The sequence below is a fragment of the Variovorax sp. 38R genome (assembly GCF_014843395.1).
GTDB lineage: Bacteria > Pseudomonadota > Gammaproteobacteria > Burkholderiales > Burkholderiaceae_C > Variovorax > Variovorax paradoxus_H.
Genome location: NZ_CP062121.1, coordinates 3511117 through 3566752, shown reverse-complemented (window position 1 = coordinate 3566752; position 55636 = coordinate 3511117). Strand labels below are relative to the sequence as shown.

Genomic DNA, 55636 nt, shown 5'->3' with positions numbered 1-55636 from the left:
CATCAGCGCGTCGAAGCCCTGGATCACGGTCTTGCCCTGGTCGGACGCCACCGGAAAGCGGCTCTGGCACGACTTGACCGAAAACTTGGAGAGCGTGTCGATGTCGTCGGCCGAGACGCCGATCACCGTGGCCCCGAGCGCCGTGAACTTGTCGATGGCTTCGGCGAAGGCGTGGGCCTCGATGGAGCAGTCGTTCGAGTCGGCCGCCGGGAAAAAGTAGAGCACGACCGGCCCCTTGGCCAGCGCCTCGGCCAGCGAGTAGCGGAAGGTCTTGCCGCCGAGCGCGGCCGTGGCCGTGAACTTGGGCGCGGGGTCGCCGATGTCGAGTGCGGCGTGGGCACTGGGTACCCCGGCGGCGAGGGCTGCGGCCCACAAAGCGGTGCGCAAAAGGAGCGATCGGGCCATGATGTAACTCCGAAGCGAAGTGAACCGAATTCTAGGACGGCGCCTTGCGAAATGGGCCCTCGCTGAAACCGCAACCGGCGCGGCGGCGTACATCAGGGCAATGGCAACCACAACGACAAGAGGAATCCGATCATGAATGCCTGGGCCCGGTCTTTCTTGCGCACGGCGCTGGCCGGCGTGCTGCTGGCATTGCTTGCGGCTTGCGGCTCCTTGCCGCCGGCGCGCGAACGCCCGGCCGAGCACGCGGCCACGGCCGACCCGGGCACCGCGCTCGCGAAGATCGTCGCGGCCTCCACGCCGCCCGGCGAGCATTCGGGCTTCCGGCTGATGCCGCTGGGCGTGTACTCGCTCGACGCGCGCCTTCAGCTGGCGCAGCGGGCCGAGCACTCGCTGGTGGTGCAGTACTACCAGCTCGAGAACGACGCCACCGGCCGGCTGCTGCTGCGCACGCTGCGCGAGGCGGCGGCGCGCGGCGTGAAGGTGCGGGTGCTGGTGGACGACCTGTACACCGTGAAGAGCCAGCAGCTCTTGCTGGCGCTGTCCGAAACGCCCAACGTGTCGGTGCGCCTGTTCAATCCGTTCTGCTGCGCGCGCAACGGATTTCTCTCGCGCTTCGTGGTGTCGATCTTCGACATCCACCGGCTCAACCACCGCATGCACAACAAGCTCTTCATTGCCGACGGCGCGATGGCGGTGGTGGGCGGGCGCAACATCGCCGACGAGTATTTCGTGCTGAGCGAGGCGCAGAACTTCATCGACATGGATGCGCTGGTGGTCGGCAAAGTCGTGCCGCAGCTCGAGAGCATCTTCGACGCCTACTGGAACAGCGACCAGATCTGGCCCATTGCCGAAATCGTGCGGAAGGAGGCCGGCGCCGCCACCTTCGACGACGAGGTCGGCATGGCCGGGCCGCCGCCGAAGGTCGTGCTGCCGCCTTCGGACATCCTCGGCTACGGCCCGATCGCCGAAGAGCTCGACGGCGGCCGCATGGGCCTCTTGTGGGGCGAGGCGCGCGCCATTGCCGACCCGCCGTCCAAGCCGACGACGCTGACGGCCGAAGACGCGATTGCCACCAGCGTGACCATGAAGGTCTGGGCGCTGCTGCTCGACGCCAAGACCGAGGTCGACCTGACCTCGCCCTACCTCGTGCCCGGCGAGCGCGGCATGGCCGCCTTCGAGGACCTGGCCCGGCGCAAGGTCAAGCTCACGCTGCTGACCAATTCGCTCGCCGCCAACGACGAGCCGCTGGTGCACACCGGCTACGCGCGCTACCGCGAGCGCCTGCTGAAAGGCGGCGCCGACCTGTACGAGCTGAGCCCGCAGCGCACCACCGCGAGCATGCGTTTCGGCAGCTTCGGCACGTCGCTGGGGCGGCTGCATGCGAAGACCGCGGCCATCGACAAGACGCGCATCTTCATCGGCTCGATGAACCTCGACCCGCGCTCGGCCAGCCAGAACACCGAGATGGGCGTGGTGGTCGACAGCCCGCAGCTGGCGCGCGAGATGCTGCGCATCATCCATGTGAGCAAGCTGCAGAACTCGTACCGGCTGCGGCTGTCAAAGGACGGCGGCACGCTCGAATGGCTCACGAACGACGGCGAGAAAGAGGTGATCCTCACCTCGGAACCCGAGTCGGGTTTCTTCCAGCGCCTGTACAACACCCTGATCTCCCCGCTGGTGCCCGAGATGCTGTTGTAGCCTCGGGGGATGGCGCAGACCTTCACTTCTCTTTCGGCCCCGCAGGTCATGCTGTGGGGCCTGCTGTTCTTCGGCGGCATCTACCTGGGTTTCGGCGCGCTCACCTGGCTGCTCACGAAGCGCGTGCTGCCGGCGCTGGGCGTCGGGCGCGCGCTCGATCCGCGGCCGCTGCAGCCCGGCCAACTGCGGCGCGAACTCACGCAGTCGGGCATCTCGGTGCTGATCTTCGGACTGGGCATGGTGTTTCCGTGGGGGCTGCTGCAGCTGGGTTGGGCGCGGCTCGAGCCCGACGCGGGCTGGCGCCGCATCGGCATCGAGATCCTCGTGCTCGCGGTGTGGAACGACGTGCATTTCTGGCTCAACCACCGGTTGCTGCATACGCGCTGGCTGCGCCGTTTTCATGGCCCGCATCACCGTTCGTTCGTGACCACGCCGTGGGCCACCTACAGCTTTCACCCGATCGAAGCGCTGATGCTCGGCAACGTGATCCTGCTGCCGATGGTGCTGCACGACTTCAGCTTTTGGTCGCTGGCGTCGGTGCCGGTCTTCAGCCTGTTCTTCAACTGCGTCGGGCATTCGAACTACGACTTCGTGCCCGGCGTGTCGTACAGCCACTGGTTCGCCGCGAGCCGCCGCCACCACCTGCACCATGCCGTGCACAACGGTAACTACGGCTTCCAGTTCACCTTCATGGACCGGCTGTTCCGCACGCGCATCGCGGCCGACGCGGCCGAGCCGCTGTTCCAGGCTTTTCGAAAGAAGCATGGCGCCACCACTGCCTGACGCGCGCCATCGGCTGCCGACGCTGCGGCACTGGCGCGACTGGCAAAGCCTCGCGTACCTCGTCGCCTTGCCTGCGCTGGCGGCGTGGCAATGGGTGCACGGCTTCCAGGTGGTGCTGTATGCGCTGATGCTGTTCCTCACGCTCGGCATTGGCGTGATCCATCACAACCATGTGCACCTGCGCATGTGGCGCAGTCGTCGCATGAACCGGCTGACCGACTTCTGGATCACGCTGCTGCAGGGCCACCCGACCTTCGTCTTCTGGCCCGCGCACGTGGCCAACCACCACCGCCATCGCCATGGGCCGAAGGACGTGGCGCGCACCTACCGCTTCGGCGGCGACACCAACCACCTGTGGGGCTACCTGCTGCATCCGTTCCAGGCCGTGTGGGTGTTGGTGCCTGTGTTCGTCGGCTGGCTCGCGCGGCTGCACCAGCACCACCGCGGCGCGTGGCGCTACTGCATGGCGCAGTACGCGCTGTGGCTGGTCAGCTGGACCGTGCTGCTGGCGATCGACTGGCGCAAGGCATTGCTGTTCGTGATCGTGCCGCAGCTGCACGGCCTGCACTGGCTGCTGGCGACCAACTACCTGCAGCACGCGCACGCCGACGGCCGCAAGACGCCGCGCAAGGAGGCTCCCAGCGATACCCGCGGTAGCCAGCTGAACTACGCCCGCAATTTCGAGGGGCTGGTGAACCCCTTGCTGTTCAACATCGGCCTGCACACCGCACACCACGAGAACCCGCATGCCCATTGGTCCGAGCTCACGCACCTGCATCACACGCGCTACCGCGCGCAGGTGGCGCCCGCGCTCAACGAGGGCGGGCTGGTGCCGTACATGGTGCGCGTCTTTGTGCTGGGGACCGTGTGGCCGCGTTTTCGCAGCCGCTCGCTGATGCCTCCCGATTCACCTATTGCCTGAACCCATGCCCGTTTCATTCCAACGCGTGTACCTCGAAAGCGCCGGCTACTTCATGCCCGGCGAGCCTGTTCCCAACGACCGCATGGACGCGTACATCGCGCCGCTCAACCGCATGTCGGAGCGCATCAAGCGCCGCATCCTGGCCGAGAACGGCATCCTCACGCGGCACTACGCGATCGACGAGGAGGGCGTGACGCGGCACACCAACGCGCAGCTCGCGGCCGGCGCGATCCGCGACTGCCTGCAGCGCGGCGGCGCCGAGCTGTCGCGTGTGTCGCTGCTGGCCAGCGGTTCGTCGGGCGGCGACACGCTGATGCCTGGTTTCGCCAACATGATCCAGGGCGAGCTGGCAGCACAGCCGATGGAAACGCATTCGGTGCACGGCATCTGCGCGGCCGGCGTGTCGGCGATCCAGACGGCCGCGCAAGGCATCGAGCTGGGCGCGCACCGCTCGGCACTGGCGGTGGCGAGCGAAATGCCGTCGCGCCTGTTCAAGCGTTCGCGCTTCGCCGCGCGTGGCTACGAGACCGATTTCGACTCGCACTTCCTGCGCTGGATGCTGTCCGATGGCGCGGGCGCGCTGCTGCTGTCCGACGGCACGCCCGCGCTGGCCGGCAAGCCGGGGCTGCGCCTCAGGCTGAAGTGGGTGCACCAGCGCGCCTTTTCGGGCGACTACCCGGTGTGCATGCAGCTCGGCCTGACCGAAGACCGCGCGCGCGGCCACCTCGATTTCGGCTCGTGGGCCGAGGCCGAGGCGGCCGGTGCGTTGTCGCTGCGCCAGGACATCCGCCTGCTGCCGCACCTGTTCGACATCGGCATCCACGAGTACGCGGGGCTGGTGCGCGACGGTTGGGTCGATCCGAAACGGGTCGACCATTTCCTGTGCCACTACTCGTCGGAAAAATTCATCCCGGTGGTGGAAGACCTGATGGCCAAGGCCGACCTGGCGATTCCGCGCGAGCGCTGGTGGAGCAATTTGGCCTGGCGCGGCAACACCGGCGCGGCATCGATCCTCGTGATGCTGGCGGAGTTCCTGCACACCAAGGCGCTGAAGCCGGGCGAGCAGATCTTCTGCTACGTGCCGGAGTCGGGGCGCTTCATGGCGGCGTACATGCTGCTCGAGGTCGAGGCCGTCGATGCGGCGCCTGTCGTGATCGCGCCCCGCGCGGCGGCGGTCGTGCCCGACGACGACCTCGTCATCGCGCCGCCGCACGACCCGGCCGCCGCGCCCGAAGGCCTCGGAGCCTTGCTGACCGAGCTGGCCGCCATCTGGCACGACTACCGCTCGCGCGTGTGGCGCACGCCGCTGATCCGCCAGATTCGCGAGCGCCGTTTTGCCGTGCCCGACTACCTGAACTGGATGGAGCAGTGGGTGCCGCAGGTGCGCGAAGGCAGCCTGTGGATGCGCGAAGGCGCCGCCTCGCTGAGCGCGCCGTACCGCATGCTGTCGTCGCTGATCGACGTGCACGCGGGCGAGGAGCAGAACGACTTCAACATCCTCTTCAGCGACTACCGCAAGGCCGGCGGCACGGTCGAGTCGATCGACGACTTGCACCGCAACCCCGGCGGCGAAGCGCTCAACGCCTACCTGCACGGGTTGGCCGCCACGCGCGACCCGATCGGATTGCTGGGCGCGATCTACATCATCGAAGGCACGGGCCAGCGCATCGTGCCGGCGCTGCTGCCGCTGCTCAAGGCCAGCCTGAAACTGCCGCCCGACGCCTTCCGTTTTCTCGAGTACCACGGCCACAACGACGAACACCACCTGAACCGCTGGCTCGCCGCGGTCGAGATGGTGATGGCCGTGGAAGGGCAAGCCCGCGCCGCCCGACAGATTGCCGACACTGCGCGCCACACGGCGGCGCTGTACCTGATGCAGTTCCAGCACATCACCGAACGAATGCCTCATGAGCCGAACGCCTGACTTCTTGACCCAGGGCCACGACGAGCGCGACCCCAGCCCGTGGCTGGCGCTGTACCTCGACCAGAGCACGCCGCTGCCCGACGACGTCAAGTCCGCGTGGCTGGCCGATTCGAGTTCGGCCTCGCGCCAGTACCTGCTGCCGTTCCTGCGGCCGATCGCACGGCTGACGATCATCCTGATCCAGATCGTGAAGGTGTTCGTGCCGCGCAACTGGTCGCACTCGATGCTGCTGCACCGCTTTCTGGCGTGGGGGCTCAAGCGCTTCGTGTCGCCCGAGGCCAACTGGCTGATCCTGCGGCACTTTCACCTCGGCTCGCAGGTGCTGGCCTTCATCGGGCGCAACTCGCCCGCGCCCGTGGGCACGTCGCCGCTGGAGCCGGCCGACATCGACGCGCTGAAGGACGAGATGTTCCTGAAGCACGACCTGAATTTGTTCAACTTCGTGATCCGGCTGAACACGGCGTTGCGCGACAAGGGATTGGCGCTGTGCAAGGCCGAGCAGGTCGATTTCTCGATGATCCAGTCGCCGGCGCTGCGGCTGGAAGACATGCCGCAGGGCAAGCTCAACTTTCTCGACCTGCAAAGCGCCATCGAGCTGTTCACGCCGCTGTACCAGCTGATGCTGACCGACAACGATTTCTGGCGCGCGGCCAACTCCTTGCAACTGGACGAAACCATCGGCATCTACGCGGCGACGATCCTGAACGCGCCGGAGCACCTGATCCTGGTCAACAACAAGCATCCGCTGGTGCCGCTATCGACCTTGCGGGCCGGGCACCGGCTGGTGATCCACGGCTTGTCGACCGAAATGCTTCACAGCCTGCTCCAGCGCATGCGCGCGGCGCAGGAGGGCGGGGCGCCAGAACCACTTCGGCGCGACCCGCCCCTTGCATAGGGGTATGCTGTCCCCACATGCAAACCATGAACACGACCCGAAATCCGTCTCTCAAGACCGATCTGGCAGTGACCCACGTGCTGGCTCAACTGCTGGAGAGGCTTGAGCACAGCGCCGTGCCGGTTGGCGCCGAGCAGTACCGCTCGGTGGTCGAGCACTTGGTGCATGAATTCGAAGACGTCGAAGCCGGTGCCGAACTGGGCCAACTGCTCGATGCCTATCCGGCCGCCTCCGAGGTCTACGAAAATATGAATTACCAGCACGCGGGCCTTTGCCGCTCGGCGCTGGACGTTTCCCTGGCCGCCGAAGGCGCAGCCAAGGAAGCCATTGCCCGCGCCATGCGCGGTGACGAATCGAACAAGGACAAGATGCATGGCCAAGGGTGAAGTGAAAACGGCAGTGGTGGCGGACGGGCTGCGCTACAAATCGAAGGCGCCGGGCTCTCCGTTCCGCGCCTCGGCGTCGTTCAGCGGGGCCACGATGTCCTGCTTCATGTGCGGCAAGCACCGCGTGCGTTCGCAGCTGCGCACGCGCCAGGTGCTGGGCAAGTCGCAGACCGTCTGCGCACCGTCGTGCAAGGCGCTCGACGAGGCCCTCGAGGCCGAAGCCTCGTCTAGCTGAACCCCTAGCACGACGCCGCGTCGCGTTGGCGACATGGCCTCATCGGCATGTCGTCGATTGCCTTCCCTCCCGGTCGCAATCGATATACAGTTGGACACAAATGATGCAAGTAATTGCATTTAATCTAAAGTTCTAATTTGTAGCCGATGACCACTCAAATCCAGCAAGAAGGCGATCGGTGCCCCGCAGTGGGTGTGGATTTTTCTCTGCATGGAGGGCCTGAGCTGTGAACAAGCCACGCCACGTCGTCATGCAGGTCGTCAAGCGCTCGTCCGGCAGCGCCACGCACCACGTCGAATTCCTGATGGACGACAACTTCGCGGAGCGCCTGCGCCAATTGCGCTCGCTGGTGCCGCCGCTGGGTGCCCTCAACAAACAACGCGACCTCGTGATCGACAAGGTCCGCGTGCGCTTGCCCAACGCCATCTGGCGCTCGGGCAACGAGATCGCCATCGATGGCGGGGTGGACGGCTCCTGCATCGTGATTGCGGCCGAGGGCTCGTTCAACTGCGGCGGCAAGGACCGCCGCACGCGCGAAAAGCTCGTGACCTACAACTTCTCGATTGCACGCCTGATCGAGCTGCACGGCGAACGCCCCGAAGGTGAAACCCTCTACATCCGCGACGGCGTGTTCGCCAACGACGAACCGGCCGAATCGCCGGCCGGCCGCTGGGTGGCTTCCATGCACGAACTCGAAGTGGTGATGCGCGTGCCCGACGCACCGTCGGATTTCGACACGTTGCACGACCTCTCGCTGCGCGCCGATGGGCAGCCGACGCAGGCGGGGGCGTTGAACCCGCACCGCGCCAGCATCTACTGACGAACTCAGGCCGACGTTGCCGCAGCAGTGCCCACGGGCGTGAACTGCGCGCCGTTGTCGGCCAGCCAGCGCGCCGAGAGGCTGCTGTCCTGCTGGTCGGGGTGGAAGTCGCTGCGCAGGTACTGGCGCCAGCCCGCGAGATTGCCCCGCAGCAGGCCGCCGCGGCCCAGCAGGATGCGCGCGGCGCTCTTCCAGGTGGCCCATTTCCACAATTGCTTTTCATGCCGCAGGTTGTCGACCGTCTGGCGCATCAGGTCGCCGAGGAACATCACCGTCACGCGGCGGAACCAGCGCGTGCGCCATTCGTCCGAGCCGCCCGCGGCCTTGTAGATGTCGAAGGCGACGCTCTTGTGCTCCAGCTCTTCCGCGCTGTGCCACAGCCACATCGTGCGCAGCCGGGGCTCAGCGCCGTCCAGGATTTCGGGGCGGGCGAGCAGCCACTCGGCGAACATCGCCGTGAAGTGCTCGGTGGCCGCCGTCACGGCCAGTGCGTGGCGCGGATCGGCGCCGTCCATCAGTTCCATGCGTTGGCTGGCACGCCCGGTCCAGCGGTCGACCAGGCCCTGCTGGTCGAGGTGGGCGTTGAACAGCGAATGGATGCGGCGGTGCGTCGCCTCCTGGCCGATGAAGCCGCGCACGTCGGCGCGGTAGCGCTCCTGCACCTCGGGCGACAGCGTGGCCATGGCGTCGCGCACGGCGTCGATGAAGAACTGCTCGCCGAAGGGAAAGCTCATCGACAGGGCGTTGAAGAAAGCCGTCGAAAAGGCATCGCCGCCGCACCAGTCGCGCGAGAAGGGCGGTTGCAGGTCGATCAGCAGGCGGCGGACAACGAGTTCGGTCATGGGGAGGCAATTCCTGAGGTCGTGGGCAAAAGTTGGTACAACTCCGTACCGCGTGCCGCCATGGTGCAATTGTGAGCTGGTACTGTCAAGTACCGAGGCGTAGGAAAATGAATCCGACATGACTGCCACCATCGACAAACCCGTCACGCCCGATGCCGCCGAAGGCGCGCCCAGCGAGCACTACACGCGGCTGCTGCAGGGCATGGCGCATGCCGTGGCGGCCAAGGGCTACGCAGACACGACCATCGCCGACATCGTGCGTGAGGCGGCCGTGTCGCGGCGCACGTTCTACGAGCACTTCAGCACCAAGACCGAGTGCCTGATCGCGCTGTACGAAACGGCCAGCCGGCTCGGCCTGCAGGCCGTGAGCGAGGCTTTCGACCCGGCCCAGCCCTGGCACACGCAGGTGGAGCAGGCGATGACCGCGTACATGGACTACCTCGCGCAAGACCCGGTGCTGTTGCGCACGCTCTTCGTCGAGATCCTGGGGCTGGGCCTGCCGGGCCTGGCGGCGCGGCGGCGCGTGAACGGCGAGATCGCCAACTTCATCCAGGTGGCGATCAACAGCAGCGATTCAGGTGAGGCGACCGCGGCGCACATGAGCAGCCAGATGGCGATGACGGTGGTGGGCGGCATCAACGAACTGGTGCTGCAGGCCATCGAGCAGGACCGCGTGGGCGACCTGCGCGAGCTGGTGGCACCGGCCACGCGGCTGGTGCGCGCCGTGGCAGCCGACAGCCGACGCTAAGTTCGCTCGGCCTTGCGCGGCGTGGCCGCGATCCACAGCACGAGCAGTCCCGCCACCACCATCGCAGCCAGCGCTCCCAGGTACGGCAACACGTCGTGCAGCGGCGCGCCCATCTGGTTGAGCCGCAGCGAGGCCTGGATGCCCACCGTGCTTGGGAACAGCCAGCGCAGCGCCTGCAGCGGCGCGGGCAGGGCCTCGACGGGCCACGAGAAGCCCGAGAGAAAAGCCATCGGCAACGCAGTGAACAGCAGTATCTGCAACGCGCGCTCGCGGTCGCGGAACCAGCAGCCCAGCAGCAGCCCGAGCACGCAGATCGCGGGCACGTAGAACAGCAGCAGCACCAGCGCGCCGAACGGATTGCCGCCGCGCGGATAGTCCTGCAGGAAGAACACCCAGCCGAAATAGAACACGCCGCTCAGCACGCCGAAGCCCGACAGCGCGCCCAGCCGTCCCAGCCACGCGCCCATGCCCGCGCGCAGGCGGCGGGCCTCGGCCCAGGTGCCGGCCAGCATCGCGGCGCCCATCAACAGCGTCTGCTGCAGGATCAGCAGCGCCACCGCCGGCACCACGTAGCTGCCATAGCCTTCGGTCGGGTTGAACAGCGGCACGAGCTGCGTGTTGAGCGGGCTGCGGCTGCGTGCCGCCTGGACAGCGCTTTGGCCGCCGGCCTGCAGTTTGCGGATCTCGACACCGGCCGACACCGTGCCCACCGCCTCCGAGAAGCCGTACAGCACCGCCTTGTTCAGCAGCGCATAGGCACCGTTGCCCTCGATGGTCACCACCGCCGGCGTGCCGCGCAGCACGTTGCGCTTGAGGTCTTGCGGCAGCAGTGCGTAGCCTTCGATCTCGCCGCGCCACAGCGCCTGCTGCGCTTCGTGCACGTCGGACGTGACCATGCGCACATCGAGCCGCGGGCTGGCCATCGCGAAGCGCGCGATCTGCCGCGACAGCCCGCTGTGGTCCTGGTCGACCACCGCCACCGGCACCCGCGTGACGGCCTGCGTGCCATAGGGCCAGGGGTAGAAGAAGCCGTAGATGATGGGCGCGAGCAGCATGATCAGCAGCACGCCCTTGTCGCGCAGCACAGCGAGCGCGGTGTCGCGCCAGGCGGCGGTGAAGCCTTGAAGGGGCGTGCTGCTCATCAGCGGCCTCCCCACGTCTCGGGCGCAGCAGCCGCGCGCACCAGCAGCGTGGCCGACACGGCCAGCAGCACCGCCGTGCCCACCACCATCCACAGTGGCGTGGCGGCCGAGTACGCCACGGGCGCGCCCATCTGCAGCTGTTCCATCTGCACGCGGATGTAGTGCGTGTAGGGCAGCAGGCTGGCCCACAGCTGCGCGAGCACCGGCATGGCGACCAGCGGAAAGCCCACGCCGCCGAATGCGAAGGCCGGCGCCGTGATGAAGCCGGTGGCCGACAGCGCGGTGCGCAGCGAACGCGTGAGGCTCGACACGAAGGCGCCGAGCGCGATCGACAGCGCCACGAACACCACCAGCGCGAACAGCGTCCACCCCACCGAGCCGACCGGGTGCCAGCCGCGGCCCGCGGTGATCCACAGCATGGCGGCGATGCCCACGGCCGACAGGCTCGCGAACGGCAGCGCCAACTTGCCCGCCAGCGCGGCCAGCGCCTCGGGCCAGCGCGGCGCGGCGCCGAGCCAGCCGCCGAGGCTGCGGTCGCGCAGCTCGCGGCCCACGGCCCAGGCACCGGCCGTCATCGCAAGGATGTGCAGCAACGCCGGAATGAGCGCGGCGCCGAGAAACTGCTCGTAGTCGGTTGAGGTGTTGAACAGCGCCACCATGCTGGCCTTGACCGGGTCCATGCTCACGCGCGCGGCCTTCATCGACTCGCCGCGCTTGTTGCGCACCGCGAGCTCGACGCCGGCCGACATCGTGGCGACGGCGGTGCGCACGTCGCGCTGGATCAGGCTCGAATGCGTGCCCAGCTGCGCGTTGTGCAGCAGCACGATCTGCCCGACGCGGCCCTGCTTGACGTCGCGGCTCAGGTCGCGCGGCACCTGCACCGCCGCATCGACCGCGCCGCTCGTGAGCGCGCGCTGCATCTCGGCCTCGTCGGCGTACTGCTGCGTAACGCGTAGGCCCGGCGTGGCGTCCAGGAAGCGCACCAGCTGGCGCGAGAGGGCGGAGTGGTCCTGGTCGAGCACGCCGATCGGCAGGCGTTCGGGCAGGCCAGCCGAGAAGATCCACCAGATCAGGAACACCGCGAGCAGCGGCACCCACGAGATCATGGCCAGGTCCCACGGGCGCGTGCGCAGCAGCGCGAATTCGCGCCGGGCGCTGGCGGTGGAAAAGCCGCGCAGGCTCATGGCGGATTCGGGCTCAGTCGACCAGCACGCTCATGCCGGGGCGCGCGCCTTCAATGGGCTTGAGCGGCCGGGCGCGGACCTCGAAGGTGCGCACGTCGAAACCGGCGCCGCCGCGCGTGGCGCGCCAGGTGGCGAAGTCGGGCAGCACGCCGCTGTAGGTGACCTTGAAGCGGGCCGTGCGCCGGTCTTCGGGCAGGGCGGGCAGGCGGGCGTCGAATTCCTTGTCGAGCGCGAAGCGGGCCAGCCGGTCTTCGCGCACGTTGAGCACCACCCACTGGTCGTTCAGGTCGACCACCGTGACCACCGCCACGCCCTGCGGCGAGAGTTCGCCGACCTTGGCGAGCACCTTGGCCACTTCGCCGGCGACCGGGCTGCGCAGCTCGGTCTCGGCCTTGGCGGCTTCCACTTCGGCGACCACGCCGGCCACCTGCCGCACCTGGGCGTTGGCGGCGGCCTTGTCTTCGGTGCGGGCGCCGGTGCGCGCCATGTCGTACTGCGCCTTGGCGGCCACGGCGGCGTCGCGCGAGGCCTTCCAGTTGGCCTCGGCCTCGTCGCGTTTCTGGTCGGCCACGAGGCCGTCGCGTGCCAGGCCGTCGACGCGGCGGAACGAGGTCTGCGCGAGCTGTGCGGCGGTTTCAGCGCGCTGCCATTGCATGCGCGCCATTTCGATTTCTTGCGGACGGGCGCCGTGCTGCGCCTTGTCGGCCACGGCCTGCGCGGCCTGTTCGGCGGCGGTGGCCTGCGCCAGCTTGGCGCGCACCTCGGGGCTGTCCATGCGCACGAGCAGGGCGCCGGCCTGGATGCGCTCGCCTTCCTTCACCGCCACTTCGGCGATGCGCGCCGTGACCTTGCCGGCCACGTCGGTCTCACGCGCTTCCATCTGACCCTGGAACACCTCGGGCGCCGGCTGCGCGGCGCGCCAGAAGCCCCAGACGAGCAGCACCAGCACAAGCAGTGCGGCGGCGATGGCGATCAGTCGGCGGGTCTTGGCACTCATCATGGTCAGTTCACCTTCACGTCGGCGCGCGCGATGTAGTCGGAAAAAGTCTCGGACAGGCCCGCGCTCTCGAGCAGTTGCGCGAGCGCCTGCACGTAGTCGTTGGCGGCCTGCGCGCGTTCGGTCAGCACCTTGGCCTGGTTGGTCTCGGCGTCGATCAGGTCGAGCGTGGTGCTGGTGCCTTCGCGCAGCCCGGCGGTGCGCAGCTTGACCACCTCTTGTGCAAGCTCGACCGAGACTTTCATCTCGAGGTACTGGCGGCGTGCGTTGTCCAGCGCGCGCCAGTTGCGTTCGACCAGCAGCGAGATGTCGCTGCGCGCCTGCAGGTCGGTGCGCTCGGCCTGTTCGACCTGCTTGTGCGAAGCCGCCGAGAGCGCGTTGCGGTCGACCGAGTCGTACAACGTCCAGCGCACGCCGAGGCCGGCGACCCAGTCGGCGTTGCCGCTCTTGATCTCGCGCGTGCCGAAGGCGATGACCTGCGGGCGGCGCAAGGCTTCTTCGCCTTCGTGCAACTGCTCGGCCTGCGCCTTCTTGGCCGCGACCTTGCCCAGGCCGGGATGCCGCGTGAGCGCCGCATCGATGAAGTGGCCGAGCGGTTCGATCGGCGCGCTGATGAGAAACAGCGGCGTCTGCGGCGTGACGCTGCCCTCGGCGCGCACGGTGCGCGCCAGGGCCACGCCCGCGAGCGCGGCGTCGTTCTCCGCCTTGCGGGCGTTGCGGCGCGCCTCTTCGTAGGCGGCACTGGCCTGCAGCCGCTCGACGCGCGAGATCACGCCGGCCGCGAGCATCTTCTGCGCCGCCGCGTCGTGTTGGGCGATGGTGCGCTCGGCCTGCAGGCGCAGCGTGGCGGCGCGCTGCGCGAGCTGGGCGCCGAAGTAGCGCTGCACCAGCAGCGTGTCGACCTCGTGGCCCGCCTGTTCGGCGTCGGCTTGCGCTTCGCGTGCCTGCGCGGAGACAAAGCCGCGCACCGCGTCGGTCGCGCCGCCCAGGTAGAGCGGCCACACGGCCGACACCGAGGCGTTGGCGCCGGTATCGTGGCGGTTCAGCGTGTAGCTGTTGGGCAGCTGCGGAATCGGCACGCGCGAGATGAAGCCCTGGATCGACGGCGGCAGCGACGAGCCGATCTGGCCGAGCTTCTGGTTGAGCGGGTCGAGGTCGAGGTTCAGGTTCGCGTTGTACGCATAGGCCAGCCCCGAGATGCTGACCACAGGCCCGCCCAGGCGCTTGACGCCTTCGCTCTGCAACTCCTTGGCTTCGACGGCAATGCGTGCAGCGGCCAGCTTGTCGGAGCGCTCGACCATGCGCAGGCGCGCGGCGTCGAAGCTCAGCGCCATTGGGTCGTCGCTGCGAGCCTGCTGCTGCGCGAAGGCCGCGCCGCCCACGAGGGCAGGCAACAACAGCAGCAGGGAAGGAAGAAGGGCGAGGCGTGGGCGTGTCATCGGCATCAGGCGGTCTTGTGCAGCAGGGCGTCGAGCTCCTGCTGCAGGATCACGGGAAAGGCGGCCTGCACCGCCCCGGTGGCCAACGGCCGTGCTTTCTCGAGCAGCTGCGCGGCGCGGCCGGCATCGAGGGTGTCGCCGGAGAGCAGGCTGTCGGCCAGCGTGCGCAGCCAGCGCCGCGCCACGGTGCGCAGCGTGCGGACCATGGTTTCCTGCATGCCGATGACCGCTTCGAGCGGCAGGCCGAGCGCGGCCAGCTGTTCGGCGACCTGACCGAGTGCCGGGCTCAGCACCTGCACCTGGCCGTCGGGCAGTTCACGCATGAGGCCGGCGCGGGTGGCGCGGCCGAGCAGGGCGGGCGTCATCTGGCCTTGCCACTTGGTGGCCAGCGCCTGGGCCGACACCACCACGGGTGTTTCTTCGGCGAACAGGCTGCCCGACACCGAGCGCGCCACGGCCAGCAGGTCGGGCCAGGTGGAGGCCGGCGCGCGCGTGAAGATGCGGCGGATCGCCTCGATGCCGAAGCCCTGCTCGCGCAGTTCGCGGATCAGCGCCAGGCGTTGAATGTGGTTAGGGCCGTACAAGCCGAGCCGGCCCTGCAGCCGGGGTGGCGGCAGCAGGCCGCTCGTGGTGTACGCGCGGATGTTGCGCACCGTGACGCCCGAGCGTGCCGCCAGGGCCTCGATGGAGAGCTCCTGCGGGGCGGTGGAATCGGGGGCGGCGGTGGGTGCGTTCATGTGACAGTTTCAATGTTACATCGAAAATGTTGCATAAAGCCAGCCCGGATCGCGCGGTCCGGGCGCCGCATCCTCAGCCCGGCTTGCGCTGCGCCGGGTCGTAGAAGAACTGCTCTTCGGCGATGCGTTCGCCGTCCCAGCGCTGCCAGGCAATTTCTTCCATGCGCATGCGGCCGCCGCCCTTGAAGGCGAACTCGAAGATCCAGTGGATGGCGACGTGGTCGCCGTTCACCAGCACCGGCCGCACGCAGGTCGATGCCACCGACTCGGTGCGTGCGAGCACGGCGCTTTCCTGTGCGACCAGCGTGCTGCGCCCGCGCCGCGGCTCGGCCTGGTTCTCGCGCATGGTGGCGTCTTCGGTGTAGAAATCTTCGATGACCTGGGCATGCGCGCCGCCTTCGACGGCGGCAATGAAGGCTTCGAGCCGGGCGGCGGTCGGCATGTCAGGACTTCACTTTCACTTCGACGCGGCGTGCTTCCGAGGCCGGGCCGTCGGCCTGCGACTGCTCCGGCTTGGCGAGTTCGATCTTGTCCTCGGGTGCACCCGCCGCCTTGATGGCGTCGCGCACGGCCATGGCGCGCTGCTTGGCCAGTTCGGCGTTCTTGGCCGGATCGCCGCTGGCGTCGTGGTAGCCGCTCACCAGCACGGTGCCGCCGCTCTGCACGGCCTTGATGACATCGGACAGCGCCTCCTTGGCGTTGGGCGCGACCTCGGCGCTGGCGCTCGCAAAGTAGAACTTCACGATGCCGTTCTCGACCTTCACCGCCGCGGCTTCGGTGGCCACCACGGCCGCCGAGGCGAGGGTGGCGGCCGGCGTGGCTGCCGGTGCCGTCGCGGCGGGTGCCGTGACTGCAGGCGGCATCTCGACTTTGGCCGGCACCGCTGCCGCCGCATCGCCGGCGTGGAACTTGACCACCAGCGGCACGATGAGCAGCGCTACGATGTTGATGATCTTGATCAGCGGGTTCACCGCCGGGCCGGCCGTGTCCTTGTAGGGGTCGCCCACGGTGTCGCCGGTGACGGCGGCCTTGTGCGCCTCGGAGCCCTTGCCGCCGTGGTGGCCGTCTTCGATGTACTTCTTGGCGTTGTCCCACGCACCGCCGCCCGTGCACATCGAGATGGCGACGAAGAGGCCCGTGACGATGGTGCCCATCAGCAGGCCGCCCAGCGCCTTCGGTCCGAGCACGAGGCCGACCAGGATCGGCACCACCACCGGCAGCAGCGACGGGATCATCATTTCCTTGATGGCCGCGCCGGTCAGCATGCCCACGGCCTTGCCGTACTCGGGCTTGCCGGTGCCTTCCATGATCCCGGGGATCTCGCGGAACTGGCGACGCACTTCTTCCACCACGGCACCGGCCGCGCGGCCCACGGCTTCCATGGCCATCGCACCGAAGAGGTAGGGAATCAGCCCGCCGATGAAGAGGCCGACGATCACCATCGGGTCGCTCAGGTTGAAGCTGATGTTCAGCCCGAAGCTCTCGAGCTTGTGGGTGTAGTCGGCGAAGAGCACCAGCGAGGCGAGGCCGGCCGAGCCGATGGCGTAGCCCTTGGTCACGGCCTTGGTCGTGTTGCCGACGGCGTCGAGCGGGTCGGTCACGGCGCGCACGCTGGCGGGCAGGTCGCTCATTTCGGCGATGCCGCCGGCGTTGTCGGTGATGGGGCCGTAGGCGTCGAGCGCCACCACGATGCCGGCCATGCTCAGCATCGACGTGGCAGCCACCGCAATGCCGTACAGGCCGGCCAGCGAATACGAGGCCAGGATCGCGATGCACACGAAGATCACCGGCCAGGCCGTCGAACGCATCGACACGCCCAGGCCCGCGATGATGTTGGTGCCGTGGCCCGTGGTCGAGGCCTGTGCGATGTGCTGCACGGGCTTGTATTGCGTGCCGGTGTAGTACTCGGTGACCCACACCAGCGCGGCCGTGAGTGCCAGGCCCACGAAGCAGGCGCCGAACAGCTTCAGCTGGCTGCCGCTGGCGGCGATGGCGTTGTCGGGAATGATCCAGCTCGTGACGAACCAGAACGCGATCAGCGACAGGACGCCCGCCACTGCGAGGCCCTTGTAGAGCGCCGGCATCACGTTGACCATGCCCGGCGAGGCCTTCACGAAGAAGCAGCCGATGATCGATGCAATGATCGACACGCCGCCCAGCGCGAGCGGGTACAGCACCGCGTCCAGCGGCGCCGCCGTGACCATCAGCGCGCCCAGCACCATGGTGGCGATGAGCGTCACCGCGTAGGTCTCGAACAGGTCGGCCGCCATGCCGGCGCAGTCACCGACGTTGTCGCCCACGTTGTCGGCGATCACCGCCGGGTTGCGCGGGTCGTCTTCCGGAATGCCGGCTTCGACCTTGCCCACCAGGTCGGCACCGACGTCAGCGCCCTTGGTGAAGATGCCGCCGCCGAGCCGCGCAAAGATCGAGATCAGCGAGGAGCCGAAGGCAAAGCCGATCAGCGGATTGAGGAGGGCCGCCAGGCTGTGGTCCGCCTTCGGCGCGTTGCCGGCCAGGAACCAGTAGAAGCCCGTCACGCCCAGCAGGCCCAGGCCCACCACGAGCATGCCGGTAATGGCGCCGCCGCGAAACGCCACGTCGAGCGCCGGGCCGATGCCCTTGGTCGCGGCTTGCGCGGTGCGCACGTTGGCGCGCACCGACACGTTCATGCCGATGAAGCCGCAGGCGCCCGAGAGCACCGCGCCGACCACGAAGCCGACGGCCGTGGTCAGGTCGAGGAAGAGGGCGATGAGCACCGCGAGCACCGCGCCGACCACCGCGATGGTGGTGTATTGCTTGGCGAGGTAGGCCGAGGCGCCGGCCTGGATGGCCGCGGCGATTTCCTGCATCCGGGCGTTGCCCGGGTCCTTGGCGAGAATCCAACTTCGGGCCCAGAAACCGTAGCCTACGGCCACCAGGCCGCAGACGATGGCAAGAATCAGGGGGGTGTTGCCGCTCATGCTTAGCTTCTCCATTCGTTCGTTGTGACTTGTGGAGACGGACAGCCTGGGCCCTGCGCGCAACGCGTACGGGACCATGTTCTCCGCCGCGTTGCTTCCTCGAAGCTCACTGCACCGAAGGTGCGGAGCCGATTGGCCAACGGTTGCAATTTACAGGCAAAAACACACACGCGTGCGACCGGCCTGTGACACGGAAAGTAAACTCCGGGTTTGTCCCCATCCGTCTCATACTTTTCAACTACTCGAAAAACGTCATGTCCTTCGACAAAGTCTCCCCCGGCAAGAACGTCCCCGACGCCTTCAACGTCGTGATCGAAATCCCGATGAATGCCGACCCGATCAAGTACGAAGTCGACAAGGAATCGGGCGCGATCTTCGTGGACCGCTTCATGACGACGGCCATGTACTACCCGGCCAACTACGGCTACGTGCCGCAGACCCTGTCGGGCGACGGCGACCCGGTCGACGTGCTCGTCATTGCCCCGTACCCGCTGCTGCCGGGCGTGGTCGTGCCCTGCCGCCCCCTGGGCATCCTGATGATGGAAGACGAAGCCGGCGTCGACGGCAAGGTGCTGGCCGTGCCCACCGACAAGGTGCTGCCGATCTACAGCCACTGGAAGTCGGTCGACGACGTGAACCCGATGCGCCTGAAGGCCATCAGCCACTTCTTCGAGCACTACAAGGACCTGGAAGCCGGCAAGTGGGTCAAGGTGCTGGGCTGGGAAGGCATCGACGCTGCCAAGAAGGAAATTCTTGACGGCATTGCTGCCTACAAGAAGTAATTTCTTTCGTTTGAACGACGGCCTGGATGCTCCGGGCCGTCAGCCCTGGACCGCATCCCCGGCCAGCCGCATCCATTCGCGGTTGACGCCTCGCGCATGCGAGTTCCAGTGGCGCGCCGCCTGCTGCAGCTCGTCCCACTGGCGCTGCGCAGCGGTTGTGTCGCCTTGTTGCGCCAGCCACGCGATGTAGCGGGCGCGCGTTTCCACCGTGTTGTATGTGTTCAGCGCAGTCTCGAAGGCTTCGCGCGCTTCCGGCGTGCGGCCCTCGGCGGCGAGCGCGCGGGCGTTCAGCACGGCGACCTCGTCCTTGCGGTAGTCGTCGCGCGTGGCACGCAGGGCCTGCAGCGCCAGATGGGCCTCGCGGCCCGAGGCCGGGCTGCCTTCGGCGACCAGGGCGCTGGCCAGGCCGAACTGCAGCTCAGGGTCGGAAGCGAAGGGGCCTTTCAGCGCATCGCGGTAATGCCCGACGGCATCGGTTGCCTGACCGCGGTCGAGCGCGGCCTTGGCCAGTCGCAGCTTGTTCTGCGCTGTGGGTGCGAGGTCGTAGGCATCGGCGGCGGCGCGGTATTCGCGCTCAGGGTCGATGAAGCCGATGGCCGCGCTGGCCACCTTGCCGGCGGTGCGCTGCATGCGCGAGGCGGGCAGGTACTCGACGACGAAGTACACGATGCTGCCGAGCAGTGGAAAGCTGAAAAGAATGATGAGCCAGTAGATCTGCTTGCCGTGGCGCATGGCATGCACGGCGAAATACAGCGCGATGAGGATGTGCAGTCCCAGTCCGACGAATGGCATCGGTGCTCCCTGTGTGTTGTGTGTGGTTGTTTGAGTGCCGGGCGGGTTTATAGCAGCCCCCGGCGCTCCCACGCCGCTCAGGCCGCCTTGAACGGGCTGCGCTCGCCGAGGTGGTCCATGTAGTTCTCGATGCCGGCGCCTTCGCGTTCGAGAAAGCGCTCTACCGCGTCCGCGAACGAAGGGTGCGCGAGCCAGTGGGCGCTGGTGGTGCGCACCGGCATCAGCGCGCGGGCCATCTTGTGCTCGCCTTGCGCGCCGCCTTCGAAGCGTGCCGCCCCGTGCGCGATGCACCAGGCGATCGGCTGGTAGTAGCAGGCCTCGAAATGCAGGCAGTCGACGCGCTCCAATGCGCCCCAGTAGCGGCCGTAGGCCACCAGCGGTTGGGCCTCGTCGGTGGAGAGTGCGATCAGGCTGGTCGCGATGGGGCGTCCGTCGCGTTCCGCGACGAACAGCAGCCAGGCCTCGGGCAGCGTGTCGGCCATGCGCTGGAAGAAGTCGCGCGTGAGGTAGGGCGGGTTGCCATGCTCGCGGTAGGTGCGCTCGTAGCAGCGGTAGAGGAAATCCCAGTCGGCAGCCGAGATGTCGGTGCCGCGCGACCAGCGGAAGCTGACGCCGGCCTCGGCAACCTTGCGGCGCTCCTGGCGGATCTTCTTGCGCTTGTCGTGCGAGAGGCTCGCGAGGAAGGCGTCGAAGTCGGCATAGCCGGCTTGTGCGTCGATCGGCGAAGGGGTTGTGTTTGTCCAATGGAACTGCACCGTGTGGCGCAGCATCAGCCCGGCTTCGGTGCACGCGGCGATGTCGGCATCGGCGCCGAACAGCAGATGCAGAGACGAAAGTTCCTGTTCCTTGCAGACGGCGACCAGCCCCTGCACCAGCAGCGTGCGGCTTGGCGCGTCGCGTGCCAGCAGCCGGGCGCCGGGCACGGGCGTGAAGGGTGCCGCCACCACGGCCTTGGGGTAGTAGGCGAGGCCGTGCTGCTCGTAGGCATTGGCCCAGGCCCAGTCGAACACGTACTCGCCGTAGGAATGGTCCTTGAGGTAGAGCGCGCAGGCGGCTTCGAGCACATCGCCGCGCCACAGCGTGACGAACTGCGGCGTCCATCCGCGCTCGGGCGAGGCGCTGCCGCTGTCGTGCATCGCCGCGAGGTACTCGTGGCGCATGAAAGGCGAGGGCTCGGGCTGCGCCGCGAGCAGTGTGTTCCAGGCTTGCGGGTCGATGTCCGCCGGCGACGCCAGAACCCGAATGACATAATCGTTCAAGCCTTTTTCTTCCTTCTGTATGACGCTCAAGCTCGCCATCGCGCAACTCAATTTTGTGGTGGGCGACCTCGTCGGCAATGCGCAGAAGATCGTCGGCGCCGCACGCGAGGCCTACGTGCAGGGCGCGCGCCTTCTGCTGACACCCGAACTCTCGATCGCCGGCTATGCGGCGGAGGACCTGCTCCTCCGTCCCGCCTTCACCGAAGCCTGTGATGATGCCGTGAAAGGCATCGCCGCCGCGCTGACCGACCTCAAAGACATGGTCGTGGTGGTGGGGCATCCCAGCGGCGGCAGCCTGCGCAGCCGGTCTGTGGCGGTGCAGCTGCGCCACAACGCGGCCAGCGTGATCAAGGAAGGCCGCATCCTCGAAACCTATGCCAAGCGCGAGCTGCCCAACTACCAGGTGTTCGACGAGCGCCGCTACTTCACGCCAGGGCAGGGCACCTGCGTGTTCGAGGCGGGCGGCGTGTCGGTCGGACTGCTGATCTGCGAAGACGCCTGGTTCGACGCGCCGGCCGAGCTGGCGCGCGCCGGCGGCGCCGAGGTGCTGGCGGTGATCAACGCCTCGCCGTACCACGTGGGCAAGGAAGGCGAGCGCGTGGCGCGCATGGCCGACCGCGCACGCGCCGTGGGCCTGCCGCTGGTCTACGCGCACCTGGTGGGTGGGCAGGACGAGGTGGTGTTCGACGGCGCTTCGTTCGCGCTGCAGGCCGATGGCGCACTGGCCGCGCAGGCCGAGAGCTTTCGCGAGCGGCTGGTCTTCATGGAACTCGCGCGCGGGGTGCAGGGCGGTGTTGCCGTCGTGGCCGACCCGTCGGCCATTGCCGCGCCGCGCGACCCCGAGGCGCAGCTGTGGGACGCCCTGGTGCTCGGCGTGCGCGACTACATCGGCAAGAACGGTTTTCCGGGCGCGATCCTCGGGCTCTCGGGCGGCATCGACTCGGCGCTGGTGCTCGCGATCGCGGTCGATGCACTGGGCAAGGACAAGGTCCGCGCGGTGATGATGCCGTCGCCCTACACGGCCGACATCAGCTGGATCGATGCGCGCGACATGGCCGGCCGGCTGGGCGTGCGCTACGACGAAATTTCGATCAAAGACACCTTCGAGTCCTTCAAGGCCGCGCTGGCCGAGGAGTTCAAGGGGCGGCCCGAAGACACGGCCGAAGAAAACATCCAGGCCCGCATCCGGGGCACGCTGCTCATGGGGTTGTCGAACAAGTTCGGCGCGATCGTGCTGACCACCGGCAACAAGAGCGAGATGGCCACCGGCTACTGCACGCTCTACGGCGACATGGCGGGCGGCTTTGCAGTCATCAAGGACCTGCTCAAGACCACGGTGTTCGCGTTGGCGCGCTGGCGCAACGCCCACGACCCGTACGGCACCGGCGCGGCGCCGATTCCCGAGCGCATCATCACGCGTCCGCCGAGCGCCGAACTGCGCCCCGACCAGACCGACCAGGACAGCCTGCCGCCCTACGACGTGCTGGACGGCATCCTGGCACGCTACATGCAGGACGATGAAGGCATCGACGAGATCATTGCCGCGGGCTACGACCGCGCGGTGGTCGAGCGGGTTGCGCGGCTCATCAGGATCAACGAATACAAGCGGCGCCAGGCGCCCGTAGGCATCCGGGTCACCCACCGAAGCTTCGGCAAGGATTGGCGTTACCCTATCACCAGCAAGTTCAACGAAACCGCCGGAGCACAAAAACCATGAAGCAGATCACCGCCATCGTCAAACCCTTCAAGCTCGAGGACGTGCGCGAAGCCCTGGCCGAAGTGGGCGTCACCGGCCTCACGGTGACAGAGGTCAAGGGCTTCGGCCGCCAGAAGGGCCACACCGAGCTGTACCGCGGCGCCGAGTACGTGGTCGACTTCCTGCCCAAGATGAAGGTCGAAGTGGTCGTCAACGAGAGCGACGTGGAGCGCTGCATCGAGGCCATCGTGAGCTCGGCGCGCACGGGCAAGATCGGTGACGGCAAGATCTTCGTGACCGAGGTGGAGCGCATCGTGCGCATCCGCACCGGCGAAGAAAACGAAAACGCAGTCTAGTTAGGCTCACCCCCAGGCTGCGCGCACTTCGTGTCGCTACGCCAACCCCCTACCGGGGGCAACACCAGAGGCCCGGCAAAGCCGGTTCCTCGGTGTTCGCTGGAATGAGGCGGGGGCTCGTTCCGGTCAGAGGTTCTCTGACAGGCGGTCGTCGCGGGGGTGCAGGGGGACTTCGGCGCGCAGCGCGGTCAGCAGTTCGGGCACGTCGGTGCCGGTGCGGACCAGGTCCATCTGCCATTCGCCCATGAAGCCCTCGCGCACGCTGTGCGCCAGGAAGCCCAGTAGGCCGTCGTAATAGCCGGCGGTGTTGAGGATGCCAGTCGGCTTGTCGTGGTAGCCGAGCTGGCGCCAGGTCCAGATCTCGAACAGTTCTTCGAAGGTGCCGATGCCGCCCGCCATCGCGAGGAAGGCGTCGGCGCGCTCGCCCATCATGGCCTTGCGCTCGTGCATGGTGTCGACCACGTGCAGCTCGTCGCACAGGGGGTTGGCCAGTTCCTTGTCGACCAGGGCCTTGGGAATGATGCCGACGACGCGGCCGCCGGCCAGGCGCGTGGCCTCGGCCACGGTGCCCATCAGGCCGGTGCGGCCACCGCCGTAGACCAGCTGGCCGCCGTGCTGGCCGATCCATTGGCCTACGGCCTGGGCGGCCTGGGAAAACTCGGGGCGCTCGCCGGGACGAGAGCCGCAATACACGCAAATCGAAAATTCAGGAGTCATCTTGCGATCATGCCGCAGGCGGCAGACCCGCTCATGACACGAAGCGTTGCCACAGGGCCGCGGCCCAGATGCCGCCGCACAGCGTGAGGGACAGTAGGACGGCGGCGCTGCCCATGTCCTTCGCGCGCTTGGAGAGGTCGTGCCACTCGGGGCCGATGCGGTCGATGGCGGCTTCGACGGCGGTGTTGAGCAGCTCGACGATCATCACCAGGATGGCGCTGCCGGCGAGCAGTGCGACCTCGACCCAGCTGCGTCCGAGCCAGAAAGCGGCCGGGATCATGAGCATCGACAGGATGGCTTCCTGGCGGAACGCCGGCTCGCTCCAGCCGGCGCGCAGGCCGTGCAGCGAGATCAGGGTGGCGTGCCAGACGCGCTCGAGGCCCTTGCGGGCTTTTTGTGGGTTCACGGCGGGGTCGGGCAGGGCACTCATTGGCGGCTCATCGGCTTGGAGGTGATGAGCCGCGTACCGGCCCAGGCGTCGTGCCAGAACTGGCGGTCGGGGTGAAAGCGGGCCAACAGCGCCCAGACGGCGACCCAGCCGAAGATCAGCACGGTCGATTCGCCGCCCGACAGCTTGAACGGGGCGATGGCGGCGAGCGGCGGCAGGAACCACACCCAGCTCAGCAGGTAGCGCGCGAGCGCGCGGCCCTGGCTGACGGGCTGGCCGTGACGGTCGACGATGCGGATGTTCCAGGTCTTCATGGCCAGCGTCTGGCCCTTGGCCCAGAACCAGACGAAGTAGACGCCGAACACCACGAACAGGAAGGCCTGGAGCAGGTGCCGCCGCTCGTCCATGGCGTCGCGCATCTGGCCCAGCGTGCTGAACAGCCAGCCGGACACGAACACGACCGCGAACAGCAGCATGCCCTCATAGAGCCAGCACGCCATGCGCCGCCACAGGCCCGGCACTGCAGGAGCGTTGGGAGTGGAAGTGGAGGGCGAGGCGGACTGGCCGGGTCCCGAGGCTTCGGGAGAACTGGAAACCATCGAAACCTTCGGTCAGGGGGCGGAGGACGTGGCCGCGGGCGCCGATGCCGCAGACGGCGCCGGCACCTGGGCCTCCGCGGGCACCGGCGGCGGCGTGATGCTGCTCGGCGCCGAGGCGGGCGGCACGGCGATGACGCTGGCCGGTGTGGTTGCGCGTTCCGGTGCAGCAGGCGAATTCACCACGACGGCCGCCGGCGGCAGCACTGGCGTGGGGAGCGTGGCCGGCACGATGCGGGGCGTGTGCTGTCCGGGCGGCGTGACAGCCGGCACGGGCACGAGTTTTTGCGACGACACCGGGCGCACCGGCACGGCGGCGCCGCGCGGCTTGGGCGGTGCGCGCTCGGCGAGCTTGCGTTTTTCTTCTTCGCTCAGCGCCTGGTACTGCTCCCACTTGAGCTTGCGCTCATCGGCGGGGACCCGCTTGACCTCGGCGAAGTTCAGGCGGGCCTGGGTGCGCTGCTGGTTGCTCAGTGCCGCCCATTCGATCATGCGGCTGTGCAGCGTGACCTGGTCGTCGGCGGGCATGTTCGCGTAGTTGCGCGACAGCGCCAGCCATTTGCGCTTTTGCCCGACGTTCAGCGTGTTCCAGTGGGTGATCAGCGGCTTCAGGGCCTGCTGCTGCTCGGCGGTCAGGTCGCTCCAGAGCGGCTTGGTCGTGGCGACCGCCTTGGGGCTTGCCGCGCCGTGGACGGCTGCAGCGTGCGTGGCGGATTTGCTGGCGTCGGGCAGCGTTTGCGCGCCGGCCAGGGTCAGGCCGAAAGCGGCGGCGGCCAGCGCACCCGCCCAAACGACAACGCCCGCTTGGAGCGGGCGCAACGGAAGCAGGGCTTTCGCGCGAGAAACAGAGCGGCGGCGCATTCGGTCGAGATGGGTGTTCAATCGGAGGCGCTGTCGGCCTTCAGGAATTGGGCGAAGCCGGGATCGGTGTAGGCGGCGGGCGGCAGGTCGCCCGTCAGCAGGGCCGAGTCGACTTCGGCGAGTTCGCTGGCGCGATCGTCGTCCTGCATCACGCTGATGGTGATCAGGCCGGCCACCAGGGCGAGCAGGGGCACCACGGAGCCGATGCGCGTCCACCAGCTGCCGCCCAGCGTGACCGTGTGGCCCGACTGGACCACGGCGGGCGCTGTGCGCAGTTGCGGTGCCTGCTTGCGCGCGGCAATGGCCTGCGAACGAGCCACGCGCAGGCGCTCGCTGATGTCGTGCGGCAACGCTTGATTGCCGTCCGACAGCCGAGCCGCCAGCCGTTGGCCGAAGCGGTCTTCTGCAGCGCTGGTTTGAGAGGTTGGAACCTTGGTATTCATAGCGATATTCCCTTGGCTTTGAGCGCCTTGCTCAGAGCGTGGACAGCGCGCGAACAATGGGTTTTGACGCTGCCCTCGGAGCAGCCCATTGCGGCGGCCGTCTCTGCGACGTCCATTTCCTCCCAGTAACGCATCAGGAAAGCCTCGCGTTGACGGCCGGGCAAAGCCGCGATCTGTTCTTCGATGGCATGAAAGACCTGGCTGCGGCGGATGATGTCTTCGGCGCTCTCCGATTCCCTGGAGTCGGTTGGCGAGACAAAGTTCTCCAGCAGATCGAAATCTTCGCCGTTGTCGGCCGGTTCGAAGTCGCTGAGATTGGAGAAAAGGGCGCGGCGGGTCTTCTGGCGGCGGAACCAGTCGAGCGTGCAGTTTGACAGGATGCGCTGGAACAGCATCGGCAGTTCCTCGGCAGGCTTGTCGCCGTAGTGCTGCGCCAGCTTCATCATGCTGTCCTGCACGATATCGAGTGCCGCTTCTTCGTCCCGCACGTGATAGACCGAGCGCTTGAAGGCCCGTCGCTCGACGTTTTTCAGGAAGTCGGAGAGTTCGTGTTCAGTAGCCAAATGAGAGGGGGCGGCGGGATGCGCCGCGTGGGGAGGATGTTTGGCGAACGCTTATGTTTTTATGCGGCGGATTATGCCTTTGTGCCAGGACAGGGCACCTGAAGCGAGTCTGAACGCGCGGGTAGTGTCATAATCCACGTTGCAAGTCAAAAGGCAAACGGGTCACGGTCCGGCGGAACATCAGTCCGCTCATGGCTTTGGCCTCAAGTCCTGGCGCGGCCCCACAAGGGCTGGCAAGGGGCACCCAAGGTTTTTCGTTCCCGAAAAAACACAAAGGTTGATCATGGAAATCTCGAAGGCGGAACTCGCTTCCGCAGCAGCCGCGTCCTCTGGCGCCGGCAACACCACGCAAGAACTCATGGGCGCTGAAGTGCTGATCAAAGCACTGCAGGCCGAAGGCGTTCAGTACGTCTGGGGCTATCCCGGCGGCGCGGTTCTCTACATCTACGACGCGTTCTACAAGCAGGACACCATCCAGCATGTGCTGGTGCGCCACGAACAGGCCGCCGTCCACGCAGCCGACGGCTATGCGCGCGCCACCGGCGAAGTCGGCGTGGCACTGGTCACCTCCGGCCCTGGCCTGACCAATGCGGTCACGGGCATCGCGACGGCGTACATGGACTCGATCCCGATGGTGATCATTTCCGGCCAGGTGCCGACGGCCGCGATCGGCCTCGACGCCTTCCAGGAATGCGACACGGTCGGCATCACCCGCCCCATCGTCAAGCACAACTTCCTCGTCAAGGATCCGAAGGATCTGGCCATGACGATGAAGAAGGCCTTCCACATCGCACGCAGCGGCCGTCCCGGCCCCGTGGTGGTGGATGTGCCGAAGGACGTGTCCTTCAAGAAGACCCCGTACAGCGGCTATCCCGACAAGGTCGAGATGCGCTCGTACAACCCGGTGCGCAAGGGCCACGGCGGGCAGATCCGCAAGGCACTGCAACTGCTGCTTGCGGCCAAGCGCCCGTACATCTACACCGGCGGCGGCGTGCTCCTGGGCAATGCCTGCAACGAGCTGCGTACGCTGGTCGACATGCTCGGCTACCCGGTCACGAACACGCTGATGGGCCTGGGTGCCTATCCGGCAAGCGACCGCAAGTTCCTCGGCATGCTGGGCATGCACGGCACCATCGAAGCCAACAACGCGATGCAGAACTGCGACGTGCTGCTGGCCGTCGGCGCGCGCTTCGACGACCGCGTGATCGGCAACCCCAAGCACTTCGCGCAGAACGAACGCAAGATCATTCACGTCGACATCGATCCGTCGAGCATCTCCAAGCGCGTGAAGGTCGACATCCCGATCGTCGGCGACGTGAAGGACGTGCTCACCGAGCTGATCTCGATGATCCGCGAGAGCACCGCCAAGCCCGATGCCGGCGCATTGGCCGACTGGTGGAAGACCATCGAGAGCTGGCGCTCGCGCGACTGCCTCAAGTACGACCGCGACAACAAGGACGTGATCAAGCCGCAGTTCGTGGTCGAAACCCTCTGGAACATGACCAAGGACGCCGACACGTACATCACGTCGGACGTTGGTCAGCACCAGATGTGGGCTGCCCAGTACTACCGCTTCGACGAGCCGCGCCGCTGGATCAATTCGGGCGGCCTGGGCACCATGGGCGTGGGCATTCCCTACGCCATGGGCATCAAGCTCGCCAAGCCCGATTCGGAAGTGTTCACCATCACCGGCGAAGGCTCGGTGCAGATGTGCATCCAGGAGTTGTCGACCTGCCTGCAGTACAACACGCCGATCAAGATCTGCTCGCTCAACAACCGCTACCTGGGCATGGTGCGCCAGTGGCAGGAGATCGAATACTCCGGCCGCTACAGCCACAGCTACATGGACGCGCTGCCCAACTTCGTGAAGCTCGCCGAGGCCTATGGCCACGTCGGCATGCTGATCGAACGTCCACAAGACGTGGAGCCGGCGCTGCGCGAGGCGCGCAAGCTCAAGGACCGCACGGTGTTCATGGATTTCCGTACCGACCCCACCGAGAACGTGTTCCCGATGGTCAAGGCCGGCATGGGCATCACCGAGATGCTGCTGGGTTCCGAAGATCTCTGATCCGGAACGTTCGTTCGCTCAACTTTTTACTGACGAATCTATTGCCCGCCGAGCCCGCGCATTACCGTGCACGGGGGAGGGCGGCGAAAAGAGGAGTCACGCCAACATGAAACACATCATTGCAGTGCTGCTGGAAAACGAGCCGGGTGCTCTTTCCCGCGTGGTGGGCCTTTTTTCGGCCCGTGGCTACAACATCGAATCGCTGACCGTGGCGCCGACCGAGGACGCGAGCCTTTCGCGCATGACCATCGTCACCAACGGCTCGGACGACGTGATCGAGCAGATCACCAAGCACCTGAACCGCCTCATCGAGGTCGTGAAGGTGGTCGACCTGACCGAAGGCGCCTACACCGAGCGCGAACTCATGATGGTGAAGGTGCGTGCGGTGGGCAAGGAACGCGAGGAAATGATGCGCATGGCGGAAATCTTCCGCGGCCGCATCATCGACGTGACCGACAAGAGCTACACCATCGAGCTCACCGGCGATCACGGCAAGAACGACGCTTTTCTTGAAGCGATCGACCGCAGTGCCATTCTGGAGACGGTCCGTACCGGCGCCAGCGGCATCGGACGCGGCGAACGCATCCTGCGGGTCTGACACCATGATTCGGAGCTCAGTCGTTGCCCGTTCGGGCTGAGCTTGTCGAAGCCTCCGCGCAAGCGGGGACTGCATTGAGCCCTTCGACAGGCTCAGGACGAACGGCACAACAACACACTGCAACTCGCATATCTATCTGGAGAACATCATGAAGGTTTATTACGACAAGGACGCGGACCTGAGCCTCATCAAGGGCAAGACGGTTGCCATCATCGGTTACGGCTCGCAAGGTCACGCGCACGCGCAGAACCTGAACGACAGCGGCGTCAAGGTCGTGGTCGGCCTGCGCAAGGGCGGCGCTTCGTGGGACAAGGTCGGCAAGGCCGGCCTGCAGGTCGCTGAAGTCGCTGATGCCGTGAAGTCGGCCGACGTCGTCATGATCCTGCTGCCCGACGAGCAGATCGCCGCCGTCTACAAGAACGACGTGGCCCCGAACATCAAGGAAGGCGCTTCGCTCGTCTTCGCGCACGGCTTCAACGTGCACTACGGTTTCGTGCAGCCGCGCGCCGACCTCGACGTGTGGATGGTCGCTCCCAAGGCCCCGGGCCACACCGTGCGCGGCACGTACACGCAAGGTGGCGGCGTGCCGCACCTGATCGCGGTGCACCAGGACAAGAGCGGCAAGGCGCGTGACCTCGCGCTGAGCTACGCCACCGCCAACGGCGGCGGCAAGGCCGGCATCATCGAGACCAACTTCCGCGAAGAAACCGAGACCGACCTGTTCGGCGAACAAGCGGTTCTGTGCGGCGGCACGGTCGAGCTGATCAAGGCTGGTTTCGAAACGCTGGTGGAAGCCGGCTACGCGCCCGAAATGGCGTACTTCGAATGCCTGCACGAGCTGAAGCTGATCGTGGACCTGATCTATGAAGGCGGCATCGCCAACATGAACTACTCGATCTCGAACAACGCCGAGTACGGCGAGTACGTCACGGGCCCGCGCATCGTGACCGACGAGACCAAGAAGGCCATGAAGAAGGTCTTGCAGGACATCCAGACCGGCGAATACGCCAAGAGCTTCGTGCTCGAAGCCGCTGCCGGCCAGCCGGTGCTGATCAGCCGCCGTCGCCTGAACGCCGAGCACCAGATCGAAGTTGTCGGCGAAAAGCTGCGCGCGATGATGCCCTGGATCAAGAAGAACAAGCTGGTCGACCAGACCCGGAACTAAAGCCCCCCGGCTTTTCACTCCGCTTCGCTGCGTGTAATTTGCCACCCCCCGAGGGGGAGGCGCGGCTCGCCTTGGGGCGGCCCGGCGGCGGCCGCCTCGGCTGCCTTTGAAGCACGCAAATCAGAGGGCCACCCGTCGCGGTGGCCCTTTTGTTTGAAGGGGAGCGCACAAGTCCCCTGAACTACACTGCGAAGCATGCGATTCACAGACCAAGACGCTATCGAATGGATAGCTGACCGGGCAGTTCCCACGAGGGACGGAGGCCATTTCAATGCATGACGACACGCTCCCCGACGATGTGCAGCCGCGCAAGCGTCGCAAGGGCATCTATATCCTGCCGAACCTGTTCACGCTGGCGGCGTTGTTCGGCGGCTTCTACTCGGTCGTGATGGCCATGAACGCGCGCTTCGACCTCGCCGCGCTCGGCGTCTTCGCCGCGATGATCCTCGACAGTCTCGACGGCCGCGTTGCGCGCATGACCAACACGCAGAGCGCGTTCGGTGAGCAAATGGACTCGCTGTCCGACATGGTGTCGTTCGGCGCCGCGCCGGCGCTCATCGCCTACGAATGGTCGCTCAAGGGGCTGGGACGCTGGGGCTGGATTGCCGCCTTCGTGTACTGCGCCTGCGCGGCACTGCGGCTCGCGCGCTTCAACGTCAACACGGGCGTGGTCGACAAGCGCTGGTTCCAGGGGTTGCCGTCGCCGGCGGCCGCAGCACTCGTGGCGGGCTTCATCTGGCTCATGACCGAGTGGGGCAAGCGCGGCGGCGAGGTGCTGTATCTCTCGTGGACGCAGATCACGTGGATCACTTTTGCATTCACGCTTTATGCCGGCCTCTCGATGGTCACCAATGCGCCGTTCTACAGCTTCAAGGACGTCCAGATGAAGAAGAGTGTGCCCTTCGTCGTGATCGTGCTGATCGCGCTGGGCATCGCGGTCATCAACATCCATCCGCCGACGGTGCTGTTCAGCCTGTTCGTGGCCTACGGCCTGAGCGGCTACGTGGTGTACGCATGGCGCAAGGCCAAGGGCCAGCCGGTGAGCGTCATCAGCACCTCGACCGAAGAGCCCGACGAGCGGGGGCTGCACAACTGAAGTCCAGGGCCTTCACAGGCCCGCGAAGGCTGTGCTACATTCGCAACCCTCATGACCAAGATTTCGCTGCTGGCCCTACTAGCCCTCCCTCACGGGCGGAGACGGTAGCGCACGCGCTAATCCCTCATCACGGCCCGTTCGCACCAGCAACGGGCCGTTTGTCTTTTTGGGGTTGCTGGTTGAGTTCCAACCATCACAGAGAAATCGACATGTTGAAGCAACCTCAAGCCAAGTACCGCGCATTCGCACCGATCGGCCTCAAGGACCGCACCTGGCCCGACGCCGTGCTGACCAAGGCCCCGATCTGGCTGTCGACGGACCTGCGCGATGGCAACCAGGCGCTGGTCGAGCCCATGGACATCCCGCGCAAGATGCGCATGTTCGAAACCCTCGTGGCCATCGGCTTCAAGGAAATCGAAGTCGGCTTTCCCTCGGCGTCGCAGGTCGAATTCGACTTCGTGCGCAAGCTCATCGAAGAAGACCGCATTCCCGACGACGTGACGATCCAGGTGCTCACGCAGGCACGCGACCATCTCATCGAACGCACCTTCGAAGCCTTGCAAGGCGCACCGCGCGCCATCGTCCACCTCTACAACGCCGTGGCCCCCGTGATGCGCCGCGTGGTGCTCGGCATGGACGAAGATCAGATCGTCGAACTCGCGAGCAGCCATGCCCGCATGTTCAACGACTTCGCCGCCAGGCAGCCGAATACGAAGTGGACCTTCCAGTACTCGCCCGAAATGTTCTCGGGCACCGACGTGGTCTTCTCCAAGCGCGTCGTCGATGCGGTCACGGCGGTGTGGGCTCCGACGCCCGAGCGCAAGTGCATCGTGAACCTGCCCACCACGGTCGAGCATTCCACGCCGAACATCTTCGCGGACATGATCGAGTGGATGCACCGCAACCTCGAACGTCGCGATTCGATCGTGCTGTGCGTGCATCCGCACAACGACCGCGGCACGGGCACGGCGGCCGGCGAGCTGGCCTTGATGGCGGGCGCCGAGCGCATCGAAGGCTGTCTCTTCGGCAACGGCGAGCGCACCGGCAACCTCGACCTCGTGAACGTCGCGCTCAATCTCTACACGCAGGGCGTTTCGCCGGAGCTCGACTTCTCGAACATCGACGAGATCCGCGCCACGGTCGAACACTGCAACCAGATTCCCGTACACCCGCGTCATCCGTATGTAGGCGACCTCGTCTACACCTCGTTCTCGGGCTCGCACCAGGACGCGATCAAGAAGGCCTTCGCCGCTCGCAAGGACGGCGACATCTGGGACATCCCGTACCTCCCCATCGATCCGAAGGACGTGGGCCGCAGCTACGAAGCCGTGATCCGCGTGAACAGCCAGTCGGGCAAGGGTGGCATGGCCTACCTGCTCGAGAGCGAGTACGGCCTCGAGATGCCGCGCCGCCTGCAGATGGAGTTCATGCAGGTCGTGCAGCGCGTGATGGATGCGGGTGGCAAGGAGCTCACCGCTGCCGACCTCTGGCAGATCTTCGTGAATGAATACGGCATCGAGACCGCCAAGGCCTTGCAGCACCGCGTGATCCAGGAAGAAGGCGAGGGCGTCGAGGCCACGGTGGTGCTGCGCGGCGACCTGCCCTGGGATGGTGAAACACGCGCCATCGAAGGACGCGGCAACGGCCCGATCGACGCCTTCACGCAGGCACTGAGCCAGGCCACCGGCCACACGGTGCGCGTCATGGACTATCACCAGCACGCCATCGGCGCAGGCGCCGATGCCAAGTCGGTCGCCTACCTCGAGCTGCGCGTCGACGAGTCGCAGACGCTGTTCGGTGTCGGCATCGACGCGAACGTGATCTCGGCCTCGCTGAAGGCGATCGTGTCGGGCGTGCAGCGGGCGCGGACCCGGGGCGCGCACAGCGCACAATCGGCGGTTGAAGTCGCCTGAAGGCATGACCCCCACGCTCTCGCACTGCGTGTCGTCGCTGCCCCCCGAGGGGGCCGCAGGCCGCCTTGGGAGCGGCCCGGCGCCGGCCTGATCGACGGCTGAATAGAACCCAAGGAGATCCACGATGACCGACCAACTCATTATTTTCGACACCACCTTGCGCGACGGCGAGCAGTCGCCCGGCGCCTCGATGACGCGCGACGAAAAATTGCGCATCGCCAAGCTGCTGGAGCGGCTCAAGGTCGACGTCATCGAAGCGGGCTTTCCGGCCAGCTCGAACGGCGATTTCGAGGCCGTGAAGGCCATCGCTAATGCGATCAAGGACGCGACGGTGTGCGGTCTCTCGCGTGCCAACGACCGCGACATCGCACGCGCGGCCGAGGCCCTGAAGGGCGCGGCGCGCGGGCGCATCCACACCTTCATCGCGACCTCGCCGCTGCACATGGAAAAGAAGCTGCGCATGTCGCCCGACGAGGTGCATGAGCAGGCCAAGCTGGCCGTGCGCTTTGCGCGCAACCAGATCGCCGACGTCGAGTTCAGCCCCGAAGACGGCTACCGCAGCGACCCGGACTTCCTGTGCCGCGTGCTCGAAACTGTGATCAACGAGGGCGCCACCACCATCAACGTGCCCGACACCGTCGGCTACGCCATTCCCGAGCTGTACGGCAACTTCATCAAGATGCTGCGCGAGCGCATTCCCAATAGCGACAAGGCGATCTGGTCGGTGCATTGCCACAACGACCTCGGCATGGCCGTGGCGAATTCGCTGGCCGGCGTGAAGATCGGCGGCGCGCGCCAGGTCGAGTGCACCATCAACGGCCTGGGCGAGCGCGCGGGCAACTGCTCGCTCGAAGAAGTGGTCATGGCCGTGAAGACGCGCAGGGACTACTTCGGGCTCGACCTGAACATCGACACCCAGCACATCGTGGCCGCGAGCCGCATGGTGAGCCAGACCACAGGGTTCGTGGTGCAGCCCAACAAGGCCGTGGTGGGCGCCAACGCCTTCGCACACGCCTCGGGCATTCACCAGGATGGCGTGCTCAAGGCACGTGACACCTACGAGATCATGCGGGCCGAAGACGTGGGCTGGAGCGCCAACAAGATCGTGCTGGGCAAGCTCAGCGGTCGCAACGCCTTCAAGCAGCGCCTGCAGGACCTGGGTGTGACGATGGAAAGCGAAACCGAGGTCAACGCCGCGTTCTCGCGCTTCAAGGAACTGGCCGACCGCAAGTCTGAAATTTTCGACGAAGACATCCTGGCGCTGGTCAGCGCGGAAGAGTTGTCAAACGTTGGTGAACAGTTCGCTTTTGTCTCTCTTTCCCAGCACAGCGAAACCGGTGAACGGCCCCAGGCCAAGATCGTGTTCACGATCCAGGGCAAGGAGGTCACCAGCGAATCCGACGGCAACGGGCCGGTCGATGCGTCCCTCAAGGCCATCGAGGCCCATGTCAAGAGCGGCGCAGAGATGGTTCTTTACTCTGTAAACGCCATCAGCGGCTCGACGGAAAGCCAGGGAGAAGTTACAGTCCGGTTACAAAACGCAGGGCGGGTGGTCAACGGTGTGGGCGCAGACCCAGACATCGTGGTCGCTTCGGCAAAGGCTTATTTGAGTGCGCTCAACAAGTTACAGAGCCAAGCTGAGAGAGTGGCGGCACAAGGTTAGGTTTTGAGGCGTTCCTTGGTATTCGAATGAAGAAGGGGATGCAAGTAACTGATATTGCGTGCCTTTTTTGATTTGGATACACTGCGGTCCTCGTTTGTTGCCGCTGGAGATTTATTGATGCCTGAAACCCGTCTACGTCGAGTTTCCATCCAGCGGTTCCTACCCGCCTTCAAGTTCCTCGCCGTGGCGCTGTGCGCCTCGGCGTTTTTGCTGCCTGGCGCCCAGGCCGCGAAGAAGGAAAAACCCGCTGCCGCCAAGTCTGCCGTCGCCAAGAAGGCGAAGGCTCCCGTCGAAGCCAAGCGCAATGCGTCGGCTTCCAAGGTGGCGCGCGGTGGCCGCACCGAGCAGGCCGACAAGGTCGTGCGCGGCGGCCGCAATGTCGTGGCCACCATCCGCAAGAAGAACGGCAAGACCGTCGTCGCCGTGCAGCGCCGTTCGGTGGTGCGCGTCGAGACGCCGGCCCGCCAGTCCTTCGGCCAGATGGCCGGTTTGCACGGCACCGAAGACGTGCTCGACCTGAAGTCGAGCGTCGCCCTGGTGATCGACCAGGACACCCACGAAGTGCTGTTCAGCAAGAACGACCACGCCGTGCTGCCCATCGCCTCGCTCACCAAGCTCATGACCGGCCTGCTGATCAGCGAAGCCCGTCTGCCGAACGACGAACTCATCACCATCACGCAAGACGACGTCGACACCGAAAAGGGCAGCCGTTCGCGCCTGACCGTCGGCACCACGCTGTCGCGCGGCGAGCTGCTGCACCTGGCGCTGATGTCGAGTGAGAACCGCGCCGCGCACGCACTGGGCCGCACCTACCCGGGCGGCCTCACGACCTTCGTGAGCATCATGAATGCCAAGGCTCGCATGCTCGGCATGAAGGACACGCGCTACGTGGAGCCCACGGGCCTGTCGAGCCGCAACCAGTCGAGCGCGCAAGACCTGGCGCTGCTGGTCAACGCAGCCTATTCCGACGCCACGGTGCGTTCGCTGTCCACGTCGCCTGAATACCAGGTCGAAGTCGGCAACCGCGTGCTGCAGTTCAACACCACCAACCGCCTCGTGCGCAGCCCCGAGTGGGACATCGGCCTGCAGAAGACCGGCTACATCTCCGAAGCCGGCCAGTGCCTTGTGATGCAAGCCAAGGTGGCCGGGCGCAAGCTGATCATGGTGTTCCTGGATTCGGCCGGCAAGTTCAGCCGCATCGCCGACGCCGAGCGGGTTCGCCGCTGGGTTGAGGCCACGCACGCCGTATCGGGTCCGCGCGGCTTCCAGGTCGCTGGCTAATTGAGCGGGGAGGCCGTTCAACGGCCTGCCTGCTGCCCTTGTGAAGGGCCCACCGGCTGACTCGCCGGGAAGAGAGAAGAAAGAGTCGAAAGAAAACGGGCGCTCAGGCGCCCGTTGTCACGTTCGCGCCCGACGCAGGCGTTGCGGCCATGCCGTCCTTGAAGCCCAGCGCGCCCGAGATTTCGTTGGCGGTCGCCTGCAGCTTGGGCAGCCAGCCTTCGTCGAGGCGATCGGCCGGGGCCGAGATCGACAGGCCTGCCACCAGCTTGCCCTGGTCGTCGTAGATGCCGGCGGCCATGCAGCGTACGCCCAGTTCCAGTTCTTCGTTGTCGCGGGCGATGCCGTACTGGCGCGCCTTCGACAGCTCGCGCTCGAGCGCGGGCAGCTGGGTGATGCTGTTGCGGGTGTGGCCGGCCAGGCCGGTGCGTGTGGCGTAGCTGCGCACACGCTGTGCGTCATCGGCGGCCAGGAACAGCTTGCCGGTCGAGGTCAGGTGCAGGGCGGCACGGCCGCCGATGGCGCGCACCACCTGCATGCCCGAGCGTTCGCTGTAGGCGCGCTCGATGTACACGATCTCGTCGCCCTGGCGCATGCTGAGGTTGACCGGCTGCTGGGTGAGCTTGTGCAGCTCGCGCATCGGGCCCAGGGCCGCGTCGCGCACGTTCAGGCGGCCCTTGACCAGGTTGCCCAACTCCAGCAGGCGCATGCCGAGGCGGTAGCTGCCAGCTTCCGGGCGGTCGACAAAACGACCGACCGCGAGGTCATTGAGGATGCGGTGCGTGGTCGACGGGTGAAGCCCCGTCTTTTCGCTGATTTCCTTCAGCGAAATGGCCTCTTCGCGCGAGGCGAGGACATCGATCAGCGAGAACATGCGCTCGATGACCTGGATGACGGGAGTGGCGGGAACGTCGGATAGGTTTTTTCTCATGGCGCTGGGCGGTGATGACCGGACGCCAATTTTACCTTGTGAAATTGCCGGATGCCTGCCAGTGGCCGTCCACCAACACTTCGTGCGGGGAAAAGCGCGCCTTGTAGTTCATCTTGGCGCTGTGCTCGATCCAGTAGCCCAGGTAGACGTGCGGCAGGCCCAGCTTGCGGGCCTGCTCGATCTGCCAGAGCACGCTGTAGGTGCCGTAGCCGGCGCCGTCCTCGGGCTCGTAGAAGGTGTAGACGGCCGAGATTCCGTCGCTGAGCACGTCGAGGATCGACACCATCTTCAGCGCGCCTGGGCTGCCGTCGGGCAGGGTTTCGCGGAACTCGACCAGCCGCGAGTTGACGCGGCTTTGCAGCAAAAACTGCGTGTACTGGTCGATGCTGTCGTGGTCCATGCCGCCGCCCGAGTGGCGACCGGTCTGGTAGCGCAGGTAGAGCTGGTAGTGCTCGGGCACGAAGCACAGCTTGAGCACGCGGGCCTGCAGGTCGGCGTGCTGTTTGGCCGTGCGCCGCTGGCTGCGGTTCGGCTGGAAGCTGTGAGCCAGCACGCGCAGCGGAATGCAGGCGCGGCAGCCGTCGCAATACGGCCGGTAGGTGAACATGCCGCTGCGCCGGAAGCCGCTGAGCACCAAGTCGGAATACGCGTCGTTGTGGATCAGATGGCTGGGCGTGGCCACCTGCGAGCGGGCCTGGCGATCCGGCAGGTAGCTGCAGGGATAGGGCGCCGTCGCGTAGAACTGCAGCGTGTGAAGCGGAAGATCCTTGAGGTGCGTCACGTCACGTCACGTCGAAAGAGAAGGTCGCTCGGAAAGGAGTTCGGACCAGTATACGGGGTCGAATTGCCACTGTGGCCCGTCCTGTTTTCGGGCCTTGGCCACATGCGCGACAAAGCGCGCGCGCGGCATTTCGCGGGCGCCGAGGCTGGCCAGGTGCGCGGTGTTCTGCTGGCAGTCGATCATTTCGACACCAGCACGGCGACACAGCGCGACCAGGCCGGCCAGCGCGATCTTCGAGGCGTCGGGCCGGCGCGTGAACATCGACTCGCCGAACACCGCCTGGCCCAGCGCCACGCAATAAAGTCCGCCCGCCAACTCGCCGTCGATCCAGGTTTCGACGCTGTGTGCATGCCCGGCGCGGTGCAAATCCGTATAGGCCTGCACCATGTCCGGCACGATCCACGTGCCCGACTGGCCGGCGCGCGCCGACTGCGAACATGCCTGGATCACCGTTCCAAAATCGTGATCGACGCGCAGCTCGCAGCCGGGCGTCATGGCGAATCGGCTCAGGGTCTTGCGCAGCGAGCGATGCAGCCGGAAGTCGTTCACCCGCAGCACCATGCGTGGGTCGGGGCTCCACCACAGGATGGGCTGGTCGTCGCTGAACCACGGGAAAACGCAGCGGCCGTAGGCCTGCATCAAAGTATCGACATCGAGCGATCCGCCGGCCGCCAGCAGGCCGGGCACGGGGTCTCTTTCGTCCCATGCCGACGCGGGGTCGGGCAGTGTGTCTCCGGGTTCGAGCCAAGGCAGTTGTCGCATGGTTGCAGGTATACACGGCTTCTCGCAACGCCCGCCACTTGAGGGAAAATCCCGCTCACACGGGAACAGTCCACAAGGCTGCGGCCCGGGTGCCACCGCCGATGGCACAAGAGACAACCCACAAGACCCGTCGAAAAACCTATAGTGCTCAGCTTGCTTTCGCAGTACCACAGCGGATCCGGCAGGCATGAGCAGGGCGCCGGGGATCAGCACAAGAGGACCACGTTGACCACTGAACCCAACCCCACGCGCTTCGGCAGCGGCCAGGCGGTGCGCCGCCTCGAGGATGAAAGCCTGCTCGCAGGCGCCGGCCGTTACACCGACGACGTCACGCTCTCCGAGCAGGCGCATCTCGTTTTTCTCCGCTCCCCGTACCCGCATGCGCGCATCGTGTCCATCGACACGTCCGCGGCCGTCGGCATGCCCGGCGTGCTGCGCGTGATCACCGGGGCCGACCTGGCCGAAGCCGGCGTCAAGCCGATGCCCGGCGCCGCAGGCTTCAAGCGCGCGGACGGCAGCGACAGCGCCAGCCCGCCGCGCCGCGCCATGGCGCACGAACGTGCGCGCTTCGTCGGCGAACCGGTGGCGTGCGTCATTGCCGACACCGTGCAGCAGGCGCGCGACGCGGCCGAGGCTGTCGTGGTCGACTACGAAGAACTGCCGATGGTGGTCGACCTCCCTGGCGCCACTGCCGACGGTGCGCCGCTCCTGTGCGACGAGGCCACGGGCAACATCGCCGCCGAGATGCGCCACGGCAGCAGCGAAGCCGCCACCGCCGCATTCGAGCGCGCCGCTCACGTGATTGCGCTGGACGTGAACAACCAGCGCGTCGTTGCGCTCACCATCGAGCCGCGCGCCGTGCTCGCCACGCACGACAGCAAGACCGACCGCCTCACGATCCGCATGAGCACCCAGATGCCGTCCGGCGTGCGCGATTCGGTCTGCGCGGCCATCGGCCTTGCGAAAGAAAAAGTGCGCGTGGTCGTGGGTGACGTCGGCGGCGGTTTCGGCATGAAGACCGGCGCCTACCCTGAAGACATCGCCGTCGCCTACGCCGCACTGCAGGTGGGCCGGCCCGTGAAGTGGGTGGCCGACCGCAGCGAAGAGTTCCTCTCGAGCGCGCACGGCCGGGACATCGAGGCGCGCGCCGAAATGGCGCTCGACGCCGACGGCAAAATCCTCGCCCTGCGCATCAAGACGCTCGCCAACGTGGGCGCCTATGCCACCGGCACCGGTGTCGCGATCCAGCTGCTGATCGGCCCCTGGGTGCAGACCAGCGTCTACGACATCCAGACCATCGACTTCCATTTCAAGGCGGTGCTCACCAACACCGCGCCCACCGGCGCCTACCGCGGCGCGGGCCGGCCCGAGGCCATCTTCACCATCGAGCGCCTGATGGACGAGGCCGCACGCCAGACCGGCATCGACCGCATCGCGCTGCGCCGGCGCAACTTCATCCGCCCCGAGCAGATGCCCTACAAGAACCCGATGGCGCAGACCTACGACACCGGCCAGTTCGAGTCGGTGATGGACCAGGCGCTGCAACTGGCCGACTGGCAGGGCTTCGAGGCCCGCGCGGCCGAGTCGGCGGCGCGCGGCAAGCAACGCGGCCTGGGCATTGCCACATTTCTCGAATGGACTGGCGGCAACGTGTTCGAAGAGCGCGTGACCGTCTCGGTGCAGGCCGACGGCGTGATCGAGGTGTTCTCGGCCGTCAACGCGATGGGGCAGGGCATTGCGACCTCGCTCGCGCAGCTGGCCGTCGATGCCTTCGGCGTGCCCATTGAAAAGGTGCGCGTCGTGCTCGGCGACACCGACCGCGGCGACGGCTTCGGCAGCGCCGGCTCGCGCTCGCTCTTCACGGGCGGCTCGGCCGTGCGCATCGGTGCCGAGCGCACCATCGACAAGGCGCGCGAACTCGCGGCGCAGGAGTTCGAGGCTTCCATCGACGACATCGTCTACAGCCGCGGCACCTTCATCGTGGCCGGCACCGACCTCGAGCTCGACCTGTTCACCCTGGCCGCCAAGCAGCCGGGGCGCGAGATCTTCGTTGACTCCACCAGCACCGTGGCCGGCCCGAGCTGGCCCAACGGCTGCCACATCTGCGAGATCGAACTCGATCCGCCCACCGGCGAAATCAGCGTCGTGGCCTACAGCTCCGTCAATGACGTGGGCCGCGTGGTCAACCCGATGATCGTGCGCGGCCAGCTCGAAGGCGGCGCGGTGCAGGGCATCGGGCAGGCGCTGTACGAGCAGGTGGTCTACGACACCGAAACCGGCCAGCCCGTGACCGGCAGCCTGATGGACTACGTCGCGCCGCGCGCCGACATCGTCGACACCATGTTCCAGATGGAAATGGACGAATCGACGCCCTGCAAGAACAACCCGCTGGGCGTGAAGGGCGTCGGCGAGCTGGGCACCATCGGCGCCACGCCGGCCATCGTCAACGCGGTGGCCGATGCCTTCGCACGCAACGGCCTCGGTGCCCGCGCGCCTCGCCTGCACATGCCGCTGAGCCCATCGCGGGTCTGGCAGGCCATGCAGACCATCGACTAGTCATGAGCTCGCCCCCAGGCTGCGCGCACTTCGTGTCGCTTCGCCAACCCCCTACCGGGGGCAACACCTGCGGCCCGGCAAAGCCGGTTCCGCGGTGTTCCTGGACGGAGCGGGGGCTTTCTTAACGGGTGGAAGTGCCATGCACGTCACCACCGAACTGCAGACCGACGCGATCCGCGTCTCGACCTACCGCTGCGATGCGGGCGTCGGCGCGGCGCCGTTCACCGAGATGCACGAGACGCACTCGGTCTCGTACGTGCGCAAAGGCAGCTTCGGTTGTCGTGCGCTCGGCCGCGACTACGAACTGGTGGCCGGCTCGGTCTTGGTCGGCGCACCGGGCGACGACTACGTCTGCACCCACGAGCACTTCGCCTGCGGCGACGAGTGCCTGTCGTTCCACTTCTCGCCAGGCTTCGTCGACCTGATCGGCGGCGACCGGCGCAGCTGGCATGCCTCGGGGCTGCCGCCGCTGCCCGAACTCATGGTGCTCGGCGAGCTCGCACAGGTCGCGGTCGAAGGCGGCAGCGACGTGGGCCTGGACGAGCTGGGCATGGGCTTCGCCAGCCGTTTCCTCGACGTGGTGAAAGGGCGCGGCAAGCCCAAAGCGCCGCCGTCGGCCACGCCGCGCGACCGCCGCCGCGCAGTCGAGGCCGCGACGTGGATCGAAGCCCACGCCGCAGGCGAGATCGGCCTGGAAGACGCGGCCGCCCAGGCGGGCCTGAGCGCCTTCCATTTCCTGCGTCTGTTCTCCCAGGTGCTCGGCGTCACGCCACACCAGTACCTCGTGCGCTCCCGGCTGCGCCGCGCGGCGCGCCTGCTGGCGGACAGCGACCTTCCCGTGACCGAGGTCGCCTTCGAGGCCGGCTTTGCCGACCTGAGCAACTTCGTGCGCACCTTCCACCGCGCGGCCGGCGTGTCGCCACGCGGCTTCCGGCTCGCTGCCAAGGGCGACCGCAAGATTTTCCAAGACCGCCTGGCCGCGCTGCTTCACGATGACCGCTTGATCCACCCTTCAAGCAGGAAGTCATCGCCATGTACGACCACATCGGACTGAAAGTCAAAGACCTCGCCGCGAGCCGGCGCTTCTACGAAGCCGCGCTCGCGCCGCTCGGCCACGTGCTGGGCTCCCACGACGACGAAAGCTACGCCGGCCTCGGCCCCGCCGGTGAACCGGCCCTGTGGCTCTACGCCGCGAAAGATGCCAAAGGCCCGGGCACGCACATCGCGTTCCGCGCGCCCGACCACGCGGCCGTCGAGGCCTTCCACAAGGCCGGTTTGAAAGCCGGCGGCACCGACAACGGCGGCGCAGGGCCGCGCGCCGACTACAGCCCGACCTACTACGCGGCCTTCCTCATCGACCCCGACGGCAACAACGTCGAGGCCGTTTGTCCCTGACACGAAAGGCACCGACCCATGGCCACCATCTACAAGGAATTCATCGTCGAGCTTGATGTGGCGCAGGTGTGGGACGCGCTGCGCGATTTCGGTGCCGTCCACACGCGCCTCGCGCCGGGCTTTCTCACCGGCTGCGAACTCGACGGGCAGGGCGCCCGCATCGTCCACTTTGCCAACGGCCTCGTGGCGCGCGAGCTGCTCGTGGCCCTCGACGACGAGCACCACCGCCTGGCTTACACCGTGACCGACGGCAAGGCCACGCACCACCACGCATCGGCCCAGGTGTTCGCGGCTGGTGAAGGCCGCTCGCGCTTCGTCTGGATCACCGACGTGCTGCCCGACGGGCTCGCGGCGTACATCGAACCCATGATGGCGCACGGCGGCGCTGCGATGAAGCAGGCGCTGGAGCGCGCTCAGAAGTCTTCGAGCGGCAGCCCCACGTAGTTTTCCGCCAGCGCGGTGGACGCCGCGCGCGAATGCACGAGGTAGTCGAGCTCGGCTTCCTGGATCTTCTGGCCGAAGGCGCCCGTCTCGGGAAAACGGTGCATCAGCGAGGTGAACCACCACGAGAAGCGCTCGGCCTTCCAGACCCGGCGCAGGCACAGGTCGGAATAACGGTCCAGCGCCGAGGCCGACTTCTCGTTGTAGAAAATCTCCATGGCGCGCGAGAGGTACCCCACGTCGGCGGTCGCGAGGTTGAGCCCCTTGGCGCCGGTCGGCGGCACGATGTGCGCGGCGTCGCCCGCCAGAAACAGCGAGCCGAAGCGCATCGGCTCGGCCACGAAGCTGCGCAACGGCGCAATGCTCTTTTCGAGCGACGGGCCGGTCACCAGGCGTTCGCGCGCTTCGGGGTCGAGGCGCGCGCGCAGTTCGTTCCAGAAGGCTTCATCGCTCCAGTTCTCCACCTTCTCTTCGGTCGGCACCTGCACGTAGTAGCGTGAGCGCGTGGCGCTGCGCATGCTGCACAGCGCAAAGCCGCGTTCGGTGTTGGCGTAGATGAGTTCGTGCGACACCGGCGGCACGTCGGCCAGCACGCCGAGCCAGCCGAAGGGGTAGACCTTCTCGTAGGTCTGGATCGCGTCGGCAGGCACGCTGGCGCGGCTCACGCCGTGGTAGCCGTCGCAGCCGGCGATGAAGTCGCACTCGATCTCGTGCGTCTGGCCGTCCTTTTCGTAGCGCACGCGCGGGCGGCCAGTGTCGAAGTCGCGCAGACTCACGTTCGCCGCGCTGTAGATGGTGGTGAGGCCTTCGGCCGTGCGCGCTTCCATCAGGTCGCGCGTCACCTCGGTCTGGCCGTACACCGTCACCTGCTTGCCGCCCGTGAGGCCATGCATGTCGATGCGGTGGCGCGCGCCCTTGAACAGCAGCTCGATGCCGTCGTGCGGCAGGCCCTCGGCCTTGGCGCGGGTGTCGACGCCTGCACGCACCAGCAGGTCCATCGTGACCTGTTCGAGCACGCCGGCGCGGATGCGGCCCAGCACGTAGTCGCCGCTCTGGCGCTCCACGATGATGTTGTCGATGCCTGCCTTGTGCAGCAGCTGGCCGAGCAGAAGGCCGGCGGGGCCTGCGCCGATGATGGCGACCTGGGTGCGCATGTTCGTGTCTCCGAAAGGGTTTTGCGAAGCGTAGGGCGCACCCGGCCGGTTGGGGCGGTGGTCGGCGAGGCTCTGTGCGATCATGCGAACGCGTGCGCGATCATCGCGCAACACTTCTTCAGCCGACCGACCCACGACGAACTCCCGACGACGAATGACCATCGCCCGCGCCGACTTCATCGAGGGCATCGCCAAGGGGATGGCGGTGCTCGAAAGCTTCGACACCGAGCGCCAGCGCCTCAACGCCACGCTGGCGGCCGAGCGCGCCGGCCTCACACGCGCCGCCGCCCGGCGCCACCTGCTCACGCTGGCCCACCTGGGTTACCTGGAAACCGACGGCAGCTACTTCTGGATGGCACCGAAGGTGCTGCGCTTCTCGGGCAGTTATCTGGCCTCGTCGCGCCTGCCGCGCGCGTTGCAGCCCACGCTGAACCGGCTCGCGGCGCAAACGGGCGAGTCGTTCTCGGCCGTGGTGCTCGACGGTGAAGAGGTGGTCATCGTCGCGCGCAGCGGCAGCTATGGCACGCCGACGCGCGTGTTGGCCTACGGCCTGCACCTCGGTGCGCGCCTGCCGGCCCACGCCACCTCGACGGGGCGCGTGCTGCTGGCCGCGATGCCTGCCACGCAGCTCACCCAGTGGCTCAAGGGGCGGCACTTGGCGCGGCTCACGCCGCAGACCCTCACCCAGGCGCGCGCCTTGCGCCAGCGGATCGTGCAGGTGCGCAAGGACGACTACTGCTTTGCCAGCGAAGAACACGAACTCGGCGTGCAGGCGCTCGCGGTGCCGCTGCGCGACATGCAAGGTCACACGGTGGCCGCGCTCAACGTGGTGTTGTCGGGCACGCGCTACCAGGAAGAGACCTTGCAGCGCGAGATGCTGCCGCTGCTGTTCGAGGCGGCACGCGAAGTGCGCTCCCTCCTGTGAACTGAGGCGCGCTGAACTTTCGGCGCCGGCGCGGCCTCGAACCCCCGACAACGGACATCCACCATGCGACTCCTGCTTCTCGAAGACGACGTGATGATCGGCGAGGCCGTGCTCGACCTGTTGCGGGCCGAGCAGTACGCCGTCGATTGGGTGAAAGACGGCGATGCAGCCGAATCGGCATTGCGCACGCAGCAGTACGACCTCGTGCTGCTCGACCTGGGCGTGCCGCGGCGTGACGGCCTGGAAGTGCTGCGCGCCCTGCGTGCGCGCAAGCAGCGCATGCCGGTGCTGATCGCCACCGCGCGCGACTCGGTGCAGCAGCGCATCGAAGGCCTCGATGCCGGCGCCGACGACTACGTGCTCAAGCCCTATGACCTCGACGAGCTGCTGGCGCGCATCCGGGCCTTGCTGCGGCGCGCATCCGGGCGCGCAGAACCGGTGTACGAGCACATGGGCGTGAGCATCAACCCCGCCACGCGCGAGGTCGCGGTGAACGGCGAACCGGTCGTGCTGTCGGCGCGCGAATGGGCGGTGCTCGAGCCGCTGCTGGCCCGCCCGGGCATGGTGCTCTCGCGCGCGCAGCTCGAAGAAAAGCTCTACGGCTGGAAAGACGAGATCAGCAGCAATGCGGTCGAGGTCTATGTGCACGGCCTGCGCAAGAAGCTGGGCGCCGAGCTCATCCGCAACGTGCGCGGCGTCGGCTACATGGTGCCCAAGGCATGAGGCGCCGCGTGATGCGATGGACCGGATCGCTGCGCGCGCGGCTGCTGGTGTTTTTGCTCGCGGCCATCGTGCTCGCAGCCGGCGCGCAGGCGCTGGTGGCCTATCGCACGGTGCTGAAAGAAGCCGACGACATCTTCGACTATCACATGCAGCAGATGGCGCTGTCGCTGCGCGCAGGCCTGCCGCCGAGCGCGGCCGTGGGCGGGCTCGGCGGGGCGGAGCAGAACTTCGACTTCGTGGTGCAGGTGTGGACGGTCGATGGCGTGCGCATCTTCGAATCGGCCGAGGAAGCCGCGCTGCCGCAGCTCGCGGTGCTCGGCTTTGCCGACGTGCGCGCACGCGGCACGACCTACCGCGTGTTCTCGATGCAGACGCGCGGGCTGGTGATCCAGGTGGCGCAGGATATGGCGGCGCGGCGGAACATGGCCGGCTCGCTCGCGCTGCGCACCATCGTGCCCGTGGCGCTCATGGCGCCGCTGCTGATGCTGGTCGTGTGGTGGGTGGTGAGCCTGTCGCTGGCGCCCGTGGCACGCGTGCGCCGGCAGGTGGCATCGCGGCAGGCGGACGACCTTTCGCCCGTGAGCGAGGAGAACCTGCCCGAAGAAGTGCGCCCGCTGGTGCAGGAACTCAACCTGCTGTTCGGCCGCGTGCGCCATGCCTTCGACGCGCAGAAGCACTTCGTGGCCGATGCCGCGCATGAGCTGCGTTCGCCGCTGGCTGCGCTCAAGCTGCAGGTGCAGGGCCTGCAGCGTGCGCCCGACGACGCCGCGCGCACGCTCGCCGTGAGCCGGCTGTCGGCCGGCATCGACCGCGCCACGCGCCTCGTCGAACAGATGCTGGCGCTGGCCCGCCACGAGGCCAGCATGGCCGCGGGCGCGAAGCCCGAGACGGTCGATCTCGCCGAGGTGGCGCGCCTGGCGATTTCCGATGCGGTGGCGGCTGCGCAGGCGCGCCGCATCGACATCGGCGTCGCGCAATCCGATGCAGGCGCGACCGTGAGCGGCCAGCCCGAGGCGCTGCGCATGCTGCTGCGCAACCTGATCGACAACGCCGTGAAGTACACGCCCGAAGACGGTCGGGTCGATGTAGGCATCGTGAAGCGCGCCGATGCGGTGGAGCTGCGCGTGGACGACAGCGGTCCCGGCTTGCCAGAAGCAGAACGTGCGCGCGTGCTCGATCGCTTCTACCGCTCGGGCGAGCCGCAAGCGCCGGGCAGCGGGCTGGGGCTGGCCATCGTGAAGTCGATTGCCGACCTGCATGGCGCCACGGTGGCGTTGGAAAAGTCCGCAAGCCTCGGCGGGCTGTGCGTGCGCGTGGTGTTCGCTCCCCCGCAAGCGTGAGTTCCGCTTAAGCGACGCCTAAGTCAAGGCCGCGACATTCCTTTCATCGTGTTTGCGCTCCGGCGCAGGATTGAAAGGAATCGAAGAATGAAAACCGCCTTGACTTCCCCCCGTGCCCTCGTCATCGCGCTGGCTGCCGCCGGCGTGATCGGTGCCGTCGGCGCCGGTGCCTACACCAGCGCCCGCGCCGTGGGTGCGCCGGCCACCACCGCCGCCGTGGCCGCGCCGGCCGCCATGGTCACCTTGCCCGACTTCTCGACCATCACCTCGCGCGACGGCCCGGCCGTGGTCAACATCAGCGTGACCGGCACCGAGAAGGCGCCGGACGACGACACCATGGCGCAGTTGCAGGGCATCGACCCGGACGATCCGATGTTCCAGTTCTTCCGCCACTTCCAGGGGCAGATGGGACCGCGAGGCCAACAGCAGCAACAGCAGCGCGCCGTGCCGGTGCGCTCGCAGGGCTCGGGCTTCATCGTTGACCCGAGCGGGATCATCATGACCAACGCCCACGTGGTGAAGGACGCGAAGGAAGTCACCGTCAAGCTGACCGACCGCCGCGAGTACCGCGCCAAGGTGCTCGGCGCCGACGCCAAGACCGACATCGCGGTGCTCAAGATCGACGCCAAGAACCTGCCCGTGCTCGCGCTGGGCAACACCAAGGACCTGAAGGTCGGCGAATGGGTGCTGGCCATCGGCTCGCCCTTCGGCTTCGAGAACACCGTGACAGCCGGCGTGGTGAGCGCCAAGGGCCGCTCGCTGCCCGACGACAGCTACGTGCCCTTCATCCAGACCGACGTGGCCGTGAACCCCGGCAACTCGGGCGGGCCGCTGCTCAATGCGCGCGGCGAGGTGGTCGGCATCAACTCGCAGATCTACAGCCGCAGCGGCGGCTACCAGGGCGTGTCGTTCGCCATTCCGATCGACGTGGCCGTGCAGGTGAAGGACCAGATCGTCGCCACCGGCAAGGCCACGCATGCGCGCCTGGGCGTCGCGGTGCAGGAGGTGAACCAGGCCTTCGCCGATTCGTTCAAGCTCGACAAGCCCGAGGGCGCGCTGGTCTCGAACATCGAGAAGGGCGGCCCCGGCGACCATGCCGGCCTTAAGGCGGGCGACGTGATCCGCAAGGTCGACGGCCAGGCCATCGTGTCCTCGGGCGACCTGCCGGCCGTGATCGGTCAGCAGGCGCCGGGCAAGAAGGTCACGCTCGAGGTGTGGCGCCAGGGCGAGCGCCAGGAGCTGCAGGCCAAGCTGGGCGATGCGAGCGACAAGCCGGCGCAGGTCGCCAAGGCCGACAACACGGCGGGGCAGGGCAAGCTGGGCCTTGCGCTGCGCCCGCTGCAGCCGCAGGAACAGCGCGCGGCCTCGGTCGACGGCGGCCTGCTGATCGAGGACGTGGCCGGCCCGTCGGCGATGGCCGGGGTGCAGGCCGGCGACGTGCTGCTGGCGATCAACGGCACGCCGGCCAAGAGCCTGGAGCAGGTGCGCCAGGCGGTGGCCAAGGCCGACAAGTCGGTGGCGCTCTTGATCCAGCGCGGCGAGGGCAAGATCTTCGTGCCGGTGCGCCTGGGCTGACCGACCGATCTGGCGCGCTCAGGGCAGCGCGCAGGGCCAGTCGAGCGAGACGCGCGTGCCACCGGTCTGCGCGTCGGCCCGCTCGATCTGCAACCGCGCCCCGATGGCCTGTGCCCGCGAACGCATGTTCGCGAGGCCGTGGCCGCCGGGGCGTTCGTTCGCCTGCAGCCCGCGGCCGTTGTCGGTGAGCACGATGCGCACCAGCGGCGGCGTCTGCTCGCCGTGCCAGCCCACATGCATCACGATGCGCGTGGCGGCCGCATGCTTGAGCACGTTGGTGAAGGCCTCAAGGAGGATGCGTTGCAGCTGCAGCGCGGCCTGCGCGGCAAAGGGCGCGAGCGTGGGGATGAGCGCCACGTCCCACACCAGCTCGATGCCGGCGGCGTCCAGCCGCGGCTGCAGGCGGTAGCGCAGCGTGGCCAGCACGGTCGTCAGGTCGTCGTGCATGGGTTGGAGCGAATCGACGGCCATGCGCATCTCGTCGAGCGCGAGCTTCACGTGCTCCTCGACCACGTCGCGGTCGGGTGCGGGCTGGTTCACCACGTTGAGCAGGCCCACGAGCTGCGAGCCGACGCCGTCGTGGATCTCCCGCATGATGCGCTGGCGCTCCAGCAGCACGGCCTGTTCTTCCTGCTGCTTGCGCACGGTTTCGAAGGCGCCGCGCAGCTGCTCTTCGCGCTCGGCCACGCGCGCGGCGAGGTTGGCGTTGAGCGAGCGGTAGTCGGCCACGGTGCGGCTGTAGCGCTCCACCACGAGGCCGGCCAGGATCATCACGAAGAAGAAGATCGCGTGCGAGGTGAGCGTGTAGTAGGCGCCTCCGAACAGGCCCATGCGCACCAGCAGCAGGTCGTGCGCGCCGGCCAGGATGGCCAGCGTGCCCGCCGCCATCAGCACGCCCGCGATGCGACGCCGCGCCACCAGCGCGCCATGCACCACGTAGGGCAGGCAGATGGTGCTCGTGACCTGCAGGATCGCCAGGCCGGCGGTCCACAGCACGGGCCGCGCGAACGCGAAGGAGGCGCAGGCCAGCGTCACCGACAGCGCCAACGCGCCGTAGATCGATCGCACCAGCCATGGCGGGTTGCGGTCGAGCACCAGCAGCACGAAGCGCGCAATCAGCCCGATGTGGCAGGCATAGCAGACCGCCACCACCGCGCCCCACAGCGGCCAGGGCACGGGCCCTTCGGTCAGCACGCGGTCGAGGTTGCGTGCCACGCCGGAGAGCGCCGCCAGTGCGAAGCAGCCATAGAGCGCGTCGCGCTGGCGCAGCCACAGCCCGGCGGCCAGCCCGCCCATCAGCAGCAGGCTCACGGCGTAGACGATGGCCGAGGTGTTGCGCCAGTTTTGGTGCGAGCGGTGCAGCGGGGCCAGGGATGCCTCGGGCCCGTAGAGCACGCTGGCCAGGCCGCCGCCGCGCTGGCGCTGCATCGTGGCCTGGATGTGCAGCTCCTGGGTCTGGCCGCTGCCGCGCCGCAGCGCGGCGGCCAGCGGCACCAGGTGGCTGGCCTTGGCGGCGTCGTAGGTGGGATCGCCGAGCACGCCGTAGTGGGCGACCAGCGCGCCGTTGAACCACACGGCGACCTGGTTGCCCAGGCCCGACATCACGAGCGCCTGGGCGTCGCCGTCGCGGACTTCGTCCGCGGGCAGCTCGATGCGGTAGCTGGCCTTGCCGCCGCGCCCCGGAAACTCGTGGTCCCAGCGAAAGGGCAGTTCCACCCGCCGCACTTGCAGCGGCAGGCCATCGGGTTCGAGGGTGGCTTCGGCCCAGCGCACGTCGGTGGTGCCCGGCGGGTTGGCGGCATGGGCGAAGGGCGCTGCAAGGGCCAGCCACAGCAGCAGTAGCAGCACGGCCCGCAGGGAGGGAAAGAAAAAGACGGGGCGGTTCACGCGGCTAGGAAAGCCGGCCTGGAGGACGGGTCGCCAACACGGCTTCCGAGGGTGGGGGCGCATCCAGCTTGCCGTAGATATTTCGAATATGGGTTTGAACCGTCGATGCGGAGACTCCCATCTGCGCGCCGATTTCGGCATAGGTGAAACCACGAGAGACCCGGTCGAGCACTTCGGCCTCGCGCGACGAGAGGTGCCCCGGCGCGCCGTCGGAGGCCTGCCAGCGGCGCAGCAGCTGCCGCGCGATACCCGGCGGCAGCGGGGAGCCGCCGGCGCCCAGGTGGCGCAGGTGCGCCGCCAGATCGGCCTCGGTGCCGTCCTTGAGCAGGTAGCCGCGCGCGCCGGCCTCGAAGGCCTGCACCATGTGGGTCTCGTCGCCGAAGATCGTCAGCACCATCACCGCGCAGGCCGGCTGCATGCGGCGGCACTGGCGGATCACCTGCAGGCCGGGGTGGTCGGGCAGGCCGAGGTCGACCAGCAGCACGTCGACCGGGTTGTCCGTGAGCCAGTTCAGGATGTCGACCGCGTTCGAGGCGCTGAAGGCCAGCGCCAGCGCCGGGTCGGCGCCGATCACGCGCCCGATGCGCTCGCGCATGCCGCTGTCGTCCTCGACCACGGCGACCTGGGTGGCGGTCAGGGGCATGGCGGGCTTCCGCAGACGTGACCGAGGCGCATGGGCAGATCCGTTTCCGTTCGGAGGTTGCAGGTGCCGCAAGCCTATCGACCGGGTTTCGGGGCGCACATCCTATAGACGAGGGAGGGCGGTACCCTGCCGGCGCGCGATGGTGTCCAGCCGTGTCGCGACGCGCGCCACGATAACGGGTTCGATACGCCGGCAGAGGTGCGCTACCTCTGAGCGGGCTCAGGGCCGGACAGGTTTGAGGGAATCCACGGGGATCGATCGAACCCCGTCTCGAACGGGAGCACGAAAACGATCTGCTTGATTTCATTGCCGGGCACGCGGGGCAGCGGGCCCCGCATGGCGGCGCGTCGTGCGGCCTGCTCTGCCCGTTGTTGCGCAGCTTCATTCGCAGAACCCAGCACCAGGGCGTTCGCAACGCTTCCGTCGCCATTGACGGTGAGGGCCACACGGAGATTCTGGTTCACGAGGGGCATGCCTTCCTCCGCTTCGATCGCGTTCATCCGCGATTGCACCGCACGGACGTAGTCGACCAGTGGCCACTCCAGCGTCTGCATGTTGACGACCCTGACACCCGGTCCCAGTTGAGACTCCAGCCGGGCGCTGGCATAGCTGAGCTGCAGCGACTTCCTGGCCTCCTCGGGCGAGAGGTCTTTCCGGCCGATGACGGCCTGCGGGCGGCTTGCTTCAGGATCGGTTGTGGAGGGCGTGAGGAGAAAGTTGACGGGCTGCCGAAACCGGGCCCTGACGGGTTGGCCGTCGAGCGTTTGCGGCTGGAACCGCCATTGGCGCACGGCAAGAACGGCGGCGTCGGCCAGGACGCGCGGCGGGTTGCCCAGCACTTGGGTGAGGGCCACTTCTCCCTCCAGTCCGATCACCAGCTCGACGATGACCCGACCCTCTACGCCGCAGCGTCTGGCCCATGCGGGGTATCGGGGTGGGACGGTGGACAGCGCCCTCGGCGGCTGGTCGAAGACATCGCGCAGGAGCCCGCCTTCGTTCCTGGCCACGCCGTCGTTGAAGTCCTGCGTGAAGCGCTGGCGGGTGCTTTCGTCGATCGTGTGCGCCGGGTCGTGGATGGCGACGGCGCAGATGTCCGGCTTGGGCGGCAGACCGGCCGCGGGTTGCTGGTTGGACGGTGGTGCGGTGAATCCATCGAACGGCAGCAGCGCGGCGATCATGGCGCCGAGCAAGGCGTGAGACGTTCTCACGCTTCTCGGCACTCCAGTGTTTCTTTGCATGGGTTTTTTCTTTCTTCTCCGAGCCAGCCTTTTATCTGAAATCCGTGAAGGGGCCCGCGCCCGGTAGCGTCCACGCTTTCGGCAGAGAATGCCCGCTGCTTCACCTGCTGCAAACGAAACCAATGAACGACGAACTGGAAGCCCGCATCCGCTCGGGCCAGGCCCTGTCTGAATCGATGGGCAACTTCCATGTGACCGGCTGGGACGCCGAGCACAAGACGCTGAAGGCCGCCTTCACCGTGCGCCGCGAGTACTGCCACACGAACGGCACGATCGCCCAGGGCGGCTTCATCACCGCCTGGCTCGACGCCGCCATGGCCCATGCGGTCATGCACGACACGGACCAGTCGCAGACGGTCTTCAGCCTGGAGATCAAGGTGAGCTTCTACGAGAAGGTCGGCCCCGGCGAAGGCCGGGTCGAAGGGCGCGTGATCCGGCGCGGCAAGCGCGTGGCGTTTCTTGAAGCGGCGCTCTACAACCCCGATGGGAAGCTGGCCGCAGAAGCCACGTCGACCGGAATACTGGCGAGCCTCTAGGCTACGTCGGCCCGATCTGGGCCTGTATCTCGCGGATCACCGCTTCCTTTTCCTGGTTGTAGATCTGCGGGTTGGCCGGGTCGATGCCGTGCGCGCGGTCCTTGGCTTCTTCGTACTTCCTGCGCAGGTCCGGGCGCCTGTCGAGAACCTCCACGAACGCCAGCGAGTCCACGTGCACCGGATCGCCGCGACGACAGATGTGCAGGTTGACGTTGAACCTGCGGCCATCGTGCAGAACGGATGCGCAGACGTAAGGCTTCTCGTCCGTGTCGACCCACACGGGGCGGCGGTGAAATCCGATCGCTTCGAATTCCGTCTGGGCCACGCGCAGGTTTTCCTGGGGCGTGATCGCCGCGATGTCCACCATCGGCTTTCCCCGCAACCCGACGATGGCCGTGCTCCCGATGTGCACGAGTTCCACGCCTTCGAGGCGCGCCTGTACATAGCGCTGCACCTGCGCGAACACCTCGGCATACGCCGCCTCGTACGGCAGGATGTGGCGCTGGTCCAGGCTCTCGTCGAAGGCGAGGAGTTTCATCGCACGATGCGCGCCAACCAGGCCAGCAGCACGGCCACGACTTCGCCGCGGTTGGTCTCGTTGAGCGTCTCGTGGCGCGCACCGCCGAACACATGGCACGACACGTCAAGCAGGCCGGCGTCGCGGTAGCGCTGCACCAGCGGGTAGAACCATTCGGCCTTGTTGCTGACCGGGTCCTGGTCACCGGTGAACAGGTACAGCGGCAGCGCGGGGCGGATGCGCGTCTGCATCGCGGCGGGCGTGAGCTCGTCGAGGTTTGCGAACATGGTCCCCATGCCTTCCGCCGACACGGTGAAGCCGCACAGCGGATCGGCGATGTAGGCATCGACCTGCGCCGGGTCGCGGCTGAGCCAGTCGAAGGGCGTGCGCACGTCGGGCAGCGCGGCGTTCATGTCTTCGAGCCGGAAGCCGCTTTGCAGCGCACCGCCCAGTAGGTCGAGCGCCGTGGTGCCCGACAGCACCGCGCCCGAGAGCAACTCGCTGTGCCGCACCAGGTAGTACTGCGTGGCGAACGAGCCCATGCTGTGGCCGACGAGGATGAGCGGCAGGCCGGGGTGCTCGGCGCGCGCGTGGCGGCTCAGCAGCGCCATGTCGTCGACGAGGCCGGCGAATCCGCGCGGGCCGAACTCGCCGAGTTCGCCGCGCGCCGAAGCGCCTTCGCCATGGCCGCGGTGCTCGTTCGCATAGACGACGTAGCCGGCCTGTGTGAGCGCGTCGGCCAGCGGCCGGTAGCGCAGCGAATGCTCGCCCATGCCGTGCGCCAGTTGCACGATGCCCCGCGGCGCGGTGCCCTGCCAGCGGTGGGCCTCTACCGGGTAGCCGTCGTTGGCGGTCAGTTCGAAGTGGGTCTCGGTGCTCGACATGCGGGGGCCTCCAGGGAAGTGGATTGGCATCCTAATCGTTGACGGCCCGCAGCATGGCCTTGCGCAGCCACGCCTGCGCCGGGTCCTTGTCGGTCACTGCGCGCCAGGCCATTCGCAGTTGATAGCTGGGGCTGTCGAAGGGCAGGGGCTCGCAGCGCAGGCCGCTTTGCGCCGACAGCGCCAGCGCCACGTGCTCGGGCACCGTGGCCAGCAGGTCGGTGCCGGCCAGCACGGCAGGCAGGCTACCGAACTGCGGCACCGAGAAGACCACGTCGCGCTGCCGACCGAGTTCACCGAGCGTTTCGTCGACGGTGCCGCACAGGTCACCGGCGTAGGTCACGAGCACGTGACGGCGCCGACAGTAGTCGTCGAGCGACAGCTTGCCGGGCGCGGTGTCGGCGCGGAGCAGGGCGAAACGTGCGGCGCGGACCTTGCGCACCTTCGCATCGGCGGGCAGATCCTTCAGGAAGGACATCACCGCGCTGACGCGGCCCTGGTCGAGATAGCGCATCGCGTTGCGGTAGCAGACCGTGAGCGTCACCAGCTTGGCGCCGGGCACTTCGGCGCTCAGGGCGCGCAGCAAGCGGGGCAGCATCGCGATCTGCAGGTCGTCGGTCAGGCCGATGCGAAATACTGGTGCGGCGCGCTCGGGTTCGAAGTCGGCCTGCGCGCGGAACGTGGCCTCGATCTGCGCGAGCGCGGGGCCCAGGCCCTGCATCAGGGCGAGCGCTCGTGCGGTGGGCTCCATCACGCGGCCCTGGCGCACCAGCAGCGGATCGCCCGTGAGTTCGCGCAGCCGCGCCAGTGCGTGGCTCACTGCGGGTTGGCCGAGGTTCAGCCGTTCGGCAGCACGGCTGACATGGCGCTCGCGCATGAGCGCGGCCAGCACGGTGAGCAGGTTCAGGTCGATGCGGTTGAGTTCGATGGGTTTCATCGGAGGCCAAGTGTTATCGATGGTGTGCATAGCGACTATCCCGCGAATCGATTTCCTTGATGG

General features: G+C 67.3%; 55 protein-coding genes (1 of these 55 cut by a window edge). 28 read left to right on the top strand and 27 right to left on the bottom strand.

The window, feature by feature from the left end:
• A protein-coding gene (locus IG196_RS16410) for a peroxiredoxin (protein ID WP_192191968.1) crosses the window boundary here: on the bottom strand, positions 1-405 show its 5' portion. Its footprint begins 153 nt before the window's first position; only the first 405 of its 558 coding nucleotides appear in the window; it begins with the start codon at positions 403-405; its stop codon lies off the left edge, out of view.
• Between the two features lie 132 nt (positions 406-537).
• Here IG196_RS16410 and IG196_RS16405 point away from each other — a divergent pair, with 132 nt between their 5' ends.
• From IG196_RS16405 to IG196_RS16370, 8 genes are all read left to right on the top strand, one after another.
• Positions 538-2103, top strand: coding sequence for a phospholipase D family protein (locus IG196_RS16405; protein ID WP_192191967.1), 1566 nt, complete (start codon positions 538-540; stop codon positions 2101-2103).
• 9 nt (positions 2104-2112) lie between these two features.
• The gene (locus tag IG196_RS16400; protein WP_192191966.1) at positions 2113-2886 is read left to right on the top strand and encodes a sterol desaturase family protein; all 774 of its coding nucleotides are present in this window, start codon (positions 2113-2115) and stop codon (positions 2884-2886) included.
• Entirely contained in the window at positions 2867-3808 is a 942-nt protein-coding gene (locus tag IG196_RS16395; RefSeq protein WP_192191965.1) for a fatty acid desaturase family protein, read from the top strand. The genes IG196_RS16400 and IG196_RS16395 overlap by 20 nt, the downstream gene beginning before the upstream one ends.
• Before the next feature lie 4 nt (positions 3809-3812).
• Positions 3813-5732 carry an iron-containing redox enzyme family protein gene (locus IG196_RS16390; RefSeq protein WP_192191964.1) on the top strand — a complete coding sequence of 640 codons (1920 nt, stop codon included), beginning with the start codon at positions 3813-3815 and terminating at the stop codon, positions 5730-5732.
• Positions 5716-6627 carry a DUF6999 family protein gene (locus IG196_RS16385; RefSeq protein WP_192191963.1) on the top strand — a complete coding sequence of 304 codons (912 nt, stop codon included), beginning with the start codon at positions 5716-5718 and terminating at the stop codon, positions 6625-6627. The genes IG196_RS16390 and IG196_RS16385 overlap by 17 nt, the downstream gene beginning before the upstream one ends.
• A 17-nt stretch (positions 6628-6644) precedes the next feature.
• Positions 6645-7013 carry a hypothetical protein gene (locus IG196_RS16380; protein ID WP_192191962.1) on the top strand — a complete coding sequence of 123 codons (369 nt, stop codon included), beginning with the start codon at positions 6645-6647 and terminating at the stop codon, positions 7011-7013.
• Positions 7000-7248, top strand: coding sequence for a hypothetical protein (locus IG196_RS16375; RefSeq protein WP_056580179.1), 249 nt, complete (start codon positions 7000-7002; stop codon positions 7246-7248). Before IG196_RS16380 ends, IG196_RS16375 begins: the two co-directional genes overlap by 14 nt.
• 226 nt (positions 7249-7474) lie before the next feature.
• A complete protein-coding gene (locus IG196_RS16370; RefSeq protein WP_101491866.1) occupies positions 7475-8068 on the top strand; it encodes a hypothetical protein in 594 nt (197 codons plus the stop codon).
• Positions 8069-8073: 5 nt separating this feature from the next.
• On the opposite strand, the gene IG196_RS16365 is transcribed toward IG196_RS16370, so the two are convergent.
• A complete protein-coding gene (locus IG196_RS16365; RefSeq protein WP_192191961.1) occupies positions 8074-8910 on the bottom strand; it encodes a metal-dependent hydrolase in 837 nt (278 codons plus the stop codon).
• 118 nt (positions 8911-9028) lie between these two features.
• On the opposite strand from IG196_RS16365, the gene IG196_RS16360 reads away from it, so the two are divergent.
• A complete protein-coding gene (locus tag IG196_RS16360) occupies positions 9029-9658 on the top strand; it encodes a TetR/AcrR family transcriptional regulator (RefSeq protein WP_192191960.1) in 630 nt (209 codons plus the stop codon).
• On the opposite strand, the gene IG196_RS16355 is transcribed toward IG196_RS16360, so the two are convergent.
• The 7 genes from IG196_RS16355 to IG196_RS16325 all read right to left on the bottom strand — a co-directional run bounded on the left by IG196_RS16355 (position 9655) and on the right by IG196_RS16325 (position 18117).
• A complete protein-coding gene (locus IG196_RS16355) occupies positions 9655-10800 on the bottom strand; it encodes an ABC transporter permease (protein ID WP_192191959.1) in 1146 nt (381 codons plus the stop codon). The two genes, IG196_RS16360 and IG196_RS16355, sit on opposite strands and share 4 nt — an antisense overlap.
• Positions 10800-11984 carry an ABC transporter permease gene (locus tag IG196_RS16350; protein ID WP_192191958.1) on the bottom strand — a complete coding sequence of 395 codons (1185 nt, stop codon included), beginning with the start codon at positions 11982-11984 and terminating at the stop codon, positions 10800-10802. Before IG196_RS16350 ends, IG196_RS16355 begins: the two co-directional genes overlap by 1 nt.
• 13 nt (positions 11985-11997) lie before the next feature.
• Positions 11998-12984 (bottom strand): HlyD family secretion protein, encoded by a 987-nt coding sequence (locus IG196_RS16345; RefSeq protein WP_412556343.1) that lies wholly within the window; start codon positions 12982-12984, stop codon positions 11998-12000.
• Between the two features lie 2 nt (positions 12985-12986).
• On the bottom strand, positions 12987-14420 hold the full coding sequence (locus tag IG196_RS16340) for a TolC family protein (protein WP_192191956.1): 1434 nt from the start codon (positions 14418-14420) through the stop codon (positions 12987-12989).
• Positions 14421-14425: 5 nt separating this feature from the next.
• Positions 14426-15157, bottom strand: coding sequence for a MerR family transcriptional regulator (locus tag IG196_RS16335; protein ID WP_192191955.1), 732 nt, complete (start codon positions 15155-15157; stop codon positions 14426-14428).
• Positions 15158-15230: 73 nt separating this feature from the next.
• Positions 15231-15599, bottom strand: coding sequence for a nuclear transport factor 2 family protein (locus tag IG196_RS16330; protein ID WP_099789874.1), 369 nt, complete (start codon positions 15597-15599; stop codon positions 15231-15233).
• A 1-nt stretch (position 15600) separates the two neighbouring features.
• Complete coding sequence (locus tag IG196_RS16325; protein ID WP_192191954.1) at positions 15601-18117, bottom strand: sodium-translocating pyrophosphatase; 2517 nt, start codon at positions 18115-18117, stop codon at positions 15601-15603.
• A gap of 254 nt (positions 18118-18371) precedes the next feature.
• Between IG196_RS16325 and ppa the strand changes: the two genes are divergently transcribed.
• Positions 18372-18899 carry an inorganic diphosphatase gene (ppa, locus tag IG196_RS16320; RefSeq protein ID WP_056518061.1) on the top strand — a complete coding sequence of 176 codons (528 nt, stop codon included), beginning with the start codon at positions 18372-18374 and terminating at the stop codon, positions 18897-18899.
• Between the two features lie 39 nt (positions 18900-18938).
• Here ppa and IG196_RS16315 read toward each other — a convergent pair whose 3' ends face one another.
• Positions 18939-19691 carry a hypothetical protein gene (locus IG196_RS16315; protein WP_101491857.1) on the bottom strand — a complete coding sequence of 251 codons (753 nt, stop codon included), beginning with the start codon at positions 19689-19691 and terminating at the stop codon, positions 18939-18941.
• A gap of 77 nt (positions 19692-19768) precedes the next feature.
• Complete coding sequence (locus IG196_RS16310) at positions 19769-20950, bottom strand: GNAT family N-acetyltransferase (protein WP_192191953.1); 1182 nt, start codon at positions 20948-20950, stop codon at positions 19769-19771.
• Positions 20951-20969: 19 nt separating this feature from the next.
• Here IG196_RS16310 and IG196_RS16305 point away from each other — a divergent pair, with 19 nt between their 5' ends.
• Together IG196_RS16305 and IG196_RS16300 are read left to right on the top strand one after the other, a co-directional pair.
• The gene (locus IG196_RS16305) at positions 20970-22667 is read left to right on the top strand and encodes an NAD+ synthase (RefSeq protein ID WP_192191952.1); all 1698 of its coding nucleotides are present in this window, start codon (positions 20970-20972) and stop codon (positions 22665-22667) included.
• Positions 22664-23002 (top strand): P-II family nitrogen regulator, encoded by a 339-nt coding sequence (locus IG196_RS16300; RefSeq protein WP_056580191.1) that lies wholly within the window; start codon positions 22664-22666, stop codon positions 23000-23002. The genes IG196_RS16305 and IG196_RS16300 overlap by 4 nt, the downstream gene beginning before the upstream one ends.
• 126 nt (positions 23003-23128) lie before the next feature.
• Here the strand turns inward: IG196_RS16300 and IG196_RS16295 are convergent, their stop codons facing one another.
• From IG196_RS16295 to IG196_RS16270, 6 genes are read right to left on the bottom strand one after another with little or no spacing between them, the layout of a single operon-like run.
• Entirely contained in the window at positions 23129-23719 is a 591-nt protein-coding gene (locus IG196_RS16295) for a TIGR00730 family Rossman fold protein (RefSeq protein ID WP_192191951.1), read from the bottom strand.
• A gap of 31 nt (positions 23720-23750) precedes the next feature.
• The gene (locus IG196_RS16290) at positions 23751-24149 is read right to left on the bottom strand and encodes a diacylglycerol kinase (protein WP_225616678.1); all 399 of its coding nucleotides are present in this window, start codon (positions 24147-24149) and stop codon (positions 23751-23753) included.
• On the bottom strand, positions 24146-24706 hold the full coding sequence (locus IG196_RS16285) for an RDD family protein (RefSeq protein ID WP_192191950.1): 561 nt from the start codon (positions 24704-24706) through the stop codon (positions 24146-24148). Before IG196_RS16285 ends, IG196_RS16290 begins: the two co-directional genes overlap by 4 nt.
• Before the next feature lie 12 nt (positions 24707-24718).
• The gene (locus IG196_RS16280; protein ID WP_225616677.1) at positions 24719-25522 is read right to left on the bottom strand and encodes a DUF3106 domain-containing protein; all 804 of its coding nucleotides are present in this window, start codon (positions 25520-25522) and stop codon (positions 24719-24721) included.
• Between the two features lie 59 nt (positions 25523-25581).
• Positions 25582-26007 carry a DUF3619 family protein gene (locus tag IG196_RS16275; RefSeq protein ID WP_192191948.1) on the bottom strand — a complete coding sequence of 142 codons (426 nt, stop codon included), beginning with the start codon at positions 26005-26007 and terminating at the stop codon, positions 25582-25584.
• The gene (locus IG196_RS16270; RefSeq protein ID WP_192191947.1) at positions 26004-26570 is read right to left on the bottom strand and encodes an RNA polymerase sigma factor; all 567 of its coding nucleotides are present in this window, start codon (positions 26568-26570) and stop codon (positions 26004-26006) included. The genes IG196_RS16275 and IG196_RS16270 overlap by 4 nt, the downstream gene beginning before the upstream one ends.
• A 283-nt stretch (positions 26571-26853) precedes the next feature.
• Here IG196_RS16270 and IG196_RS16265 point away from each other — a divergent pair, with 283 nt between their 5' ends.
• The 7 genes from IG196_RS16265 to IG196_RS16235 all read left to right on the top strand — a co-directional run bounded on the left by IG196_RS16265 (position 26854) and on the right by IG196_RS16235 (position 36354).
• Positions 26854-28638, top strand: a complete 1785-nt coding sequence (locus IG196_RS16265) for an acetolactate synthase 3 catalytic subunit (protein WP_101491934.1) — start codon at positions 26854-26856, stop codon at positions 28636-28638.
• A gap of 106 nt (positions 28639-28744) precedes the next feature.
• Positions 28745-29236 carry an acetolactate synthase small subunit gene (gene ilvN, locus IG196_RS16260; RefSeq protein ID WP_099789850.1) on the top strand — a complete coding sequence of 164 codons (492 nt, stop codon included), beginning with the start codon at positions 28745-28747 and terminating at the stop codon, positions 29234-29236.
• 148 nt (positions 29237-29384) lie between these two features.
• Positions 29385-30401: a ketol-acid reductoisomerase gene (ilvC, locus tag IG196_RS16255; RefSeq protein WP_062478069.1), complete on the top strand. Its 1017-nt coding sequence runs from the start codon at positions 29385-29387 to the stop codon at positions 30399-30401.
• Positions 30402-30672: 271 nt separating this feature from the next.
• Entirely contained in the window at positions 30673-31497 is an 825-nt protein-coding gene (gene pssA, locus IG196_RS16250) for a CDP-diacylglycerol--serine O-phosphatidyltransferase (protein WP_056580207.1), read from the top strand.
• A 209-nt stretch (positions 31498-31706) separates the two neighbouring features.
• Positions 31707-33410, top strand: coding sequence for a 2-isopropylmalate synthase (gene leuA / locus IG196_RS16245; RefSeq protein WP_192191946.1), 1704 nt, complete (start codon positions 31707-31709; stop codon positions 33408-33410).
• Positions 33411-33534: 124 nt separating this feature from the next.
• The gene (locus IG196_RS16240; protein WP_099789844.1) at positions 33535-35073 is read left to right on the top strand and encodes a 2-isopropylmalate synthase; all 1539 of its coding nucleotides are present in this window, start codon (positions 33535-33537) and stop codon (positions 35071-35073) included.
• Between the two features lie 117 nt (positions 35074-35190).
• Positions 35191-36354 (top strand): serine hydrolase, encoded by a 1164-nt coding sequence (locus tag IG196_RS16235; RefSeq protein WP_101491847.1) that lies wholly within the window; start codon positions 35191-35193, stop codon positions 36352-36354.
• 103 nt (positions 36355-36457) lie between these two features.
• Here IG196_RS16235 and IG196_RS16230 read toward each other — a convergent pair whose 3' ends face one another.
• Genes IG196_RS16230 through aat form a run of 3 tightly spaced genes read right to left on the bottom strand, consistent with a single transcriptional unit; the run spans position 36458 to position 38825 of the window.
• Complete coding sequence (locus IG196_RS16230; RefSeq protein WP_192191945.1) at positions 36458-37282, bottom strand: IclR family transcriptional regulator; 825 nt, start codon at positions 37280-37282, stop codon at positions 36458-36460.
• Between the two features lie 31 nt (positions 37283-37313).
• Positions 37314-38063, bottom strand: a complete 750-nt coding sequence (locus tag IG196_RS16225) for an arginyltransferase (protein ID WP_192191944.1) — start codon at positions 38061-38063, stop codon at positions 37314-37316.
• A 6-nt stretch (positions 38064-38069) separates the two neighbouring features.
• The gene (aat, locus tag IG196_RS16220) at positions 38070-38825 is read right to left on the bottom strand and encodes a leucyl/phenylalanyl-tRNA--protein transferase (protein WP_192191943.1); all 756 of its coding nucleotides are present in this window, start codon (positions 38823-38825) and stop codon (positions 38070-38072) included.
• 225 nt (positions 38826-39050) lie between these two features.
• Here aat and IG196_RS16215 point away from each other — a divergent pair, with 225 nt between their 5' ends.
• From IG196_RS16215 to IG196_RS16200, 4 genes are all read left to right on the top strand, one after another.
• Positions 39051-41381, top strand: a complete 2331-nt coding sequence (locus tag IG196_RS16215; RefSeq protein WP_192191942.1) for a xanthine dehydrogenase family protein molybdopterin-binding subunit — start codon at positions 39051-39053, stop codon at positions 41379-41381.
• A 139-nt stretch (positions 41382-41520) separates the two neighbouring features.
• A complete protein-coding gene (locus IG196_RS16210) occupies positions 41521-42435 on the top strand; it encodes a helix-turn-helix domain-containing protein (RefSeq protein WP_192191941.1) in 915 nt (304 codons plus the stop codon).
• Positions 42414-42776, top strand: a complete 363-nt coding sequence (locus IG196_RS16205; RefSeq protein ID WP_192191940.1) for a VOC family protein — start codon at positions 42414-42416, stop codon at positions 42774-42776. Before IG196_RS16210 ends, IG196_RS16205 begins: the two co-directional genes overlap by 22 nt.
• Positions 42777-42794: 18 nt before the next feature.
• Entirely contained in the window at positions 42795-43220 is a 426-nt protein-coding gene (locus tag IG196_RS16200) for an SRPBCC family protein (RefSeq protein WP_192191939.1), read from the top strand.
• On the opposite strand, the gene pobA is transcribed toward IG196_RS16200, so the two are convergent.
• Complete coding sequence (gene pobA / locus IG196_RS16195) at positions 43190-44371, bottom strand: 4-hydroxybenzoate 3-monooxygenase (RefSeq protein ID WP_192191938.1); 1182 nt, start codon at positions 44369-44371, stop codon at positions 43190-43192. The genes IG196_RS16200 and pobA overlap by 31 nt on opposite strands.
• Before the next feature lie 154 nt (positions 44372-44525).
• Here pobA and IG196_RS16190 point away from each other — a divergent pair, with 154 nt between their 5' ends.
• The 4 genes from IG196_RS16190 to IG196_RS16175 all read left to right on the top strand — a co-directional run bounded on the left by IG196_RS16190 (position 44526) and on the right by IG196_RS16175 (position 48934).
• Positions 44526-45296: an IclR family transcriptional regulator C-terminal domain-containing protein gene (locus IG196_RS16190; RefSeq protein WP_099789830.1), complete on the top strand. Its 771-nt coding sequence runs from the start codon at positions 44526-44528 to the stop codon at positions 45294-45296.
• 63 nt (positions 45297-45359) lie between these two features.
• Positions 45360-46019, top strand: coding sequence for a response regulator transcription factor (locus IG196_RS16185; protein WP_062478105.1), 660 nt, complete (start codon positions 45360-45362; stop codon positions 46017-46019).
• An 11-nt stretch (positions 46020-46030) separates the two neighbouring features.
• A complete protein-coding gene (locus IG196_RS16180) occupies positions 46031-47359 on the top strand; it encodes an ATP-binding protein (RefSeq protein ID WP_192191937.1) in 1329 nt (442 codons plus the stop codon).
• 87 nt (positions 47360-47446) lie between these two features.
• Positions 47447-48934, top strand: a complete 1488-nt coding sequence (locus IG196_RS16175; protein ID WP_192191936.1) for a Do family serine endopeptidase — start codon at positions 47447-47449, stop codon at positions 48932-48934.
• Positions 48935-48952: 18 nt separating this feature from the next.
• Here IG196_RS16175 and IG196_RS16170 read toward each other — a convergent pair whose 3' ends face one another.
• The 3 genes from IG196_RS16170 to IG196_RS16160 form a co-directional block, all read right to left on the bottom strand.
• Positions 48953-50782, bottom strand: coding sequence for an ATP-binding protein (locus tag IG196_RS16170; protein ID WP_225616676.1), 1830 nt, complete (start codon positions 50780-50782; stop codon positions 48953-48955).
• A gap of 43 nt (positions 50783-50825) precedes the next feature.
• Positions 50826-51464, bottom strand: a complete 639-nt coding sequence (locus tag IG196_RS16165) for a response regulator (protein ID WP_192191934.1) — start codon at positions 51462-51464, stop codon at positions 50826-50828.
• Between the two features lie 203 nt (positions 51465-51667).
• Complete coding sequence (locus IG196_RS16160; protein ID WP_192191933.1) at positions 51668-52642, bottom strand: energy transducer TonB; 975 nt, start codon at positions 52640-52642, stop codon at positions 51668-51670.
• 182 nt (positions 52643-52824) lie between these two features.
• On the opposite strand from IG196_RS16160, the gene IG196_RS16155 reads away from it, so the two are divergent.
• On the top strand, positions 52825-53238 hold the full coding sequence (locus IG196_RS16155) for a PaaI family thioesterase (protein WP_056580239.1): 414 nt from the start codon (positions 52825-52827) through the stop codon (positions 53236-53238).
• Between the two features lies 1 nt (position 53239).
• On the opposite strand, the gene IG196_RS16150 is transcribed toward IG196_RS16155, so the two are convergent.
• Genes IG196_RS16150 through IG196_RS16140 form a run of 3 tightly spaced genes read right to left on the bottom strand, consistent with a single transcriptional unit; the run spans position 53240 to position 55573 of the window.
• Positions 53240-53776, bottom strand: coding sequence for a GrpB family protein (locus IG196_RS16150; RefSeq protein ID WP_192191932.1), 537 nt, complete (start codon positions 53774-53776; stop codon positions 53240-53242).
• On the bottom strand, positions 53773-54639 hold the full coding sequence (locus IG196_RS16145; protein WP_192191931.1) for an alpha/beta fold hydrolase: 867 nt from the start codon (positions 54637-54639) through the stop codon (positions 53773-53775). Before IG196_RS16145 ends, IG196_RS16150 begins: the two co-directional genes overlap by 4 nt.
• A gap of 31 nt (positions 54640-54670) precedes the next feature.
• Positions 54671-55573 (bottom strand): LysR family transcriptional regulator, encoded by a 903-nt coding sequence (locus tag IG196_RS16140; protein ID WP_192191930.1) that lies wholly within the window; start codon positions 55571-55573, stop codon positions 54671-54673.
• Between the last annotated feature and the right edge of the window lie 63 nt (positions 55574-55636).

Excerpts from the sequence above, each read along its gene's own strand:
- IG196_RS16405 (WP_192191967.1), top strand. The coding sequence starts at position 538 with ATGAATGCCTGGGCCCGGTCTTTCTTGCGCACGGCGCTGGCCGGCGTG.
- IG196_RS16400 (WP_192191966.1), top strand. The coding sequence starts at position 2,113 with ATGGCGCAGACCTTCACTTCTCTTTCGGCCCCGCAGGTCATGCTGTGG.
- IG196_RS16395 (WP_192191965.1), top strand. The coding sequence starts at position 2,867 with ATGGCGCCACCACTGCCTGACGCGCGCCATCGGCTGCCGACGCTGCGG.
- IG196_RS16390 (WP_192191964.1), top strand. The coding sequence starts at position 3,813 with ATGCCCGTTTCATTCCAACGCGTGTACCTCGAAAGCGCCGGCTACTTC.
- IG196_RS16385 (WP_192191963.1), top strand. The coding sequence starts at position 5,716 with ATGAGCCGAACGCCTGACTTCTTGACCCAGGGCCACGACGAGCGCGAC.
- IG196_RS16380 (WP_192191962.1), top strand. The coding sequence starts at position 6,645 with ATGCAAACCATGAACACGACCCGAAATCCGTCTCTCAAGACCGATCTG.
- IG196_RS16375 (WP_056580179.1), top strand. The coding sequence starts at position 7,000 with ATGGCCAAGGGTGAAGTGAAAACGGCAGTGGTGGCGGACGGGCTGCGC.
- IG196_RS16365 (WP_192191961.1), bottom strand. The coding sequence starts at position 8,910 with ATGACCGAACTCGTTGTCCGCCGCCTGCTGATCGACCTGCAACCGCCC.
- IG196_RS16360 (WP_192191960.1), top strand. The coding sequence starts at position 9,029 with ATGACTGCCACCATCGACAAACCCGTCACGCCCGATGCCGCCGAAGGC.
- IG196_RS16355 (WP_192191959.1), bottom strand. The coding sequence starts at position 10,800 with ATGAGCAGCACGCCCCTTCAAGGCTTCACCGCCGCCTGGCGCGACACC.
- IG196_RS16350 (WP_192191958.1), bottom strand. The coding sequence starts at position 11,984 with ATGAGCCTGCGCGGCTTTTCCACCGCCAGCGCCCGGCGCGAATTCGCG.
- IG196_RS16345 (WP_412556343.1), bottom strand. The coding sequence starts at position 12,984 with ATGATGAGTGCCAAGACCCGCCGACTGATCGCCATCGCCGCCGCACTG.
- IG196_RS16340 (WP_192191956.1), bottom strand. The coding sequence starts at position 14,420 with ATGACACGCCCACGCCTCGCCCTTCTTCCTTCCCTGCTGCTGTTGTTG.
- IG196_RS16335 (WP_192191955.1), bottom strand. The coding sequence starts at position 15,157 with ATGAACGCACCCACCGCCGCCCCCGATTCCACCGCCCCGCAGGAGCTC.
- IG196_RS16330 (WP_099789874.1), bottom strand. The coding sequence starts at position 15,599 with ATGCCGACCGCCGCCCGGCTCGAAGCCTTCATTGCCGCCGTCGAAGGC.
- IG196_RS16325 (WP_192191954.1), bottom strand. The coding sequence starts at position 18,117 with ATGAGCGGCAACACCCCCCTGATTCTTGCCATCGTCTGCGGCCTGGTG.
- ppa (WP_056518061.1), top strand. The coding sequence starts at position 18,372 with ATGTCCTTCGACAAAGTCTCCCCCGGCAAGAACGTCCCCGACGCCTTC.
- IG196_RS16315 (WP_101491857.1), bottom strand. The coding sequence starts at position 19,691 with ATGCCATTCGTCGGACTGGGACTGCACATCCTCATCGCGCTGTATTTC.
- IG196_RS16305 (WP_192191952.1), top strand. The coding sequence starts at position 20,970 with ATGACGCTCAAGCTCGCCATCGCGCAACTCAATTTTGTGGTGGGCGAC.
- IG196_RS16300 (WP_056580191.1), top strand. The coding sequence starts at position 22,664 with ATGAAGCAGATCACCGCCATCGTCAAACCCTTCAAGCTCGAGGACGTG.
- IG196_RS16295 (WP_192191951.1), bottom strand. The coding sequence starts at position 23,719 with ATGACTCCTGAATTTTCGATTTGCGTGTATTGCGGCTCTCGTCCCGGC.
- IG196_RS16290 (WP_225616678.1), bottom strand. The coding sequence starts at position 24,149 with ATGAGTGCCCTGCCCGACCCCGCCGTGAACCCACAAAAAGCCCGCAAG.
- IG196_RS16285 (WP_192191950.1), bottom strand. The coding sequence starts at position 24,706 with ATGGTTTCCAGTTCTCCCGAAGCCTCGGGACCCGGCCAGTCCGCCTCG.
- IG196_RS16275 (WP_192191948.1), bottom strand. The coding sequence starts at position 26,007 with ATGAATACCAAGGTTCCAACCTCTCAAACCAGCGCTGCAGAAGACCGC.
- IG196_RS16265 (WP_101491934.1), top strand. The coding sequence starts at position 26,854 with ATGGAAATCTCGAAGGCGGAACTCGCTTCCGCAGCAGCCGCGTCCTCT.
- ilvN (WP_099789850.1), top strand. The coding sequence starts at position 28,745 with ATGAAACACATCATTGCAGTGCTGCTGGAAAACGAGCCGGGTGCTCTT.
- ilvC (WP_062478069.1), top strand. The coding sequence starts at position 29,385 with ATGAAGGTTTATTACGACAAGGACGCGGACCTGAGCCTCATCAAGGGC.
- pssA (WP_056580207.1), top strand. The coding sequence starts at position 30,673 with ATGCATGACGACACGCTCCCCGACGATGTGCAGCCGCGCAAGCGTCGC.
- leuA (WP_192191946.1), top strand. The coding sequence starts at position 31,707 with ATGTTGAAGCAACCTCAAGCCAAGTACCGCGCATTCGCACCGATCGGC.
- IG196_RS16240 (WP_099789844.1), top strand. The coding sequence starts at position 33,535 with ATGACCGACCAACTCATTATTTTCGACACCACCTTGCGCGACGGCGAG.
- IG196_RS16235 (WP_101491847.1), top strand. The coding sequence starts at position 35,191 with ATGCCTGAAACCCGTCTACGTCGAGTTTCCATCCAGCGGTTCCTACCC.
- IG196_RS16230 (WP_192191945.1), bottom strand. The coding sequence starts at position 37,282 with ATGAGAAAAAACCTATCCGACGTTCCCGCCACTCCCGTCATCCAGGTC.
- aat (WP_192191943.1), bottom strand. The coding sequence starts at position 38,825 with ATGCGACAACTGCCTTGGCTCGAACCCGGAGACACACTGCCCGACCCC.
- IG196_RS16210 (WP_192191941.1), top strand. The coding sequence starts at position 41,521 with ATGCACGTCACCACCGAACTGCAGACCGACGCGATCCGCGTCTCGACC.
- IG196_RS16205 (WP_192191940.1), top strand. The coding sequence starts at position 42,414 with ATGTACGACCACATCGGACTGAAAGTCAAAGACCTCGCCGCGAGCCGG.
- IG196_RS16200 (WP_192191939.1), top strand. The coding sequence starts at position 42,795 with ATGGCCACCATCTACAAGGAATTCATCGTCGAGCTTGATGTGGCGCAG.
- pobA (WP_192191938.1), bottom strand. The coding sequence starts at position 44,371 with ATGCGCACCCAGGTCGCCATCATCGGCGCAGGCCCCGCCGGCCTTCTG.
- IG196_RS16190 (WP_099789830.1), top strand. The coding sequence starts at position 44,526 with ATGACCATCGCCCGCGCCGACTTCATCGAGGGCATCGCCAAGGGGATG.
- IG196_RS16185 (WP_062478105.1), top strand. The coding sequence starts at position 45,360 with ATGCGACTCCTGCTTCTCGAAGACGACGTGATGATCGGCGAGGCCGTG.
- IG196_RS16180 (WP_192191937.1), top strand. The coding sequence starts at position 46,031 with ATGCGATGGACCGGATCGCTGCGCGCGCGGCTGCTGGTGTTTTTGCTC.
- IG196_RS16175 (WP_192191936.1), top strand. The coding sequence starts at position 47,447 with ATGAAAACCGCCTTGACTTCCCCCCGTGCCCTCGTCATCGCGCTGGCT.
- IG196_RS16165 (WP_192191934.1), bottom strand. The coding sequence starts at position 51,464 with ATGCCCCTGACCGCCACCCAGGTCGCCGTGGTCGAGGACGACAGCGGC.
- IG196_RS16160 (WP_192191933.1), bottom strand. The coding sequence starts at position 52,642 with ATGATCGCCGCGCTGCTGCCGTTCGATGGATTCACCGCACCACCGTCC.
- IG196_RS16155 (WP_056580239.1), top strand. The coding sequence starts at position 52,825 with ATGAACGACGAACTGGAAGCCCGCATCCGCTCGGGCCAGGCCCTGTCT.
- IG196_RS16150 (WP_192191932.1), bottom strand. The coding sequence starts at position 53,776 with ATGAAACTCCTCGCCTTCGACGAGAGCCTGGACCAGCGCCACATCCTG.
- IG196_RS16145 (WP_192191931.1), bottom strand. The coding sequence starts at position 54,639 with ATGTCGAGCACCGAGACCCACTTCGAACTGACCGCCAACGACGGCTAC.
- IG196_RS16140 (WP_192191930.1), bottom strand. The coding sequence starts at position 55,573 with ATGAAACCCATCGAACTCAACCGCATCGACCTGAACCTGCTCACCGTG.